The 57,522-nt window shown below is 44.0% G+C and carries 51 protein-coding genes and 2 pseudogenes (1 of these 53 only partly in view); 22 read left to right on the top strand and 31 right to left on the bottom strand.

Going from position 1 to position 57,522, the window contains the following annotated elements; genetic code table 11:
* Together ACOCD9_RS08695 and ACOCD9_RS08690 are read left to right on the top strand one after the other, a co-directional pair.
* Nucleotides 1-649, top strand: partial view of a HEAT repeat domain-containing protein gene (locus ACOCD9_RS08695; protein WP_419547105.1) — the 3' portion only. 20 nt of this gene lie to the left of the window's left edge; the window shows 649 of its 669 coding nt (coding positions 21-669); its start codon lies off the left edge, out of view; it ends in the stop codon at nt 647-649.
* Nucleotides 650-710: 61 nt separating this feature from the next.
* Nucleotides 711-1,223 (top strand): phycobiliprotein lyase, encoded by a 513-nt coding sequence (locus ACOCD9_RS08690; protein ID WP_287700839.1) that lies wholly within the window; start codon nt 711-713, stop codon nt 1,221-1,223.
* 70 nt (nt 1,224-1,293) lie between these two features.
* Here the strand turns inward: ACOCD9_RS08690 and ACOCD9_RS08685 are convergent, their stop codons facing one another.
* The gene (locus ACOCD9_RS08685) at nt 1,294-2,226 is read right to left on the bottom strand and encodes a hypothetical protein (protein ID WP_287700841.1); all 933 of its coding nucleotides are present in this window, start codon (nt 2,224-2,226) and stop codon (nt 1,294-1,296) included.
* Nucleotides 2,183-2,782, bottom strand: coding sequence for a DUF1517 domain-containing protein (locus ACOCD9_RS08680; RefSeq protein WP_419547104.1), 600 nt, complete (start codon nt 2,780-2,782; stop codon nt 2,183-2,185). The genes ACOCD9_RS08685 and ACOCD9_RS08680 overlap by 44 nt, the downstream gene beginning before the upstream one ends.
* A 202-nt stretch (nt 2,783-2,984) precedes the next feature.
* On the opposite strand from ACOCD9_RS08680, the gene hpnH reads away from it, so the two are divergent.
* On the top strand, nt 2,985-4,001 hold the full coding sequence (hpnH, locus tag ACOCD9_RS08675) for an adenosyl-hopene transferase HpnH (protein ID WP_419547103.1): 1,017 nt from the start codon (nt 2,985-2,987) through the stop codon (nt 3,999-4,001).
* Nucleotides 4,002-4,253: 252 nt separating this feature from the next.
* Here the strand turns inward: hpnH and ACOCD9_RS08670 are convergent, their stop codons facing one another.
* The 4 genes from ACOCD9_RS08670 to ACOCD9_RS08655 all read right to left on the bottom strand — a co-directional run bounded on the left by ACOCD9_RS08670 (nt 4,254) and on the right by ACOCD9_RS08655 (nt 8,372).
* Nucleotides 4,254-5,627 (bottom strand): DICT sensory domain-containing protein, encoded by a 1,374-nt coding sequence (locus tag ACOCD9_RS08670; RefSeq protein ID WP_002796380.1) that lies wholly within the window; start codon nt 5,625-5,627, stop codon nt 4,254-4,256.
* Nucleotides 5,628-5,859: 232 nt separating this feature from the next.
* On the bottom strand, nt 5,860-6,777 hold the full coding sequence (thrB, locus tag ACOCD9_RS08665) for a homoserine kinase (RefSeq protein ID WP_419547101.1): 918 nt from the start codon (nt 6,775-6,777) through the stop codon (nt 5,860-5,862).
* Nucleotides 6,778-6,779: 2 nt separating this feature from the next.
* Nucleotides 6,780-7,490, bottom strand: a complete 711-nt coding sequence (locus tag ACOCD9_RS08660; protein ID WP_419547099.1) for a superoxide dismutase — start codon at nt 7,488-7,490, stop codon at nt 6,780-6,782.
* 207 nt (nt 7,491-7,697) lie between these two features.
* The gene (locus ACOCD9_RS08655) at nt 7,698-8,372 is read right to left on the bottom strand and encodes a TIGR04283 family arsenosugar biosynthesis glycosyltransferase (protein ID WP_419547097.1); all 675 of its coding nucleotides are present in this window, start codon (nt 8,370-8,372) and stop codon (nt 7,698-7,700) included.
* A 476-nt stretch (nt 8,373-8,848) separates the two neighbouring features.
* On the opposite strand from ACOCD9_RS08655, the gene ACOCD9_RS08650 reads away from it, so the two are divergent.
* Both ACOCD9_RS08650 and nadA read left to right on the top strand, forming a co-directional pair.
* Complete coding sequence (locus ACOCD9_RS08650) at nt 8,849-9,274, top strand: CoA-binding protein (protein ID WP_287700854.1); 426 nt, start codon at nt 8,849-8,851, stop codon at nt 9,272-9,274.
* A 251-nt stretch (nt 9,275-9,525) separates the two neighbouring features.
* Nucleotides 9,526-10,485 carry a quinolinate synthase NadA gene (gene nadA / locus ACOCD9_RS08645; RefSeq protein ID WP_287700855.1) on the top strand — a complete coding sequence of 320 codons (960 nt, stop codon included), beginning with the start codon at nt 9,526-9,528 and terminating at the stop codon, nt 10,483-10,485.
* Between the two features lie 243 nt (nt 10,486-10,728).
* Here the strand turns inward: nadA and ACOCD9_RS08640 are convergent, their stop codons facing one another.
* Nucleotides 10,729-11,037 (bottom strand): tail fiber domain-containing protein, encoded by a 309-nt coding sequence (locus ACOCD9_RS08640; RefSeq protein ID WP_287700857.1) that lies wholly within the window; start codon nt 11,035-11,037, stop codon nt 10,729-10,731.
* 43 nt (nt 11,038-11,080) lie between these two features.
* On the opposite strand from ACOCD9_RS08640, the pseudogene ACOCD9_RS08635 reads away from it, so the two are divergent.
* From ACOCD9_RS08635 to ACOCD9_RS08625, 3 genes and pseudogenes are all read left to right on the top strand, one after another.
* A pseudogene (locus ACOCD9_RS08635) lies at nt 11,081-11,197 on the top strand (IS5/IS1182 family transposase); the annotation flags it as partial.
* A 126-nt stretch (nt 11,198-11,323) separates the two neighbouring features.
* On the top strand, nt 11,324-13,144 hold the full coding sequence (locus ACOCD9_RS08630) for a BRCT domain-containing protein (RefSeq protein WP_419547096.1): 1,821 nt from the start codon (nt 11,324-11,326) through the stop codon (nt 13,142-13,144).
* Between the two features lie 103 nt (nt 13,145-13,247).
* Nucleotides 13,248-14,126, top strand: a complete 879-nt coding sequence (locus tag ACOCD9_RS08625) for an NAD(P)-dependent oxidoreductase (RefSeq protein WP_287700861.1) — start codon at nt 13,248-13,250, stop codon at nt 14,124-14,126.
* Here ACOCD9_RS08625 and ACOCD9_RS08620 read toward each other — a convergent pair.
* The 4 genes from ACOCD9_RS08620 to ribD all read right to left on the bottom strand — a co-directional run bounded on the left by ACOCD9_RS08620 (nt 14,123) and on the right by ribD (nt 19,697).
* A complete protein-coding gene (locus tag ACOCD9_RS08620) occupies nt 14,123-14,473 on the bottom strand; it encodes a 4a-hydroxytetrahydrobiopterin dehydratase (RefSeq protein WP_002762185.1) in 351 nt (116 codons plus the stop codon). The genes ACOCD9_RS08625 and ACOCD9_RS08620 overlap by 4 nt on opposite strands.
* A gap of 60 nt (nt 14,474-14,533) precedes the next feature.
* The gene (locus ACOCD9_RS08615; RefSeq protein WP_419547094.1) at nt 14,534-16,036 is read right to left on the bottom strand and encodes a DEAD/DEAH box helicase; all 1,503 of its coding nucleotides are present in this window, start codon (nt 16,034-16,036) and stop codon (nt 14,534-14,536) included.
* Between the two features lie 330 nt (nt 16,037-16,366).
* Nucleotides 16,367-18,340: a molecular chaperone HtpG gene (htpG, locus tag ACOCD9_RS08610; protein ID WP_419547112.1), complete on the bottom strand. Its 1,974-nt coding sequence runs from the start codon at nt 18,338-18,340 to the stop codon at nt 16,367-16,369.
* 259 nt (nt 18,341-18,599) lie between these two features.
* On the bottom strand, nt 18,600-19,697 hold the full coding sequence (ribD, locus tag ACOCD9_RS08605; RefSeq protein WP_419547092.1) for a bifunctional diaminohydroxyphosphoribosylaminopyrimidine deaminase/5-amino-6-(5-phosphoribosylamino)uracil reductase RibD: 1,098 nt from the start codon (nt 19,695-19,697) through the stop codon (nt 18,600-18,602).
* A 424-nt stretch (nt 19,698-20,121) separates the two neighbouring features.
* On the opposite strand from ribD, the gene ACOCD9_RS08600 reads away from it, so the two are divergent.
* The 3 genes from ACOCD9_RS08600 (at nt 20,122) to ACOCD9_RS08590 (ending at nt 24,655) form a co-directional block, all read left to right on the top strand.
* Nucleotides 20,122-21,558, top strand: coding sequence for an ammonium transporter (locus tag ACOCD9_RS08600; protein ID WP_287700867.1), 1,437 nt, complete (start codon nt 20,122-20,124; stop codon nt 21,556-21,558).
* Nucleotides 21,559-21,739: 181 nt separating this feature from the next.
* On the top strand, nt 21,740-23,164 hold the full coding sequence (locus ACOCD9_RS08595) for an ammonium transporter (RefSeq protein ID WP_287700869.1): 1,425 nt from the start codon (nt 21,740-21,742) through the stop codon (nt 23,162-23,164).
* Nucleotides 23,165-23,788: 624 nt separating this feature from the next.
* Nucleotides 23,789-24,655 (top strand): 6-pyruvoyl trahydropterin synthase family protein, encoded by an 867-nt coding sequence (locus tag ACOCD9_RS08590; RefSeq protein WP_194016374.1) that lies wholly within the window; start codon nt 23,789-23,791, stop codon nt 24,653-24,655.
* A 61-nt stretch (nt 24,656-24,716) separates the two neighbouring features.
* Here the strand turns inward: ACOCD9_RS08590 and ACOCD9_RS08585 are convergent, their stop codons facing one another.
* From ACOCD9_RS08585 to cobW, 9 genes and pseudogenes are all read right to left on the bottom strand, one after another.
* Nucleotides 24,717-25,526, bottom strand: a complete 810-nt coding sequence (locus tag ACOCD9_RS08585; RefSeq protein WP_419547091.1) for an SDR family NAD(P)-dependent oxidoreductase — start codon at nt 25,524-25,526, stop codon at nt 24,717-24,719.
* A gap of 382 nt (nt 25,527-25,908) precedes the next feature.
* A complete protein-coding gene (locus ACOCD9_RS08580; RefSeq protein WP_287700873.1) occupies nt 25,909-27,084 on the bottom strand; it encodes a hybrid sensor histidine kinase/response regulator in 1,176 nt (391 codons plus the stop codon).
* Nucleotides 27,085-27,289: 205 nt separating this feature from the next.
* Nucleotides 27,290-27,736 carry a response regulator gene (locus ACOCD9_RS08575; RefSeq protein WP_002801723.1) on the bottom strand — a complete coding sequence of 149 codons (447 nt, stop codon included), beginning with the start codon at nt 27,734-27,736 and terminating at the stop codon, nt 27,290-27,292.
* Entirely contained in the window at nt 27,675-29,981 is a 2,307-nt protein-coding gene (locus ACOCD9_RS08570) for an ATP-binding protein (protein WP_419547089.1), read from the bottom strand. Before ACOCD9_RS08570 ends, ACOCD9_RS08575 begins: the two co-directional genes overlap by 62 nt.
* A 384-nt stretch (nt 29,982-30,365) precedes the next feature.
* A pseudogene (locus ACOCD9_RS08565) lies at nt 30,366-30,647 on the bottom strand (type II toxin-antitoxin system YafQ family toxin).
* Nucleotides 30,644-30,868: a hypothetical protein gene (locus tag ACOCD9_RS08560; RefSeq protein WP_002744271.1), complete on the bottom strand. Its 225-nt coding sequence runs from the start codon at nt 30,866-30,868 to the stop codon at nt 30,644-30,646. Before ACOCD9_RS08560 ends, ACOCD9_RS08565 begins: the two are co-directional and overlap by 4 nt.
* A gap of 303 nt (nt 30,869-31,171) precedes the next feature.
* The gene (locus tag ACOCD9_RS08555; RefSeq protein WP_419547088.1) at nt 31,172-33,223 is read right to left on the bottom strand and encodes a M3 family metallopeptidase; all 2,052 of its coding nucleotides are present in this window, start codon (nt 33,221-33,223) and stop codon (nt 31,172-31,174) included.
* A gap of 95 nt (nt 33,224-33,318) precedes the next feature.
* Entirely contained in the window at nt 33,319-33,516 is a 198-nt protein-coding gene (locus tag ACOCD9_RS08550; RefSeq protein WP_419547086.1) for a hypothetical protein, read from the bottom strand.
* A 368-nt stretch (nt 33,517-33,884) separates the two neighbouring features.
* Nucleotides 33,885-34,919: a cobalamin biosynthesis protein CobW gene (cobW, locus tag ACOCD9_RS08545; RefSeq protein WP_287700879.1), complete on the bottom strand. Its 1,035-nt coding sequence runs from the start codon at nt 34,917-34,919 to the stop codon at nt 33,885-33,887.
* A gap of 202 nt (nt 34,920-35,121) precedes the next feature.
* On the opposite strand from cobW, the gene ACOCD9_RS08540 reads away from it, so the two are divergent.
* On the top strand, nt 35,122-35,310 hold the full coding sequence (locus ACOCD9_RS08540) for a hypothetical protein (protein ID WP_002784873.1): 189 nt from the start codon (nt 35,122-35,124) through the stop codon (nt 35,308-35,310).
* A gap of 321 nt (nt 35,311-35,631) precedes the next feature.
* Here ACOCD9_RS08540 and ACOCD9_RS08535 read toward each other — a convergent pair whose 3' ends face one another.
* Complete coding sequence (locus ACOCD9_RS08535; protein ID WP_419547085.1) at nt 35,632-37,536, bottom strand: polysaccharide biosynthesis protein; 1,905 nt, start codon at nt 37,534-37,536, stop codon at nt 35,632-35,634.
* Nucleotides 37,537-37,918: 382 nt separating this feature from the next.
* Between ACOCD9_RS08535 and crtH the strand changes: the two genes are divergently transcribed.
* The 3 genes from crtH (at nt 37,919) to ACOCD9_RS08520 (ending at nt 42,018) form a co-directional block, all read left to right on the top strand.
* Nucleotides 37,919-39,430, top strand: a complete 1,512-nt coding sequence (gene crtH, locus ACOCD9_RS08530) for a carotenoid isomerase (RefSeq protein WP_419547083.1) — start codon at nt 37,919-37,921, stop codon at nt 39,428-39,430.
* A 280-nt stretch (nt 39,431-39,710) separates the two neighbouring features.
* Complete coding sequence (locus tag ACOCD9_RS08525; protein WP_419547082.1) at nt 39,711-41,390, top strand: ABC1 kinase family protein; 1,680 nt, start codon at nt 39,711-39,713, stop codon at nt 41,388-41,390.
* A 142-nt stretch (nt 41,391-41,532) separates the two neighbouring features.
* Nucleotides 41,533-42,018: a DsrE family protein gene (locus ACOCD9_RS08520; protein ID WP_002777498.1), complete on the top strand. Its 486-nt coding sequence runs from the start codon at nt 41,533-41,535 to the stop codon at nt 42,016-42,018.
* 96 nt (nt 42,019-42,114) lie between these two features.
* On the opposite strand, the gene ACOCD9_RS08515 is transcribed toward ACOCD9_RS08520, so the two are convergent.
* On the bottom strand, nt 42,115-43,173 hold the full coding sequence (locus tag ACOCD9_RS08515; protein ID WP_419547081.1) for a tocopherol cyclase family protein: 1,059 nt from the start codon (nt 43,171-43,173) through the stop codon (nt 42,115-42,117).
* A 2-nt stretch (nt 43,174-43,175) separates the two neighbouring features.
* Here ACOCD9_RS08515 and ACOCD9_RS08510 point away from each other — a divergent pair, with 2 nt between their 5' ends.
* Nucleotides 43,176-44,426, top strand: coding sequence for an FGGY-family carbohydrate kinase (locus ACOCD9_RS08510; RefSeq protein ID WP_419547110.1), 1,251 nt, complete (start codon nt 43,176-43,178; stop codon nt 44,424-44,426).
* A gap of 146 nt (nt 44,427-44,572) precedes the next feature.
* Here ACOCD9_RS08510 and ACOCD9_RS08505 read toward each other — a convergent pair whose 3' ends face one another.
* Together ACOCD9_RS08505 and glmU are read right to left on the bottom strand one after the other, a co-directional pair.
* Entirely contained in the window at nt 44,573-45,154 is a 582-nt protein-coding gene (locus ACOCD9_RS08505; RefSeq protein ID WP_287743659.1) for a thioredoxin family protein, read from the bottom strand.
* Between the two features lie 160 nt (nt 45,155-45,314).
* Nucleotides 45,315-46,667 (bottom strand): bifunctional UDP-N-acetylglucosamine diphosphorylase/glucosamine-1-phosphate N-acetyltransferase GlmU, encoded by a 1,353-nt coding sequence (glmU, locus tag ACOCD9_RS08500; protein WP_419547109.1) that lies wholly within the window; start codon nt 46,665-46,667, stop codon nt 45,315-45,317.
* Between the two features lie 191 nt (nt 46,668-46,858).
* Between glmU and ACOCD9_RS08495 the strand changes: the two genes are divergently transcribed.
* The 4 genes from ACOCD9_RS08495 to ACOCD9_RS08480 all read left to right on the top strand — a co-directional run bounded on the left by ACOCD9_RS08495 (nt 46,859) and on the right by ACOCD9_RS08480 (nt 50,614).
* Nucleotides 46,859-47,026: a hypothetical protein gene (locus ACOCD9_RS08495; RefSeq protein WP_002801704.1), complete on the top strand. Its 168-nt coding sequence runs from the start codon at nt 46,859-46,861 to the stop codon at nt 47,024-47,026.
* Nucleotides 47,027-47,118: 92 nt separating this feature from the next.
* Complete coding sequence (locus tag ACOCD9_RS08490; RefSeq protein ID WP_419547079.1) at nt 47,119-47,862, top strand: DUF561 domain-containing protein; 744 nt, start codon at nt 47,119-47,121, stop codon at nt 47,860-47,862.
* Between the two features lie 277 nt (nt 47,863-48,139).
* On the top strand, nt 48,140-49,402 hold the full coding sequence (locus ACOCD9_RS08485; RefSeq protein ID WP_419547077.1) for a dihydrolipoamide acetyltransferase family protein: 1,263 nt from the start codon (nt 48,140-48,142) through the stop codon (nt 49,400-49,402).
* Between the two features lie 264 nt (nt 49,403-49,666).
* Nucleotides 49,667-50,614 (top strand): PRC-barrel domain-containing protein, encoded by a 948-nt coding sequence (locus ACOCD9_RS08480; RefSeq protein WP_287700894.1) that lies wholly within the window; start codon nt 49,667-49,669, stop codon nt 50,612-50,614.
* Nucleotides 50,615-50,761: 147 nt separating this feature from the next.
* Here ACOCD9_RS08480 and ACOCD9_RS08475 read toward each other — a convergent pair whose 3' ends face one another.
* The 7 genes from ACOCD9_RS08475 to ACOCD9_RS08445 all read right to left on the bottom strand — a co-directional run bounded on the left by ACOCD9_RS08475 (nt 50,762) and on the right by ACOCD9_RS08445 (nt 54,275).
* A complete protein-coding gene (locus tag ACOCD9_RS08475; RefSeq protein WP_016514648.1) occupies nt 50,762-50,989 on the bottom strand; it encodes a type II toxin-antitoxin system HicA family toxin in 228 nt (75 codons plus the stop codon).
* The gene (locus ACOCD9_RS08470) at nt 50,982-51,191 is read right to left on the bottom strand and encodes a type II toxin-antitoxin system HicB family antitoxin (RefSeq protein ID WP_002734849.1); all 210 of its coding nucleotides are present in this window, start codon (nt 51,189-51,191) and stop codon (nt 50,982-50,984) included. The genes ACOCD9_RS08475 and ACOCD9_RS08470 overlap by 8 nt, the downstream gene beginning before the upstream one ends.
* A 118-nt stretch (nt 51,192-51,309) precedes the next feature.
* Nucleotides 51,310-51,522 carry a type II toxin-antitoxin system HicA family toxin gene (locus ACOCD9_RS08465; RefSeq protein WP_016515138.1) on the bottom strand — a complete coding sequence of 71 codons (213 nt, stop codon included), beginning with the start codon at nt 51,520-51,522 and terminating at the stop codon, nt 51,310-51,312.
* Complete coding sequence (locus ACOCD9_RS08460; protein WP_016515139.1) at nt 51,519-51,761, bottom strand: type II toxin-antitoxin system HicB family antitoxin; 243 nt, start codon at nt 51,759-51,761, stop codon at nt 51,519-51,521. The genes ACOCD9_RS08465 and ACOCD9_RS08460 overlap by 4 nt, the downstream gene beginning before the upstream one ends.
* Nucleotides 51,762-52,409: 648 nt before the next feature.
* Nucleotides 52,410-52,784, bottom strand: coding sequence for a type II toxin-antitoxin system PemK/MazF family toxin (locus ACOCD9_RS08455; RefSeq protein WP_016515140.1), 375 nt, complete (start codon nt 52,782-52,784; stop codon nt 52,410-52,412).
* Nucleotides 52,777-53,001, bottom strand: coding sequence for a hypothetical protein (locus ACOCD9_RS08450; protein ID WP_004158853.1), 225 nt, complete (start codon nt 52,999-53,001; stop codon nt 52,777-52,779). Before ACOCD9_RS08450 ends, ACOCD9_RS08455 begins: the two co-directional genes overlap by 8 nt.
* A gap of 428 nt (nt 53,002-53,429) precedes the next feature.
* Complete coding sequence (locus tag ACOCD9_RS08445; protein ID WP_123231138.1) at nt 53,430-54,275, bottom strand: competence protein CoiA; 846 nt, start codon at nt 54,273-54,275, stop codon at nt 53,430-53,432.
* 477 nt (nt 54,276-54,752) lie between these two features.
* Here ACOCD9_RS08445 and ACOCD9_RS08440 point away from each other — a divergent pair, with 477 nt between their 5' ends.
* Together ACOCD9_RS08440 and ACOCD9_RS08435 are read left to right on the top strand one after the other, a co-directional pair.
* Nucleotides 54,753-57,218: an ATP-dependent Clp protease ATP-binding subunit gene (locus ACOCD9_RS08440; RefSeq protein ID WP_002732350.1), complete on the top strand. Its 2,466-nt coding sequence runs from the start codon at nt 54,753-54,755 to the stop codon at nt 57,216-57,218.
* 75 nt (nt 57,219-57,293) lie between these two features.
* The coding region (locus ACOCD9_RS08435) for a hypothetical protein (protein WP_287700900.1) at nt 57,294-57,522 on the top strand (229 nt) is incomplete at its 3' end.

Raw genomic sequence — 57,522 nt, 5'->3', positions numbered from 1 at the left:
AAGCATTGCCCTCCAGTTAGAAAGCAGCAACTCTAAAGATCGTCTGCTGGCCTTGGCATCCCTGCGAGAAGTGGCCCCGGAGGAGGCTGTACCCTTGATCAAAAAAGTCCTTTATGATGAAATGCTGCCGGTGCGATCGATGGCTGTCTTTGCTTTGGGAGTCAAACAAACCGAGGAATGCTTTCCTATCCTAGTAGATTTGTTAGCCAATGATGCCGATTATGGCATTCGCGCCGATGCTGCGGGAGCTTTAGGTTATTTAGAAGATATTCGCGCTTTTGAACCCCTACAGAGGGCTTTTTACGAAGACACGCAATGGTTAGTCCGCTTTAGTGCCGCCGTCGCTTTGGGCAATTTGGGCGATATTCGGGCTAAACAGGTGTTATTATCGGCCCTCGATAGTAACGAAGCGGTTATTCAACAGGCCGCTATTGCTGCCCTTGGTGAAATCAAAGCAGTGGAAACCGTCGAGAAGCTTTTAACCTTTGTTAACTCCGATGACTGGTTAATCCGGCAGCGATTAGCGGAAGCTTTAGGCCATCTTCCGGCGGAAAAAACGATCGCAGCCTTAAAATTTTTGGTCAAGGACGAACATCCACAAGTGCGCGAAGCAGCTCGTTTATCCTTGCAAAAATTGGCCAAGGTCTAGGGATAGGATAGAATAAATAATCTATTCTTCCAGAGCGATCAATCTTTGCCTACAGCCATTCATGGACATTCAAGAATTTATTAATCTCTGTGCGGGTAAATGGTTTTCTCAGCGCACCAGTTATCAATTAGCTGCCCAAAAAGTTGCCAATAATAAAGCAGAAATCACCATCGATTTGCTGGCTGCCGATGCTGCCGATGTGGTGCAATTATGTTTAGGAAATAACTGTCAGTCCCAGACCAGTCTAGGGGGATGGAAAGCAACTTGGGATAATTCCGTGGACTATGGACAACCGAAAAAAATCGGTTCTAGCTATTTAGTTTGGCTACCCTCAGAAAATTCTTGGCAAGGAAAATTAATCACATCGGACGGTAAATCGGCAGCGCTGGGAGAATATCATCTCCGAAGCGATCAAGCTTTAACTTTAACCATCGAGGATAATCACCATCGTATCGAGGAAAGAATCTGGTTTGCTAGTCCTAATCTGAGATTGCGTACCAGTATTATCCAGTCGGCCAATGGCGATCGCCAGACGGTTTTCTACTCGGAAATTCGCAAAATGGTTGCTTCTTAAGTAGCTGCCATCCCCAATGTCTGAGGTGGGGAAGACAGGATTAATCTTCCACCACTCCAGTCAAATCCTCCTAACGTCGGCCGCGTCTGCTGCTGCCGAAACCACTGCGACTAGGGGTACGACGAGAACCGGAGGAACCGAAACTAGGAGAACGTTTGACATTATCAGATTTACCCGAATTCTTCAGGGTACTGGAACCATAACCGGAACCACTGGGTTTTGTGGTGGTGGTGGTGCTGCGATTGGGACTAGAGGAAGTATTACTGGGATAACGACGTAAATTGCCGGTAGAACGGAGAGTTTGCCGATTTTTGACCGCCGGAGGTGGACTATTATGTTTAGTCCGGTATTGATCTACTGCCTGATTATAGGTGGAACCGTAACCACCAAAACCGGTCATTACACCCCCCGGAGTATAGAGGGGAGGAACGTAGTATTGAGGACGAAAGAGCAAACTACCCAAAGCTTGACCAGCAACAGCACCGAAAAAAGGACTCCAAAAACTCGATTCTTGCCGAATCACCACGGTTTCTTGTTGTCCGGTCTGGGGATTGTTCCGCACTTCCGTGACATTATGGACATACTCAATTTTAAAATCTTCGGTCATGTACAGGGTAGCCTGATCACCGTTGATTTCTACTGCGGTTTTTTCCCCTTTAGCAATAGCTTCATCGCTTAATCTAGCCATTTGCAGGTTAGTGGTGCGGAAGAGGGGAGAAGTCCCCCCAGGGGTGTTTAACAGCATTAGGGTATAAGTGCCATCTCCGTCATCGTAGGTAGCTTGTTGCACCTCGTAGCGACCGCTACTAACCTGATTGGATTCTTGTCTTACACTACTGTTACTAGCTGACGGTGACTGAGTTTCATTTGACGAGGAACCACAGGCCACCGTTGTGCAACAAAGGGTAAGAATTAAAAGGATTGTCGTTACTTGGCGCAGCATAAGGGCAAAATTAAGACTATAAAGGCAGTAATTCGGGGAAATTGAGTAATAGTTGCTCATTAGTCAATTCATCTCCCAATTGAGCAGGAGAAAAATGTACCTGAATCGCACGCAGCCGACCTTGGTAGTGGAGGTTAATTATTGATTTTAAACCATCTTCCAGGGCCTCTCGATCGGCTAGGCTAGTTTCTAAACCAGCACTCTCACCCTCGAAGGCTATTGTGATCATAACAACTAAGTTATCGGTGACGGGTAAAGTTAAGGGTTCCTTTTCCCCCACTTCCCCAGACACCGATTCACTTAGGTATCTGGCCGCGGAATCGGTAAACAGTTCGTTAACGTAGTCTCCCGCTTCCCCCTCATGCCAAAAAACATCGCCCTCATTAGCTATAGAAAACCAATAGAGGTTCATCTGCAGCAGATTTTGACAAATTTCTACTAAACCCTCTCCCATGACCTCTAAATCGCCTTCGGAATCGATCGCCTCCCGGCCAGTACGATTAAGAATACCGATCAGGGGTGCGACTTCTTGTCCGTAGAGATGCAAAAATAAGCGACAGACCACATAGCGAGTTCTACCCGCAAATTTCTTGAAGCGATCGCCTAAAGAACTCATAATAGACCTCTGGTAAAAATCAAAAATTGTCGTTAAGGTTAGGAGTCATTAGTCTTGAAGCCATCAGCTAGATCAAGATGATAATCAAGTAAACAGCCAAAAAAGGCCTCAGCTTTTATTTATTTTGCCATTTTCTAGGGTTCTATGCCTTGATGTCCTGTTAACAGTCTATAATTACTTAGAATCCTTTTGGTGTGAGCAAATGGCTGTCCAACTGCAACAAGCTTTAGTGGTTGCTTCCTATATCTTGAAACAGCGTCTAGCAGGAAAAAAGCGTTTTCCCTTAGTTTTAATGCTAGAACCCCTATTTCGCTGTAATTTAGCCTGTACTGGCTGCGGTAAGATTCAACATCCCCCGGAAATCCTCCGCAATCATCTCACCCCGGCAGAATGTTTCGCAGCGGTGGAAGAATGCGGGGTTCCCGTGGTTTCCATCCCCGGGGGTGAGCCGCTTTTACATCCACAAATCGATGAAATTGTCAAGGGTTTAGTGGACAGAAAAAAATTCGTCTATCTGTGTACCAATGCCCTGTTATTGGAAAAAAGCCTAGATAAATTTACTCCTTCACCCTATCTTACCTTTAGTGTCCATCTGGATGGTCTCAAAGAACATCACGATCGCTGTGTGGATCGAGAGGGAGTATTCGATAAGGCAGTACAAGGGATTAAAGCAGCGAAAGCGAGAGGTTTTCGGGTTACTACTAATACCACGGTTTTTGAAGGCACAGATGCGCGAGAAATGCAGGAATTTTTCGATTTTCTCGCTACTTTGGGCATCGATGGCATGATGATTTCCCCGGGTTATAGTTATGAGTGGGCCCCGGATCAAGATAGTTTCTTGAAACGGGAGCAAACCAGAGCTTTATTCCGAGAAATTCTCTCACCCTGGAAATCACGCCAGAAAAAGTGGAATTTTAACCATAATCCTCTCTTTCTCGATTTTCTCATCGGTGAACAGGACTATGAATGCACCCCTTGGGGTAGTCCTAGCTATAGTCTTTTAGGATGGCAAAAACCCTGTTATCTGCTCAACGAAGGTCATTACAAAAGCTTTCGGGAACTTTTAGAAGAAACCAATTGGGACAACTACGGTCGGGCCAGTGGCAATCCTCAATGTGCCGATTGTATGGTACATTGCGGCTATGAACCGACCGCGGCCATGGCAGCTTTTAAACCGGCTAATATGGGACGTGCCATGCAGAGTTTAATCGGAGTCTAATCTAGGGTCTGCTGAATAAATCTAAAAACCTTGTTGGGTAAAAATTTTAGACTTTTTTCCCATCAAAAAGTGCCAGACCTTGGGGTGATCGGGGGGGAAATTTAGGCACTTTTTCCCTGAAAATTAATTAGGTAATTGACCCCCTGAAAATGGGTAAAACCCTACACCCGTTCGGCTGAGCTCACGGCCGAAGCCCACACCCCACACCCCACACCCTACCCCCACGAAAAACTTTTTGCCGCAGACCCTAATCTAAACTGATTCTAACCAGACGGCGGGGACTTGACTAGGGCGATCGGGTAATTGCATCCATCCCATTTCGCACAGACGAATTACCGAACTTAATTTTTCTACCAAAGCGGGATCGAAACGAATCCCGCTATAATTTTGACAGCGCTCTAGGGCCTCTCCTAAATCTAGAGCTAGTCGGTCGCCTCGCGGTTGAGTTAATTCCTGAAAATAGGCGGATAATCCTAAAATTCGCGACTCTAGGCTGATTTCTTCCCCTTTTAAGCCGTTGGGAACCCCGCTACCATCCCAGTATTCAAACTCATGGTAAATAATCTGTTGAATTGGGGCTAATTCGGGCATAGTGGCGAGTAATTGTGCGCCTAACACCGATCTATCCCGCCAAAATAACGCATTTGCTCCCTCTAACTGACTGGCACGCTGTCTAAAAACTTCGATCGGAGCTTCCGCTAGACCGATGCGGTATAATAAACCGGCTAATCGTAAGCGTCGTAATCTCAGGGTGGGTAAATCGAGCAATTGTCCCAACATTTCCGCTAAAGCGGCCACCTGTAGGGAAGCAAGGGGATTATCAATATCTCTTTCATCGACTTTTTGAGCCATTCTTAGAAAAGCTTGCAGTTTATTAGCGGCTAAATTTTTATTTAAACGGGATGCTTGTCCTTCTAAGTCGCTTAATTCTCGCGTTTGTCTGCTGACGGTGACTAACTGCTGTTGACTGGTTTGCAGATAGGTGACAATGCGAGAGACTACTCCGGTTAAATCCGTGGGAATGGGATTAATATTTTGACTAATTTCCTGCTGTTGTCTGCTTAAATCGGCCGCTAGACTGGGATTATAGGGATGCAGACGCTCAATTAAGATCCTAGCGGCTTTTTCGACTAAATCGCGATCGAATGTCCATAAACCGTAGAATTTTCGCTCCGTGTCTATTTGGGGTTGACTATCGGACCGGTATTCTTCCGGGGATAACTCATGACAGAGTACCATGGAGGCGTAATCGGGGGAAAGAATGATTAAATTCCACTCATTAACCAAACTATCGCTATTATCTAAGTTGACTAGGGAAACATTCTCTAAACTGCCGGTTTTATGCTCAGAAAAACCACTATCGGCCACGGCGGCGATCGCAATATGACGAGAAGAGCGAGCAATATCTAAATAGCGCTCAGCTTCCTGTAAATACCATTTACCCTGTTGAAAGGTGACTAAGACCAGTGGTTTATTTGTACTATCAGGGCTGCTAGTTTGCAAGATATGATCTTCAAGAGCATGACAGAGGGCCACAAGGGTATTCTTAAAATAGACCCCGTAACTGCTGGGTAATCGTCCCGATGAAGCTCTTTTTAACTGTTGTAAACTGGATTCTACGGTCATAGGTGGCAAGATTAGGGGAAGTGGGGTGTGGGCTTCGGCCGTGAGCTCAGCCGAACGGGTGTGGGGTGTGGGGTGTGGGGTGTGGGGTGTGGGGTGTGGGGAGACGGAGTAGGGGAGCACCGGAGCTGCGGAGCAGGGAGAAAAAAACTGATTACTGATTACTGATTACTGATTACTGATTACTGATAAAATCTCCCCGCTGCCAGGTACTCTTAACCAGTAAATTGGAGGCTTAACAGTTTACTTGGACCCCTAGGGTATCTAAAGCTAAAATTTTCACCTCAGAGTTAATCCCCACTTGCTGCCAAGCATTTGTCATCTCTGTGGCTGTTTTTTGGGCATTGTCGGGGTTCGTTAAAGCTAATAGGGTGGGACCTGCGCCACTAATTACCATCCCGTAAGCACCCGCGTTAATGGCGGCTTTTTTCACCTTTTCGTAACCCGGGATCAAAGATTGGCGATAGGGTTGATGCAGTTTATCCTCTAGGGCAATTCTCAGCCAATCGCCGTTACCCGTCTCTAATCCCCGCAATAATAAACCCAAGCGGGAAATATTGAAAATAGCCTCCTGACGGCTAATTTTTTCAGGTAAAACCGCCCTAGCTTTTTCCGTAGCCAGTTCAAAATCGGGAATCGCTAGGACGGGAATGAGATTTTTTTGCCAAAATACTTGACAAATAGCCCAATTTGTGCTATCTCCTGCCGATAGCTGACAGTTGCCCCGCAAAGCCGGCACCACATTATCCGGATGGCCCTCCAATGCGATCGCTAATGCTTCGATTTCCCCCATAGATAAAGGATTTCCCGCGCATTGATTGGCAGCCACTAACCCACCGATAATAGCAGTGGCAGAACTACCTAAACCTCTAGCCAGGGGAACCCCTAAACCGATCTCGATGGCGATAGGGGGCGGATTCTGTCCTATTTTTTGATAAACTTGCAAAAAAGAAGTATAGATTAAATTATCAGCACCTTGGCTAACTTTAGCTGATTCAGTTCCCTTGACACTAATGCTGACAGGGTTAGCTGTCGTTGCCGGCAGCAGGGTAAAAGTAAACTGATTATATAGGGTTAAGGCCGCTCCGAGACAATCGAAGCCGGGCCCAATATTAGCAGTGGTAGCGGGAACTGTTACCGTAAAAGTTGACATGGTTAAGCTTTTGCCTGAAGATAGCGGCGATTTACCTCCTCCCAGTTAACCACATTCCACCACTGTTTTAAATACTCAGCCCGTTGATTACGGTATTTTAAGTAATAGGCGTGTTCCCAGACATCATTGCCCATAATTGGCTGTAATCCCATCATTAGGGGGCTATCTTGGTTAGCAGTGCTGATAATTTCCAGTTCTCCTGACTTATTTAAAACCAACCATGTCCAACCACTACCAAAAAGTTTAGTACCTGCTTGGTTGAAAGCGTTTTTAAATGCCTCGAAACTGCCAAATTTAGCGATTATTGCCGCCCCTATTTCTCCTTTTGGTTCGCCACCGCCATCGGGAGACATAATCTGCCAAAACATCGTATGATTAAGATCGCCGCCGCCATTATTGCGGATAGTGGTGCGAATATCGGCGGGTAAAGAGTCAAGTTTTGTAATTAATTCTACTACTGTTTTTTTCTGCAATTCTGGATATTTTGCCACTGCCGCGTTGAGATTATTAACGTAGGCTGCATGGTGTTTATCGTGATGAAATTGCATCGTTTCCTTATCAATATAAGGTTCTAGGGCATCATAGCTATAGGGTAGGGCAATGAGACTATAGGGACCAGTAGCGGCAAAAGCGGCAGAGTTAAAACCGGCAAGAGTGGCTGTGCCAAGGGTAGCACCTAAAAGATAAAGAAATTGACGGCGATCAAGAGACATATTCTCAGAGCAGATGTTCCGATTATTAATTATCCTATTGATCGGTACTTCGGGAGACAAAAATTTTTATCGAGAGACTCCTAAAGGCAATCAGCTGCATCTCTATATTACATTTTGGGCGCAAGCAGTTCGATAAACTCACTGACCACGTTGCGCCCCCACATTACACAATGACCTAAAATACCTTTTAAGCAAGCCTTTATTTTATTACCATAAACGATAAAAATTTTTCAACAAGCGCGGCGGAATTTTTAGATAATAACCAATAATTATTAATTGATTAACTAAGGTAGTTTTGCCAACTCCTAATTTTTGCCAACGTCTTGCTGAGGTAATTACCGCAGCAGCAACTATGGCTATTTTACCCCTTTTTTTCAATCTTTGTATTAATTCAAAATCTTCCATAATTGGCAACTCAGGAAAACCACCCAAATCGGCAAAGATTGAGGCTTTTAAAAATATTCCTTGATCTCCATAGGGAAGGGAAAACCAGCGAGAACGCCAATTAACTAATTTTTCCACTAAACGCAGGATTTTTTCTTCTCCATCAATTTTTAATTCAAAGGCCCCCGCTACTATCCCAGATTGGGATAAAGTATCGATAATTTGTTCTTGAAATTTATGGGGAAGTAAAGTATCTCCATGCAGAAATAAAAAAATATCTTCTTTCGCTATTTTTGCTCCTAAATTCATCTGAAATGCACGACCTTTACTCGGTGAAATAATTACTTTTGCTCCCAATTTTTCAGCTATTTCTCTGGTTTTATCTGTACTTCCCCCATCGACAACAATAATTTCTACTCCCGCTCCTATCTGTTTTAATGTTGCGGCAATTCTTAACTCCTCATTAAGAGTCGGAATGATAATACTAAGATAATTCATGAGGTTTTGTACTAACTAAAGTCAAAGGATTTAGGGGCAACCATCGGGTAAATTTTCCTACAGATACCGAGGGATTGATTGGGATTTGTAATAAGTAAGTAGTTATATAGCGTTTCTGATTCACACGAGGTACATTACCGATTCTGAACAGCTTAATCAGCAAAGGTTTAAGTGTGCCGCACAGATGCGAGAACCGCTATAATTAAATAGAAGATAGATTTTGCCTCTGATCCCCCCTGCCCCCCTTAATAAGGGGGGTGCCGATAGGCGGGGGGATCCCCCCTTAATCCCCCCTTAATAAGGGGGGCATCTGACAACTTTTAACACCTACCTACTTAACTGTTTTTCCTGTAGAAAAGTTAAACATTGCTGCCAGTTCTCCAGAGTGGCCAAAGCTGCAGTCAAAAGTCGATACCAAATTAGGTTACACTTCATCTTTATGAGAAACGAAACTCCGTTCTAAGATAGGTGGGACAATGCCGAATATTAAAGGAGACGATGGTGCGCTCAAAACCATTTTCAGCAATAGTAAAATTATCGCAGTGGTCGGGCATTCTGAGAAATCGAGCCGCGCCAGCTATCAGGTGGCCAAATTCCTGCAAGCGGTGGGTTATCGAGTCTATCCGGTCAATCCGATGGTCAGGCAAATTGATGGTCAAAGGTGCTATCCTTCTCTAGAGGCTATCCCCGAACCTGTGGATATTGTTAACGTTTTTCGTCATCCTGATTATCTACCTGAAATTGTCGAGTCAGCTATTGCTATTCAGGCTGCTACCCTTTGGACGCAATTGAAAATTTATCACCCAGTTGCGGAAAAAAGGGCGATCGAGGCGGGTTTAAATGTGATTATGGATGCTTGTATCCAGATAGAATATCAGCGTTTAGGGATTTCCCAAAAATAAACTATAGTGGTTCTCGTACCTGTACGGCACATTTAAACCTTTGCTGATTAAGCTTTTAAACATCGATAATGTACCTCTTGCGAATAAAACACGCTATATACTTTTTGAAAAATGGTATTATCGGGGGTTGGTTGTCAGTCGTTTGATCGCTGTTGCATCAAGCTTTTTTTGTTTGTGGTCTCTCCTTAGAAAAATTTGCTATGATGTAGAGACTTGTTTAGTATTTGGTAAAAATAACCATAAATCCCACCGTGTTCACAACTGTTCAACCCGCAAATCGATCAAGCTTACCTGATGACCTATTTACGGCAATTAAAGAGCTTAAAAGGGAATTAAACGCCGTTATTCTGGCTCACTACTATCAAAATTCTGACATACAGGATATAGCTGATTATATTGGTGATTCTCTAGGTTTATCCCAGCAGGCTGCCCAAACGCCAGCAGATGTGATCGTATTTGCGGGGGTTCACTTCATGGGAGAGACAGCTAAAATCTTAAATCCGGATAAGTTGGTATTGCTGCCGGATTTAGATGCGGGATGTTCTTTAGCTGATAGTTGTCATCCTGAAGATTTTGCTCGTTTTAAAGCCCAATATCCCGATCATATCGTGATTTCCTATATCAATTGCAGTGCAGAAGTTAAGGCCATGAGTGATATTATCTGCACCAGTTCCAACGCAGTCAAAATAGTGAATCAAATCCCTGTCCATCAACCGATTATCTTCGCTCCTGATCGCAATTTAGGCCGTTATGTCAGTCAGCAAACTGGCAGAGATTTGGTTCTCTGGCAGGGTAGTTGTATTGTCCATGAAACTTTTTCCGAACGCAAGATAATAGAATTAAAAGTTGCCCATCCGGAAGCAAAAATTATCGCCCATCCTGAGTGTGAATCATCGGTTTTACGCCATGCCGATTATATTGGTTCCACGACGGCACTATTAAATTATTCCCTGAAAAGTTCCGAAAAAACCTTTATTGTCGCCACAGAACCGGGGATTATTCACCAGATGCAAAAATCCGCACCAGAGAAAGTATTTATACCCGCACCAGCTTTAAATAACTGTGCTTGTAATGAGTGTCCCTACATGAGACTGAACACTCTCGAAAAATTGTATCTCTGTATGCGAGATAAAACTCCAGAAATTACTATTTCTGAAGATTTAAGAGTTAAGGCACTGTTGCCGATTCAAAGAATGTTAGAAATGTCTTAATCAGTTATCAGTTATCAGTGGGCCAATTCAAAGAGGACACGGAGTTTTTTTGTGGTCAATTATCCTGTACTAATTATCTCCTTTTTAAGATTTTTTTGTTCTTCGGTTTGTCTTATGCAATCAACGGGTTTATAAGGAATGAAACCCTTATAGAGATAGATATTGCCGCAATTTTTGTCAATTGTTTGCGATCTGGAGCGAACTAATCAATTAAATCTCTTACCAGATAAGTATTTAGTCGATTTATGCCCCCATATCGAACCATACCAAGTCCCGAAGAGCCGATTTTTTCTCTAGGATTTCAACTTTTTCTACCAATTCTAAGAGCCTCTTTTCTTGCTCATTGATGACTTTAGTTAGCAATGCGAGAATAGGATCATTACTGATAGTTTGTCTGTCAAGAGATGCTACTAAGTTTGGAACATCTTCTGCAATAAAGCCAAGATGTAAATTATTATCTTTATCCGCTTTTAGGTTGTATTTAACTGGGTTTAGTTTAGCTAAGAGGGTATTTATAAAGTAAATATAAAGATGAGCGGGGGGAGATTCCAAAATCGTTAACCTCAAAATAGAGAGTTGTTCTGAGGTCTAAATGATGAAAAAGAAGTCGTATCCGAGTGATTTAACCGATGCGGAGTGGGAATTACTCGCCCCACTAATCCCACCCGCCGAAAACTGGCTAACACCTTTTTACACCGGGATGAGAGAAGTGACTTTTTCCCCGCCCTTTCCCCGAATGTACCCCGTAACTGATATAAGTAGAGATGTAGGTCTATAACCAAAATTGCCGCATCAGTTCGGTTAGGTGACTGTTTTTCGCTTGTCTAGGAGGGTAGATATGCTCAACGAATTAATTTATGAAGGATTAGGTTTAAGTGCTGTTTTCGGAGGACTATTCCTCTGGTCGCGCTCTAGTCTCGTCAGCAAAAATACCGCCCTTTTAGCTGCACAAGCGCAATTACAGCAAAGTAACTCAGATTTGTTGGTTCAAGTCAAGGGTTTAGACGTGGCGCAATCAGACTTAAAAGATGAAAATCAGCAGCTGCACGCCAAAATCATTCACATAGAACAACATTCCGCCCAATTACAGCACAAAGCTACGGATTTAGAAAATTCTCTCCAGTCCCTCCAGCAAGCTGTCCAGATAGGTGAGGGTGAAATCGAACAACTGAAAACCACCGCTAAGGAAATAGAAGCGGAGAAAGCTGGTTTGATGGAGCAGTTAGAGGCAGAAAAAGCCCAAATTACTAGCCTAGAGGCACAGATTCAAACTTTAGAGCAGCAAAAAGGTGAAATTAACCGTCAATTTGATTTGACCAAAAAACAGACCACCTCTCTCTATAGTCAAATTCAGACCCTAGAACAGGATAAAACTCTCTTACAGCAAGAGCTAGAAAAAGCCGGGGAATTAAGGGCGAAAGTGGCCGATTTAGACCATAAAAACCAAGAATTAAGCGATTTAGCCGCTCAAATTCCCAGCTTGCAAGGTCAAATTCAAACCTTAGAACAGAATCTGGCTGACCAAACAGAACATTATGAGCGAGGACAGCAGGAAATAGACAGCTTACGGGGTCAAATTACTGGGTTAGAGCAGCAAAAAAAGTCTCTCAGCGAAGATTTAGCCGCAAGTCAAACTCGATCGCTCTCTTTGGGCCAAGAATGCGACAATTTAACTATAAAACTCCAAGAAACCGTCGCTCAAGTGACAGCCATAACCGCCGAAAAGGACAGTCTCGGCGCTCGTCTCGAAGCGGCTAAACTGGAGTTACAAGCTTTAGATGTCCAGAAAGGGGAATTATCGGCAGAATTAACCACTGCTGCCGAAAAAATTGCTAATTTAGAAGGGCAATTACAGGAATTAACCCAGTTACCGCCACAATTGGCTGATTCTCAGGCAAAAATTGCTAATTTAGAAGGGCAATTACAGGAATTAACCCAGTTACCCCAACAGTTAGAAACCTATCGGGAAAACATTTCTAATTTAGAGATTCAACTACACCAGTTAAGTGCCGAAAAAGACCAATTAGAAAGCACAACTTCCCGTCATATCGAGGAATTAAGCCAACAAAATCGCCAACTAACTCAAGATTTAGAAGCCCAAAAAACGGCAGCTAAAGCTTTAGAAAAGGAAAAAATTAAGTTTGAGGGTGAGTTAGCAACTAAGCAAGCAGAAATCGCCGCTTTAGAGGTTAAAATTCAAAACCTACAGCAAGAAAGAGAGGATTTCTCTAAACAAACTGCCCCTATTACCACTAATGAACCAGAAGCAATTATTAGTGAAACTCCGGTAGTAGCAGAACCAGAACCCCCCCCGGTGATTGCCAAGGAAACCCCTGTAGTAGCAGCAGAAAAAATCACGGTTGCCGATACAAGTTTAGAAGTGCAACCCGCAGCAAAGATAGTCCAAACGAGTCAAGAATCCGCAGAAAATCCCCTAAGGGGAAAAAGCGTAGTTATACTAGGAACCTTCAGCAAAATCAGTCGCGAGAAAGCGAAATCATTGATTATTAATGTCGGTGGTACTGTTACCGGTTCCCCCAGTGCGAACACTGATTATATTCTCCTCGGTAAAGCCCCCGGTGAGAAACTCAAAAAGGCTCAAAAATTAGGCATTAAAACCCTTTCAGAAGCCCAATTTCTGCAAATGGTAGAATCCTAAATCAGTTATCAGTTATCAGTAATCAGTTATCAGTTCACTGTTTACTGATTACTGAAAATACACCCCACACCCCACACCTCCCTTTCCCTTGATTACCAAAATTATGAGTCAAAAAATTGCCTTTTTAGGATTAGGAGTAATGGGAGCGCCGATGACAGCTAATCTTGTTCGTCAGGGTTTTGCTGTCAATGCTTGGAATCGTACCCCAGAGGCGCCGGGGATAACCATTGCTGGGGCATCGGGTGCGAACATTTGTGCTAGTATTGCCGCCGCCGTCAGGGATGCCGAGATTGTCTTTACCTGCGTCGGGGATGTGCCTGACGTGGAAGCGGTAATTTTAGGACCGGGGGGTGTCATGGAATCGGCAGCGGTGGGAACTCTGGTGGTGGATATGAGTACCATTGGCTCTCAAGCCGCTAGGATGATTGGTAAAAAGCTAGAGGAAAATAATCTCCGTTTTCTCGATGCTCCCGTCTCTGGGGGCGATATTGGCGCGAAAAACGGCAGTTTAACTATTATGGTGGGGGGGAAAGAAGCGGATTTTCAGACTTGTTTGCCCTGTTTTCAAGCCATGGGTAAAACTATTCGCTGGTGTGGCGAAATCGGCAACGGACAAGCGGTAAAACTCTGTAATCAAGTCTTGGGGGCGGTTCACATGGTGGCGCTGTGTGAGGCTCTAAAAATGGCAAAAATTCAAGGATTAGACCCCAATTTAGTCATAGAAGTCTGTAAAACGGGGGCGGCAGGTTCTTGGGCGTTGGAAAATTTGGGACCAAAAATCCTCGCCCAAGATTTACAGCCGGCTTTTATGATTGAACATATTTTAAAAGATTTGCGATTAGTCAAAGAAACTGCCCAGACAGCCGGGGAAATTCTGCCCGGGACAGATTTAGCGGAAACTCTATTTAAAGTAGTAGCGGAATTGGACGAAGGTAAGGGAATTAAACAGGGAACCCAAGCGATGATTCGCGCCTACGATTAGGCCTTTTGTTGGCGATAAATATCATCGGTACGGGCAGCCATGATGAAATCATTTTGATGTAATCCGCCCACGTCATGGGTCCACCAAGAAACGGTAACTTTACCCCATTCTGTCAATAAAGCGGGGTGATGGCCTTCTTTTTCCGCCGCTTCTCCCACGGCATTAGTAAAGGCGATTGCCCCTTGAAAATTGGCAAATTTATAGAGTTTTTGCAGACGGGGAATACCCTCGTATTCTAAGAGATTCCAATCGGGAATTTTAGCCTGTAAAGCGGTAATTTCCTCGGCAGTGATAGGAGAAGAACCCGATTGATAAGGTTGACATTTTTGTTGAGCAAGTTCGGTCATAGGGGTATCAATCTAGATTTTTTACCTTTATTATAGAGGAAAATCCCCCAGAGAAATTTTTTATTCTTCCTCTGACTCTGGAGAACTCACCCAAGGGGTAGAAGATTCGGCAGCTTTCGGGAAAGAAAAAGATTTTTTCGGAGGAGAAGGCAATAATTCCAATTGTCGATTACCGGTTTTATAGCTAGTTTTATTTTTCTGCTCTCCCCGTCGTCGTTGGGAGGTTTTTTCCTCCGTGGTATTTTCGGCTATCACTTCATACAAAATCGCCCGTTTATCCTCTTGTTGACCTTTTCTTAAAACCCGTCCTAAACGCTGAATATATTCCCTAGTGGAACCGGTTCCCGATAAAATAATCGCGATGCGTGCTTCCGGCACATCAACCCCTTCATTAAGAACATGGGAAGTCACCAGAATTTTGTATTCTCCCCGACGAAAACGGGTCAGAATTTCATGGCGTTCTTTCACGGGAGTTTGATGGGTTATGGCAGGTATTAAAAAGCTCTCGGAAATGCGGTAAACTGTGGCATTATCGTTGGTAAAAATTAAAATTCGTTCCGGATGGTGTTCACAGATTAACTCGGCTAAAACCCGCAATTTTCCCTGGGTTCCAGAGGATATTTCCTTCGACTCCCGGTGCGCTAACATGGCCCGGCGCCCTTCGCTACTTCTGGCACTAATCATGACAAAATTTTGCCAACCATCTAAACCAGACAAACTGAGATTATTTTTTCTTAAAAAATCATTGCGAATTTTAATTGCTTCTTGATATTTTTCCTGTTCTTTGGCGGATAGTTTCACTTTGATTTGAATTATTTCATGATCCGCTAGGGCTTTTCCTGACAAGTCTTGGGGACTTTTTTGATAAACAATTGTACCGATAAGATAATCTAAATCTTGATGACTACCATCACCGCGATCCGGTGTTGCTGTTAAGCCTAAACGATAGGGTGCGATCGAATCTTCCGCTATTTTCCGAAAGAAATCCGATGGTAAATGATGACATTCATCAAAAATCAAAAAAGCGTAACGATTGCCAAGAGTTTCCGAATAAATTGCCGCACTTTGATAGGTGGCGATTAAAATAGCACTATTATCCTTAGAACCTCCCCCTAATAATCCCACCTCGGCATCGGGAAAAGCCGCCAACATCTGGGCATACCACTGGTGCATTAAATCAATAGTCGGCACGATAATTAAGGTACTGCGGGGAGTCGATTGTAGAGCTAATTGGGCAAGATAGGTTTTACCGGCAGCGGTGGGAAGGACAATGACACCCCTTCTCTGGGATTTTTTCCAAGCGATTAACGCTTCCGTTTGGTGGGGGTAGGGTTCCCGTTCAAAACTGGCAATTAATTCTAAATTGTTAAAAGCTTTTGCTTCATCTTGGAAGTTAATGCCCTCCTCCTGTAGAGTTTCCACGAGAGGACGATAATGAATGGCCAAAATGCGAAATCTTTCGATACGATCATCCCAAGTGGCAAAATCTAGCCATTTTTTTCCTTTTGGTGGTGGATGGAGAATTAAGGTTCCTCGCTCATATTTGAGGGTGGGTAAGCGCATTTTTCAGTTATCAGTTATCAGTTATCAGTAAACAGTTATCAGTAAACAGTTATCAGTAAACAGTTATCAGTATAAGTGAACTGAAAACTTACATCTGATAACTGATAAGTACCTAAGCAAAATTAATTACACATATCTAACCACCTCTTGCCTCTTGCCTCTTGCCTCTTGCCTATCTTCACTAGGAAATTAATTTTGCACGACTACTTAACTGATTCAAGGCTGACGGCGGCAAGATAGCTTATCGCTAGATCATATTGATCAGGTTAAAAAAAGAGTGTGAACTAACACACTCTCAGCATATCGAAACAGCCAAAGTTTTGCAATAGATTAAATCTTTTCGGTTAGCTTAGTCAGAACGCGATTGGAACGTTCCACAAAAGCTTGCATTCCCTCGGCATCAAATCCTTTTTGAGCGATTAAAGCTAAATCATAAACGTGCTGACAGAGCATTTTCGCTAATTGCGCCGATGGAGATTCGCCGCTACCGGTAACAATACTTCCCTGACTAATCTGGATAATCTGTTGAATTAGGGGATGATTAGTATTAATCATCAGAATATGTTCTTCGGGGAAAGCCATGGCTTTTTGTTGCATCATTGCCGTCATTTCCTGTAAGCGTCGCATCGCTTCTGGAAGTAAGACAATTGCTGGGGGAGTACCTTGGGGATCATCGGATTTCAAGGCTTCAGTTTTGATATTGATGCGGGAATTATCGAGGGCTTTGGCGAAGATTTCTTTGATCAATTCAGCCCGGGTTTTATTACTACCGGGATCGATAATTTCACTAGCTTGATCCTGTTCGAGCAGCGTCGAGTCTAATTCAGAATCAACCCGGGTGAATTTCACATCGGAGTATTCTCTTTCTAGGAAAGGAATAAAATAATTAGTATCGATGAAAGAATCAAAGAAAAGGATTTCTAAACCTTGATTTTTGTAGAGTTCAACGTAGGTGGATTGACTACGAGGATCGGTACAGTAAAAAACTCGATTTTCGTGGCGTTCTTTATGGCGTTCTAGGTAGGCTTTGAGAGTAGTATAACCTTCCTGTTCGATCGCTTCTAGGGGAGTTTTCGCCGTTGCTTCTTGCCATGCGTCACCTTCGGCGGTTTGCACTGCCACTTGTACTGGGGTTTCTGGGGGTTTGTAGGTAGTCCGATAGATTAAAATATCTTCTACCTGCTGTTTAAATTTATCCTCTTTCAAGGAACCAAATTTAATAAAGGTTCCCACATCTACCCAACAACGAATATATTCTTTTGCGTCTTCGTTGTATAGAGATTTGAGGCGATCAGCAATTTTTTTGGCAATAAAATCGGCAATACGGCGAACGGTGCGATCTTTGGTTAAAGCACTTCGAGACACATTTAAAGGAATATCTGGACTATCGATAACTCCTCGCAAGGGTATCAGGAAATCGGGAATAATTTCTTCGCAATGATCGCTAACAAAAACCTGATTACAGAATAACTTTAATTGTCCTTTTGAGACATCCACATCCGGTCTGAGTTTTGGAAAATAAAGAATGCCATTGAGCAAGAAAGGATAATCGGTATTCAGATGTACCCAGAGTAAAGGTTCTTCTTGGAAAGGATAGAGATAACGATAGAATTCTAGGTAGTCTTCCTTGGTCAGATTTTGAGGAGATTCTTTCCATAAAGCCCGTTGTTGATTAATCACTTCCCCATCAATTTTAATGGGAACGGGCATAAAATCCGAGTAGGTTTTGACTAACTGGCGAATGCGGGCAGGTTCTAAATATTCCCCTTCCTCATCCATTAAAGTTAGGGTGATAGTGGTGCCGATTTGGCTGCGGGAAGAATCGGTTAGTTCAAACTCTGGAGAACCATCACAGCACCAATGGACAGGGGTAGCACCTTCCTGATAGGAAAGAGTATCAATTTCTACCTTTTTAGCCACCATAAAAGCCGAATAAAAACCTAGGCCAAAATGACCGATTAAATCGTTGGCTGATTTTTGGTATTTATTGATAAATTCTTCCGCACTGGAAAAGGCAACTTGGTTAATATATTTCTTGATTTCTTCCGCCGTCATCCCGATACCATTATCGGTAATTGATAGGGTACGATTTTCTTTATCGATGGCGAGATTAATTTCTGGTTCGGGGACTTCTCCTCTCGCTTCTCCTGCTAAAGAAGCCATTTTTAATTTCGAGATGGCATCAACACTATTGGATATCAATTCCCGCAGAAAAATTTCATGGTCAGTGTAGAGAGATTTTTTGATAATAGGGAAGATATTCTCGGTATGAATCGTGATATTACCTTTTTCGAGTACCGTCATACGTTCAATCACTAAGGGTTTGACTATTCTAACTTTTTTATTTTGCTCGATAATGGCACCATTGATCACAGAGCGATTGCCCAACTTCTTCTAGGGGGATAACCGTACCGATAAAGGCATTTAACGGCAGCGGGGCGATTTCTAGAACTCGCTCGCAAAAATCAGGGGTAAGTGCCAGATTATCGGGGTTATCGATGACTTTTTGACTTTTACAAGCGGTTGGTTGAGATTTGCCGATTGAGGGGGAATTGCAGTAGCTCTACTGTTTACTTTGCAGATATCCCTCAATCAAAATATCGGGATTGAGATAATTAACCGTGACATTTTCTAACTGTAAAGCTTGGCTCATTAACTGGAAACCTAAATCACCCACGGCAGTGGGTGCCTGGATTCCCCCGATGATTTTGGGCGCAATAAAAGCGATAATTTTTTGTACCATGCCCTCAGCGATCGCTGATGCACTTAAACCGCCGCCGCACTCCCACAAAACCTGACAAAATCCCCTCTGATAGAGATTTTCCATCACTAAAGTGGGTGTCACCTCGGTTAGTTCGATCACTTCCACGCCTTTTGTTAATAATTGTTGCTTAAGCTTGACATTAGCATCAATTTGTGTATAGACAAGGGTGGGAAATTGACTGGTATCCCAAAGATGGGCCGAGGGAGGTAAATCGAGCGATCGAGTCATGACCACGCGCAGGGGATTATGATCAGAGAGGCCGTGAGTGGTGAGGTGGGGATTATCTTGACGGACAGTGCTACCGCCGACGATAATCGCATCACAGGCCGATCGCAGTTGGTGGACTATTTGGCGAGAAGCGGGGCTAGTAATCCAAGTGCTATGACCGCTAGTGGCGGCAATTTTGCCATCGAGAGTCATGGCATATTTGAGAATACCGAAGGGTTTTTTAGCGGTGATGCGATGGATAAAACCCTGATTGAGTTGACGACATTCGGACTCCTCCACTCCCACCAGCGTCTCGATGCCTGCCGATTCTAATCTTTGAATACCTTTCCCCGCCACCAGGGGATTAGGATCGATCATCCCCACCACCACTTTTTTAATGCCTGCTTGCACAATTGCCTCGCTACAGGGTGGAGTCCGTCCATAGTGGTTACAGGGTTCGAGATTGACGTATAAAGTGGCACCACGTGCTTTTTCTGATGCCTGTCTCAGGGCGAAAACTTCTGCATGGGGTTGTCCGGCCCCTGGGTGAAAACCTTCGCCGATAATTGTACCCTCTTGAACGATCACAGAACCCACCAAAGGATTAGGAGAAGTCCGCCCCAAGGCTTGCCTAGCAAGGGTTAGACATCTTTGCATCATTGTGCGATCGAATTCCGTTGCTTGGGCCATGGTTTATTTCTCCAAAGGAGGGGAGAGTTTTCAGTGATCAGTAAACAGTAATCAGTGATCAGTGGGAATTATAGATTATGAATTATCAATTGGCAGATGGGCAGATGGCAGCGCCAGAGTTGGGAGAATAAATAAAAATAATCTCCTGACGACCGACGACCGATAGCTAAAAAGCTGATCACTTCTCTACTATTATTATTTTAAAGTGAAACGTATCAGAGGATACAGAAATCTCAAATCAAAAAAACAAAGATCGAAAAACATTGACTACTCACACATCAAGATAAATCCCTAGGCGTTTGGTCTTCTGAAATGATTGACCTCTGTTCCTAGGATTTAGCGGTTGAACGGACATAATTGCTCGGTAATTATTTTCAAAAGTAATGAATCGACCTACTAACTCAACAAAGTAAACGAATTAACGATGAAACGAATTGCTCGAAAATCTGGGGAACTTGTCGGTTTATTACCGAAAATTAACCCTGTCTGGTTAGCCTGTGTTCCCTTGTCTGCGATTATTTTTGTGGTTTGGAACACGGCCGTACAGGCCCAAGATGCGAAACCCCTAACCCCCGAAGATGTCCAAAACGCCCTCAATACCATCTGGGTTTTAATTGCCGCCATCCTCGTGATCTTTATGAATGCGGGTTTTGCGATGCTAGAAACGGGATTCTGTCGCCAGAAAAACGCCGTTAACGTTCTAGCCAAAAACCTGATCGTTTTCGCCCTCTCCACCATGTCATTTTGGGCGATCGGCTTCTCCCTGATGTTCGGGTCTGTCAGTAACGAGTTTTTCGGTACGGGAGGTTGGTTTCTCAGCAGTAGCGATCCCGCCACCTACGTTATGCCTGCCTCCTTGCCCACCTCAGTATTCTTCCTGTTCCAAGTCGCTTTCGCGGGAACGGCGGCAACCATTGTATCTGGGGCGGTGGCAGAACGGATTAAATTCACCGATTTCCTCGTTTTTAGCTTAATTATCGTTGGTATCATGTACCCGATCACTGGTCACTGGGTTTGGGGTGGCGGTTGGTTAGCTGACCTTGGTTTTAAAGACTTCGCCGGTTCGACGGTGGTTCACTCGGTGGGTGGTTGGTCTGCCTTAACCGGGGCGGCAATTCTCGGCCCAAGAATGGGTAAATATATCAACGGTCGCACCAATGCCTTACCCGGTCATAACATGAGTATTGCGACCTTGGGTTGTTTAATTCTCTGGATTGGCTGGTTCGGTTTTAACCCCGGTTCTACTTTAGCAGTTAATGAAACTGTACCCTATATCGCTGTCACCACTAACCTCGCCGGGGCCGCCGGTGGCATTGCCGCTACCTTTACCGCTTGGGCGAAAGATGGTAAACCCGACCTTTCGATGATTATTAACGGTATTCTGGCCGGTTTAGTAGCCGTTACTGCCGGTTGTGATGGTGTATCCTATTGGTCGGCGGCAATCATCGGTTTAATTGCCGGTGTGGTCGTGGTTTACTCGGTGGCTTTCTTCGATAACCTGAAAATTGATGACCCGGTGGGTGCGACTTCCGTTCACCTCGTCTGTGGTGTGTTTGGAACTTTAGCCGTCGGTATCTTCAACAAAGATGCCGGTTTAATCACCGGTCAATTCCAACTGTTTATTAACCAAATTATCGGGATTGTGGCAGTAGGGGCATTTACCCTGATTGTCAGCGGTATTGTTTGGACAATCCTCAAGGCTACCCTCGGTATTCGTGTTACTCCCGAAGAAGAAATGGAAGGTTTGGATGTGGGTGAACACGGAATGGAAGCCTATAGCGGTTTCGTCAAGGAGTCCGATATCGTTACCGGTGGCCATTATGCTTCCAGTGTTGACATGGAAACGCCTAGCAGTCGTTAGGGTTAGGGTAAACCTTGTAAAGATAGATTAATTTACCCCCGACAAAGTTAAAGAGAAAAGGAAGAAGGCCTCGCCCCGATGCGATCGGTGGCTACAATTACCTTCTAAACCTTTTCTCTTTCGGTTTTTTGTCTCTTTCCGGACAGAAAAAATTAATCTTGCTACTAGGCACCAACCGTCAATGAAAAAGATCGTAGGAATAACCATACTTTTGCTGGGACTGGGATTCAATTTCGGAGTTGCCCCGGTTTTTGCGGAAACCATCGCCGCCGCTCCCCCCAATCCGATTAGTGCTGGAGATACCGCTTGGATGCTGATCTCGTCGGCCTTAGTTTTATTAATGACCCCCGGACTGGCTTTTTTTTATGGGGGTTTAGTACGTTCGCGTAACGTCCTCAACACCATGATGATGAGTTTGGTGGCCATGGGCGTAATTGGTGTAACTTGGGTGCTTTGGGGTTATAGTCTTGCTTTTGATGTCACCCCGGGTAAAAGTGGTTTTGGCGAGGGAATTGAAGCTTTTATCGGGGGACTGGATTGGATTTTTCTCAACGGTGTCACCGCCGCCGCACCTGACAATATCGGTTATGCACCCACCGTTCCCCATCAAGTGTTTATGGTCTATCAGATGATGTTCGCCATCATCACCCCGGCTTTAATTTCGGGGGCGATCGTGGAACGGGTCAACTTTAAGGCCTATTTTTGGTTTTTACTGCTTTGGTCCACCTTTATCTATTCTCCCCTAGCTCACTGGGTTTGGGGTAAGGGTTGGTTGGCTGCCACCGGGGCGCTGGATTTCGCCGGTGGAACCGTTGTTCACATTAGTTCCGGGATTTCCGCACTGGTGGCCGCCTGGATGATCGGTCCGCGGCGTAGTTTTGGTACCCAAACCTATGCACCCCATAATGTGCCGTTTGTTCTCCTAGGTATCGGTTTACTCTGGTTCGGTTGGTTTGGTTTTAATGGGGGTAGCGCGCTTTCCTCTAGTTCCCTAGCCACGACAGCTTTTGTTAATACCAGTATCGCAGCTTCGGCTGGTGGTTTGACATGGATGCTTATAGAATGGATTTTACGCGGTAAACCGACGGCGATCGGCATTGCTAGTGGATTTTTAGGGGGATTAGTCGGTATTACTCCAGCTGCCGGCTATGTACTGCCGATTGGGGCGATTCTCATCGGTTCGATTACTGCCCTTAGTTGTTTTTTTGCGGTTAGTCTGCGGGCAAAATTGCGCTTTGATGATTCTTTGGATACCTATCCCGTCCATGGTGTGGGTGGGACAATAGGGGCGCTGCTTACGGGGCTTTTTGCCACAAAATCGGTTAATTCAGCCGGAAATGATGGTTTATTTTTTGGGAATCCGGGGTTACTGTGGACGCAATTTGTTGGCGTTGCCGCTACTTATATCTTTGCTGCCGTCGGCACTTTTGTCATCCTGAAAGTTCTCGGTTTATTTATGGAGCTGCGGGTTAAACCGAATACGGAAGCAGAAGGGTTAGATGTTCCTCAACACGGAGAGGAAGCCTACGGACAGGAATTCGAGTTTGGTAACAGCTTTTCCTACCAAGAAAATCCTCCCACCACAAATCCGCAAGAAAATTATTAGGGATTCAATCGGCTATTGGTGCGGCTAACAGAGGCGAAATTTCGTCTCTGTGAAACTGGCTTTAACAATTCCGTTTTTGGTCGTCTTGTCTCTGTCACCTGGGGTTGTGGTGGTTGCTGAATCAAGGTATGAATGCCAACTGTGCATCGTGTCCAAAAGTTAGTTTGGGTCCAGGTTTTAAAAATCCCGCAAGAGAAGATTCATACTAAATCAAGTTATTAAAAACTGATTATTTATTCCCCCTCTTGCCTCTTGCCTTTTGCCTATCCTAATATGTTACCTATACTCAACGGATTTAGTATGATATCTCAAATCAGCAACGCCTTGGCTCTCATAGTAGGTTGATTCATGCAACCTACAAAGCACGACGTTTGGACAAATTTTCAGCTATGTATTTCCGAGAAATCGACTAAAAACGTTGCCAGATCAGGATTTGAGAGAATGAAACGACTCTAGGGAGCAGGGAGAAGCAGTTCGAGCATTTGTACTAAAATTTTCCATAGGCAGTTTAAATTCAGTACAGCTTAACTTTCCCCGATCTGCAAGCAGGAGGAGACAAAACTGGTTTATGCTAGAAAGAGTTACCTTAACGTAACTTTACAAAGTCATCGATCGCCCACATTTATGGATTGCATCATCAATCGTCGAGCGCGGTTTTCAGCCAGCCATCGCTATTATCTGCCAGAATGGGACGAAGCCGAAAATCAAAGACTTTTTGGTCTTGGTAGCCGTTTTCCCGGTCATGGTCACAATTACGAATTATACGTCTCCCTATACAAAGAACTCAATCTTTATGGCATGGTGGAAAATCTCTCCACCGTGAAACAGGTAATTAAACGAGAGATAACCAGTCAACTAGACTACTCCTATCTCAATCAAGTCTGGCCAGAATTTCAGCAAACCCTACCCACCACAGAAAATATCGCCAGAGTTATCTGGCAAAGATTAGCACCCTATTTACCATTAGTCAAAATTCAACTATTTGAACACCCCGAATTGTGGGCAGAATATCAAGGAAAAGATATGGAAGCAACTTTAACCGTCAAAACCCATTTTAGTGCCGCTCATCGTTTGGCTTTACCGCAATTAACCCTCGAACAAAACTCGGAAATCTACGGCAAATGCGCCAGGGTAAACGGTCATGGTCATAATTATCACCTAGAAGTATCCGTGGCGGGAGAAATTGATCCCCGCACTGGTATGATTGTGGATCTAGGGGATTTACAAAAAGCGATCGATGAATTGGTAGTAGAACCCTTCGATCATACTTTTTTAAATAAGGATATTCCCTACTTTGCCGAAGTGGTTCCCACCGCGGAAAATATTGCCTTACACATCGCTCAACTATTAGAGGAACCGATCCGCCAATTAGGGGCCCAATTAGATAAAGTTAAACTGATTGAAAGTCCCAATAATTCTGCCGAAATCCACTGTCGTGGTTCGGTTCAAGCTCCCCGACAACTTCTAGAAAAAACCCTGACAGCCGTTTAATTGTCTGTTGGTTAAGGTGATTAGGGTGAGCTACGCTCACCCTGATGGATTTAATTAAACCCTAGTTAAACACTTCTCGCCATCCTCGCTTTCCTTTGCCTTGGCGCAAGGGAGAGGCTAAATCGACAATTTTCTCGAGCAGTTTCGGGGCAAATTTTTGGCACCAAAGAGCTAGATGACTTTGCCAACCGACGACAATTTCTGTTTTTTGCCTATTTAACCCGGTAATTAGGGTTTGGGCGACTTCTTCGGCGCTCATCGGCTTTAACCATCGAAATAACTGCAATTCTCGCACCATATCCGTATCGGTTAAAGAGGGTAAGAGGGTGACAACTTTGATGTTGTGTTCCCGTAATTCCGACCTGAGAGCTTGACTAAAACCCAAAATGGCAAATTTGGTGGCCGAGTAGGTAGAGAAGCTAGGAGCGGCAATTTTACCCATCATGCTGGAAACATTGACGATGGTTCCCTGTCCCCTAATTGCCATCCGGCGGGCAATTAAGCGAGTAACTGTGTACATGGCCATCAGATTTAAAGATATTTCTGCTTGCACTTGCGAAAATTGTGAGCGTAGAAAGGGGGTTTGATGGGCAATACCGGCACAGTTAACGAGGATATCAATGCCACGGCATTCTTGCCAAACGCGGATAATTGAAGGACTAACAAGGTCATTTTCGGTTAAATCTAGGGCTAAAGGTGTGGCAATGACCCCTAGGGACTCAATTTCTTTGGCTAGTTTGTCTAATCGCTCTTGATCTCTGGCAACAATCACAATTCTGCTTAAACCTTGTCGGGCCAATTCTAAGGCGATCGCACGTCCGATACCCCGGGATGCCCCCGTGACTAGGGCTGTTTTTCCCTGTAATTTCATGATCAAACTCCTGTTTTAAGCAACAGTACAGAAATTTATTGGTTTTGCTTCTGAAATCTTTGATTTGTGCATCTATGCCCTACATAAGTAGCGAAGCAATCGGGGGATAGATGGATAGGTTAGGGTGCATGGGATTTTTCCTCCTTCAAAGCGCACTCTTGAACCCACGGTAACAGTTGTCTTTACAAACAGCAATCTTTTTTAACACTTTTCCCGAAAATCACTCGATCGGATGAACGCTCAGGGTGATCCTCAATCCTATGGAAGGGGAGCAGGGAGAGGGGAGAGGTAGGGTTGATTCATGAATCAACCCTACTATGAATCAACCCTAGGGCAGAGGGGCAGCAGAAAAAAAAATTGTGGTGCCACCCTATCGTTCATCTCAATTTAGGTGTTCAATGTCGGTAATAATCGGTAAAATTACCGTGATCTTTGTGCCTTTTCCTTCCTCACTTTCTAGGTGAATTTGTCCTTTGTGCGCTTCCACACAGCGTCCGACAATGGCTAATCCTAATCCCGTTCCTTGAATATTATCGACATTGCTACCGCGATAAAAAGGTTTAAATAAATGTTCTTGATCTTTGCTGGGAATACCAATGCCTCGATCGATAATTTTAAAGACTACCTGCTCGGATTCGACAATAATCTTAAATTCTACGGGGTTGCCTTGGGGTGAATATTTGAGAGCATTTCCCAGTAAATTTGTCAAGATATGTTTAATTAAATTTATATCCCAAAGTCCTCTTTCTAAGCTGCCCTCAACTTGGAAAATAATTGCTAATTGCGGCTCCGGCTTAACAATAAAAGATTCTACTAATTTTTGACAATAATCAAGCAAATCAACTGGATCAAATTGACAGTATAATCTCCCGGAATCAGCCCTACCAATTAATAACACTTCTGTGAGCAATTGATCCATGTCTTTAATGGCCGATCGAATCATGCGAAAATAGCTAACTTGCTGATCTTTTGTCAATCGATCGCGACTTTCTTCTAATAATCCAGCCGAGAGTAAAATTTTATTTAAAGGATTGCGAAAATCGTGGGATAACATGGAAACAAATTCAGTTTTTAACTGATTTAATTCCTGCGCTTTTTCCAGTTGATTAGTGCGTTCAATCACGCTCATTTTTAAAGCTTCGTTCGATTCTCGTAAAGCTTCCTCCATCTGTTTTCGCTCGATCGCATAACATAGCGATCGAGTTAAAATTTCTAAACTTACTTCTCTTTTAATTAAATAATCCTGCGCTCCCTGACGTAGTGCTGCCAAAGCTAAATTATCATCATTAGTATTAGTTAAAACCACGATTGGTAATTTCGGAGCAGTAATCAAAAGGGGAGCTAAGGATTCCAAACCCTGACTATCTGGTAAAGTTAGATCTAATAAAATTACATCAAAATTTGTTTGTTGCAACAGAGAAATTGCCTCGGACAGTCTTGATACATTAACCAGATGAAATTCTTTTTTTTCATTACCCTTAAGAATTTCCTTTAATAATCGAGCTTCGGCTAAATTATCCTCGATTAAAAGAACTTTTATATCCTGCGAGAGTCCCATTTTTTAATCAAGAGTTAAAGAGATTTGGGAAGTTAGGAAGTGGGGTGTGGGGTGTGGGGTGTAGGGCGTGGGGTGTAGGGTGTAGGGCGTGGGGTGTAGGGTGTAGGGTGTAGGGTGTAGGGTGTGGGGAGAATAAAGCTGCCTCCTGCCTCCTGCCTCCTGCCTCCTGATAACTGATAACTGATAACTGATAACTGATCATGATTCACTCACTGGGTAAAGTAGCGGTTTCTAACCAAAAAGCCTCGATATTTTTGACAATTTTGAACAAATCGTTGAGATTGCGTGACTTGGTTATATAACAATTAACGTGCAGTTCATAGCTATAAAAAATATCCTCCTCGTTGCGAGAAGTGGTTAAAACCACCACAGGAATTCTTTTTAAACTGGGATCGTTTTTGATTTCCGCTAATACCTCCCGTCCGTCTTTTCTTGGTAAATTCAGATCGAGAAGAATCAGATTAGGACGGGGAGAATCGAGATACTCCCCTTCTCGACGCAGATAATCCATAGCGTTGACACCATCCCTAACGATAACTAATTCGTGCGGGACGGTGCTAGTTTTTAATGCCTCTTGGATGAGGCGAATATCAGCTTTGCTGTCCTCCACTAATAAGATAATTTTGTGTGGCACGTCCTCGCCAGCGCTCACGCTCGTCACCTCCTAGGGGAATTGTAAAATAGAAAACCGCTCCTTTACCTAATTGGGATTCTACCCAAATTCGTCCGCGATGACACTCGATAATTTTCTTACAAATCGCCAAACCCATACCTGTGCCGGGGTACTCGTCGCGGGTGTGCAGTCGTTGGAAAATCACGAAAATGCGTTCGGAAAATCGGGGATCGATACCAATTCCATTATCGGTGACAGAGAACAGCCATTCCTCCTCTTGACGTTGCGCGGAAATATGAATAGTGGGAGTCGCTTTTCCTCGGAATTTAATGGCATTACCGATGAGATTTTGGAACAATTGCATTAACTGGGTTTTATCTGCCATGACAATTGGCAAAGGATCGACGGTGATTATAGCTTGACTTTCCTGAATTCTCCCTTTCAGGTTAGCGAGAGCTTTTTCCAGTGCCAGATTAGCATCGATGGTATTAAACTCTACCGCCTGCATATCCACTTTCGAGTAAGCCAGCACATCATCTATTAATGTTTGCATCAAGCTCACACCTTCGACGGCAAAAGTAATAAATTCTTTAGCATCTTCGTCCAGTTCTTCGGTGTAGCGCATTTCTAGCAACTGCACATAGTTGGCGACTTGATTGAGGGGTTCCTGTAAATCGTGGGAAGCGACGTAGGCGAATTTTTTTAATTCGGCGTTCGATAGTTCCAAATCCCGCGCTAAACGTGCCAATTCATCGGCTTGTTTTAAGATGATATTGACGATCGCTTTTCGTAATTCTAGTGCGGCGTTGATTTCTACTGCTTTCCAGGGTAAAGATTTGAGGCGAACGGTTTCTTTCCAGAGGGAGAAAGATTTACGCGGACAGAGACGAATATCACCATCTATGGCAGTCGTTTCGATCGCTTTACCCGGATCACCACCCCAGTTCACGGTTTGAATTACTTCCGGACGAAACCAGAGGAGATAATTACGTTTAGAAATGGGAATTGCTAGTAAACCACTGGCAATGTCTTTAAACTTACCTGCATCGGTATAAATTCGCGATAAGGAATTGGTATAGTAAACATCTTCATGGACGTTTTTTTCTAGCCAAGTAATCAGATAGTTTAGTTCTTCTTCGCTCGGTGTTACTCCAATTAAGGTATAATTGCCGCCTAAACAAATAGCGGCTCCCGTGGCTTTAGTTAGATCGAGCAGATTCGGTTTATGGGCAATTAATCCATCAATAAAGTTATTAGCTTCCGCCATATAATCGATTAATTGCGATTGCACAAAATTTAATTTCACTCGATAGTCATAATCCTCGGTTTCTTCCCGTGCCGATATTTCCGAAAAAATCACTCTTCCTAAGAACTCACAGGCTTTACGGAGTTCGTAGGGTACATATTTAGGGGTGCGGTGATGACAGGCAATAATACCCCAGAGACGTTTATTTTCAATCAGAGAAATCGTTAGAGATGCTCCCACTCCCATGTTATGCAGGTATTCTAAATGACAGGGAGAAGCACTTCTAAGACTGGACAGGGTTAAATTTAAGGGTTGTTGGGTTTCGGGATGAAGAATAGGCACTAGATCGACGGGTTCAGAGGTAGCATCGGGAATCTGTCGAATCCAATTAGCACTTAATAAATTTCGTGCCGGGAGAGGGATATCGGAAGCGGGATAACGTAAACCGAGATAGGGTTCTAGTTGCTCTATTTTGTCTTCTGCTATCACATCACCGTTATCTTCTTCGTCGAATTTGTATAACATAACTCGATCGAATCCTGTCATTTTTCTTACTTCTTTAACAATGATATTACAGAAATCTTTCAGGCTGCGGGTGGCTTCAAGTTTATCGATCGAAGTTTTGGCTAGGTGATAGAATCTCAGGAAAGGAATGTTTTCATAGGAAATAGCTGGTTCTAACTCTAAAATCAGCACTTGTTCGGCGTTGCGGTGAAAAATAGCATCAAAGACGGCAAAATCATCCCCTTTAACCCGCGCCCAAATTTTGGCAGGATTGAGAGCATCAAAATCGTTATTTTCTATGGCTGATTTGAGAGGATCGATCTGAAAGGGATCGAAGATTTCCTCTAGGGTTTTACCGATAATTTCCCCCGGAGAAATACCCAATAAACTGCCGCTATTACTGCTGGTTTGGCTGACTTTTAGCTCCGGTTCGCTGAGAACTAAAAGCACCCCGTGCGGTTGAATTCGGTTATAGAGATGGATCGGTTCCCGTTCGATCGAAGTTGGGTTAATTGTCTCGGTTATAACTTCCATGTGTATTGCCCCCAGAGGATTTTTGCCAAGTTGAAAACTCTTTGTTTATTAAAACTATTTCTTCTCACTTTCAGGGAGCGATCAAGAATAAATTTACTTCTCTTAATACTAGGCCATCAAAAGTAATAAAACTTTAATTAATCAGTTATCTATCGAGCAGTCCTGTTCATTTCCCTTTATTATAATCGGTTTTTCTCTGAGAATCTAGGGTAATTTGTTAAGAATTAAGAGTTAATGTTACAAGGGACAGATAATTCTTAATAAAAATATATGGTAGTTAAGGGGTTTCAGAACCAAAAATTTCCAGGAACGCACGCTAGAAAAGTAGGCGATATCCCACTGTGGTTGTACAATTGATAAGAAAGAAAAAATTAAAGAGATAAATTAGTAAACTTGATCGTGTTTGCCAATATCGACTATAACAATTAAAGTTTCTCCTGAATCAGTATCTTGACGAAAAGTAAAAATAATACGGCAATCATAACTAACAGAACATGACCAATAACATTCTAATCTACCTGTCAGCTTATGAGATTTTCAAGAAGGGGTGAAGGGATTATCTTCTAACAAATGTAGAACCTCTGATACCTTGCTTTGTAGTTGAGGATTTTTGCTGATTAAGCGTTGAAAAGCTCTTTTAAAGCTTTTGTCAGCAACTAATTTCATTCTTCTTCATCCTCTAACAAATAAGCCATTATCTCTTCAGCACTGCCTTTTTTTGCTGTTCCCATTGCTAAAGATTTTAAGGTTTCTTCGCCATTTTTAGCCATCTCCTCCCGGCGTTTCTCAATGCGTCTTTTACGAATTAGCTCAAACAAATAATCTTGGTCTTCAATGGATAGACTCTCTACCGATTCGATCAGATCTTGAAAAAATGCGATACTCATTACAGTTTCCTCCTGTTAGTTAACTTTTTTTTCCTGATATGCTAAGTAGCTGGTTATAATTAAATTAAAAATGGATTTTAGGTTCGATCCCCCCTGCCCCCCTTGATAAGGGGGGTGCCGATAGGCGGGGGGATCCCCCCTTAATCCCCCCTTAATAAGGGGGGGATCTGACAACTTTTAACGCCTACCTACTTATCACAATATATTCAAGTAGGGTGCGTTAGGCAATCCCTTGTTTTTAGGGAAAAAATCAAGAGCTAAATATTACCGTAACGCACCACAAAGAAAAGTGTTTGACTACTTTTATAAGCCGCTATGACGGAGGAGAGGTTCGGTACTGGGTTCGCGACCGCGGAAAGCTTTAAAAACATTCATAGGATGGGAACTTCCCCCCATAGCTAAAACAGTATCACGAAAACGACGACCGATCGCTTTCACTGCTTCTTCGTTATCTAATCCTACTTCCTCGAAAGCGGCAAAAGCATCGGCGCTGAGAACTTCTGCCCATTTATAACTATAGTAACCCGCCGCATAACCGCCGGCGAAAATATGCCCAAAAGAACACAAGAAAGCATCTTCCGGTAGGGGGGGAATTATCGTCGTCGTCGCCGCTAAACGCTGTCTGACTTGTTTAGGAGTTTCGCTGCCATTGGGTTGATAACGATGGTGTAATTCCAAATCTACTAAAGACAAATGTAGCTGACGCAGCATAGCCGAACCGCTCATATAATTCTTAGCTAGAAGCAGTTTTTGATAGTAATGTTCGGGGAGAGTTTCACCGGTTTCGTAGTGTTTGGCCATACTCATTAAAGTAGGGCGATCATAACACCAATTTTCCATAAATTGACTGGGCAATTCCACCGCATCCCACTCAACGTTATTAATACCCGCTGCGCCAGAATAATCCACAGTGGTTAACATATGCTGTAAACCGTGGCCAAATTCGTGAAATAGGGTAGTTACCTCCTCAAAGGTCATTAAACTGGGGTTTCCGTCCACTGGAGGCGTTTGATTGCAGATTAAATAAGCCACAGGTAAACGCACCTCGGTGCCGGTTTTGGCCCGACCGATACAGACATCCATCCAAGCGCCGCCGCGTTTTTCGGCGGGACGACTGTAGGCATCGAGGTAGAAATAGGCGATTTTTTCGCCGTTTTCGTCGTTAATCTGGAAATAACGCACATCGGGATGCCAGATAGGGGACTGACCGTCGGCAGCGATAATTTCTACCCCAAAAATCCGTTTAGCGAGGCTAAATATGCCTTCTAAAACCCGTGGTAGGGGGAAATAGGGGCGTAATTCCTCGGCACTAAAGTTAAACTTGGCCTGACGCTGTTTTTCTGACCAATAGGCTATATCCCAATGCTTGAGATCGTCGGTTCCCGCAAAAGTTTTTAAGGCCTCTAAATCCTGTTTTGCCGCTTCATAGCTGACTTGGCGCAAATTGTCAAGCAATTTCTCGATTTCATCCACAGAATTGGCCATTTTCCTGGCAAGACTGACCTCGGCGTAGGTACTATAACCTAAAAGATGGGCCTGTTCCTGACGAAGTTGCAAAATGCGATCAATTAAGGGATTATTATCCAATTCTCCCAGATCTGCCCGACTAACGTAGGCTTTATAGAGTTTTTCGCGCAATTCCCGATTATCGCTGTACTTCATAAAGGGGAAATAACTGGGAAAATCGAGGGTAATCACCCAGGGGCCAGTTTCGGTGCTGGCGTTAGTTTCCCCTTGGCCCCGGGCGGTTTGGGCGGCTAAACTGAGGAGACTAGGGGGCAAACCGGCGATATCTTCTGGGGTTGTTAGTTTCAGTTGAAAAGCTTTGGTGGCATCGAGGATGTTATTAGAAAATTTCGTGGTGATTTCGGCTAATTCCAGTTGAATCGCGTTAAATCTGTCTTTTTTCTCCCCTACCAATCCCACCCCAGCCAATTGAGCATCCCGCAGGGAAGCTTCGACAATGCGCTGTTGTGCCTCGTCTAATTGCCCCCAGCTTTCTCCTTGGCGCAGGGACAAAAATGCCTCATAAATGGGTTTACTTTGGCTTAAACGGCTAATAAACTCGACCACCTGCGGTTGTACGCTTTCGTAAGCTTGACGCAATTCTGGGCTATTTTTTACCCCCATCAGATGACCGATAATCCCCCAACTCCAGCTTAAACGTTCTTCGATCCGGGTGAGGGGTTCGACCAATTTTTCCCAGGTGGGGATAATCTGCGCTTCTAAATCGGTTAATTCTCTGGCCAGTTCCTGCAAAAGTTGCGTCATGCCAGGGACAATCAGGCCGGGTTGGATTTGGTCAAAAGCCGGTAATCCTTGACCGGCAAGCAGCGGGTTACTGGTGTTCGTCATAATTTTTGGTCTGGAAGGGTGGGTAATCTGTATCTTTTACCACCCTAACCTAAATCCCTGACCATCTATCTGGGCGATCGATTGCCGGAGCTTTTTCAGTGGGGTGTGGGGTGTGGGGTGTAGGGTGTAGGGTGTGGGGTGTGGGGTGTGGGGTGTGGGGTGTAGGGAAAGAAACCTCTTTCATCTGTGGGGGTGAAAATTTTTTCATTGGGACTGCCTCTGTTGATCAAAGATAAGCAAACATTATCTATTGACTGCAAAAACTTGAGAATATTTAAATTAACATTCCGCAATATTTACAAATTCTTAAGAATTAATTGAGAAAGATTTTTATTTAACAACGATGTTACAAGGGTTACAGCGATTTGATAGAATTTCATAGTCGGTTATTCTGTGCTTTTTTGGGCAGCAATAGTTGAAACCCTTGCCACACCTAGAAAGTGTTCCTAATTAAGACGGTCAAATCAGTCAATTTCACCCATAACGATGATCTTTTTTTTGTGTAGTTTTATTGCAAAAAAAAAGTTTTTTTGACAAAAAGCACAAAGTATGATAAAGCCCAACGTATTTCTGGCTGCGAGTAATTATTGTAGAAGGGGAGAAGGGAGAATAAATAAAAATAATCTCCCTACCCCACACCCTGTCCCTAGGAAAAACTTCTTCAGCAAACCCTAGTTAAGGCCTGCTCGATTCTCTGACTATCGAGGGAGCGGCCGATAAAGACCAAGCGAGTTTGCCGCATTTCCGTGGATTGCCAGGGTCGGTCGAAGAAAGAATCAAAACGATCGCCGACTCCCTGTAACACCATACGCATCGGTTTATTGGCCACGTTAACAAATCCCTTGACCCGATAGATTTCTTCTCGGGCCACCAATTCTTTGAGCCGTTGGGTCAAAATTCGGGCATCTACGGGAGAATCGAGGCAAAACTGCACAGAATTGATATCCTCATCGTGATCGTGTTCTTCCTCGTGATCATGATGACTAGGACGACTAGCTAAATCATCCTCGACGGCGGCATTAAATCCCAATAGCACATCGGGGCTAATTTGTCCATCAGCACAAGTAACTATTTTGACCGTCGATCGCAGTTGTGTTTTCAGCCAATTAATAATTTTTTCTAATTCAATTTCACTGATTAGATCGGTTTTAGTTAAGAGTACCAGGTCAGCGCAGGCTAACTGATCCTCAAATAACTCCTCAATGGGCGTTTCGTGTTCTAAATTGGGGTCTGCTTGCCTTTGTGCCGTTAAAGCGTCCAAATCCGCCACCAGACGACCCCTAGCGACAGCAAAACCATCCACCACGGTGATTACTCCGTCCACCGTCGCACCGTTGCGGATTTCTGGCCAGCGAAAAGCTTGAACCAGAGGTTTAGGTAAAGCTAATCCTGAAGTTTCGATCAGCATACAATCCAACTGTTGCCGTCGCTCCAGCAATTTCTGCATGGTGGGGAGAAATTCTTCCTGTACGGTGCAGCACAGACAACCGTTGGTCAGTTCCACAATATTATCGTTGGGGTTGTCATCGCAGGTCTGACAACTTTTCAATAAATCACCATCAATTCCCACTTCTCCGAATTCATTGACCATAACGGCCACCCGTCGGCCTTGATTATTTTGCAGTAGATGACGGATGAGGGTAGTTTTTCCCGCACCCAGAAAACCCGTGATCACAGTAACTGGAATTTTGTGCATAGATAGGGCGATCGATCATGTTTCTAGATCAATCTATCAGACTCTCGGTCTAGGGTTGAGGGTTTCAGCGCTAATTCTTTAGGATTGCCCCACCAATTGCCGGACTGTCACAAACTAGCTGAAATTTTCCTAGTTAGTCGTTATTCTGGTAAAAGTTTCAGCCGGCTAAATAATCGCTGAAAAACTTTTGTGGGAGTGGATTATGTTACAACGTCTTTTTTTAGCCTTTACCCTCGCTTTTCCTCTTTATTTAAGCATTGCTATTCAACAAACTTCTCCTCTAGCTGATAGAGTAAATCGCCCTTCTTCTCGCGGAATCAATAAAATCGAGCAGACGGTAAAAACTATCCAAAAGCAGTTAAAACAAGAGCATTCGGTTCAATTAGATTAATATACCTCTGGCAAAAATCAAAAATCTTCCGTTAGATTAAGGAGTCAGGAGCCAGTAGTATCGGAGTCAGGAGAATTAAGAATGAACAATAAGCAATTAAATGGGCTATTTGGGTATTTTATACTAAATCCGTTGAGTATAGGCTACTTATCAGGACAGGCAAAAGGCAATAGGGGCAATAGATAATCAGTCTTTAATAACCAGATTTAGTATTAGGCAATTTTGTGGCTATTTTTTCCCATTTTTGACCTCTCAAAAATTAATTAGGCAAGAACTCTCATAAATTTTGGCAATCAAGAGGAGAGCTAAAACTCCTCTTTTTCACTTTTTACTTGACAAACTACTGGCTATTTGCTGCGGGGGCCGGTATTCAGGAACTAAATCTTGTAGGGACTTAACTAAGCCCTGACGGTCATTAACTTGAATATAATGAAGCAGTTGCTCTAATTTGATTCGCAATTTGTCCCAAGCAAGAAAGTGTTCATGAGCGCAAAAAATCTTTGGGTGAGCGGTGGGACGAGCTTTATCGGTATCGATTAATAATTCTTCGTAGAGTTTTTCCCCTGGTCTTAATCCTGTGATTTCAATATCGATATCTTGCCCTAATTCCAAGCCACTTAAACGAATCATCTGTAGGGCCAAATCGTAAATTCTTACCGGTTCACCCATATCCAACAGGAATACCTCACCCCCTCGGGCCATGGCTCCTGCTTGCATAACCAAACGCACCGCCTCTGGAATAGACATAAAATAGCGAATAATATCGCGATGGGTGAGGGTAATATTCTTGCGTTGGGCGATTTGTTCCCGGAAACGCGGCACCACGGAACCGCTACTATCGAGAACATTGCCAAAGCGGACGATAGCGCAACGGGTGGAAGTGTCGGGTAAAGCGGCCAAAGCTTGTATAACTAACTCAGCACAGCGTTTACTGGCCCCCATAATGTTAGTCGGTCTGACAGCCTTATCGGTGGAAATGAGAACTAAATTACTAACCGAATTTTCGATCGCGGTCTGAGCGACATTTAAGGTCCCCCAAACATTAGTGTAAACCCCCTGACTAGCATTGGCTTCCACAAGGGGAACGTGCTTATAGGCGGCCGTGTGATAAATTGTCTGGATCTGGTGTTGTTGGATGACTCGGGCCAGATGATTACGGTCGAGAACATTGCCTAGATAGGCATACTTGCGTAAATCGGCATAATTTTCACTTAAATCGAGATCGATTTTGTAGAGGGAAAACTCGTTTAATTCGTAGATTACCAGGCATTTTGGCTTGAGGAAGGCGATTTGTCGGCATAATTCCGAACCGATGGAACCGCCACCCCCGGTGACTAACACCGCTTTACCCGTGACATTTTTTGCCAAAAGTTCGGCATGGGGTAGAATTTCTTCCCGTCCTAATAATTCCGAGACATCGACACTGCGAATCTGATTGATGGTCGCTTCTCCCGATAAAATTTTTGAGAGGGGAGGAATGGTTTTAATGTCGATGGGTAAAGTTTCTAGACTTTCGATGATTTGCCGCTTTCTGGCCTTGTCTAGGTTCGGAATAGCGAGAACAACCCAGTCAAAGGCCCGTTTTTGGTGCAGTAGTGTCAATTGAGAGGGGGAATAAACCCTGATGCCTTGGATAACTCGCTGCTGCAAATCGGGATTATCATCAACAAAGGCCAATAAACGATAGTGGGGATCATTTTGTAGGGAACGTGCTAATTGACAACCCACAACCCCCGCACCATAGATAACAATTGTCGGTTCTCTATCGACACTACTGACGTAAATATTAAGACGGTGAAAGACAGAACGAATCAACAATCTCACCCCGATAATCAATACTAGGGTTAACAAGGCGTCGATAATCAGGACTGAACGCGGCAAAAAGGCATCCCTTTGAAAGTAGGCAAGACTGATTAAAACCCCTGAACTATAGAGAACCGCTTGCAGTACGGAGGAAAGAAACTCTAATCCTGTATAACGTACTACGGGACTGTAAATACCTTTAAGATAGAAAACTAGAAGTTTAATCGCAATTAAGCTGAATATTTCCCTGAAAAAAGGTCTAATTTCCTGATATTCTAGGCTCAGATTCAACCTGAGAGAGAAGGCTAGATAGATGCTTAGACAAAAAACAAGGCAATCGGTGACAATTAAAAGAGATCGCTTCGATGACCTAGATAGGGAATTAGCTAATTTAAGGATTTTGTTGGCCAGTTTTCTATACATTATCTAATTGATTAATTAATCTTAAGGTAAATTTACTTAGCTCCTCTCGACTTTGTGCGATAATCAGTGCTTATTATTCGGACGAGTCTTGCTAGGCAAGGCTTTGAAGAATATATTTCTGGAAAATTACCCCTATTCTTCTCCCTTCCATACAGAAACAAGAAGAGCCAATATTCTTTATAACAGTAGCGCTGCCTGTCTTTCCGGAGATGATATCACCCAAATCCAATTATGTCAAGTGGCGGGATTTGTCAAGACTTTTTTCCTTTTACCAACTTTTCATCTCTCCCCAAAAAATTTTTGCTCCCGCAAACTAGCCGATAAATCACCGCTAGTCAAGGTTACAATCAAGAATTGACACAAAAATTTATCAACTAAAGTTATGAGTAATCAGTACGATGCGATCGTGATTGGGTCGGGAATCGGGGGATTGGTGACAGCGACGCAATTAGCGGCAAAAGGAGCAAAAGTCTTAGTTCTAGAGAGTTATCTGATCCCGGGGGGCAGCGCGGGTTATTTTGAACGAGAGGGTTATCGTTTTGATGTGGGTGCTTCGATGATTTTTGGTTTTGGCAAAAAGGGGACGACTAACCTCCTAACCAAGGCTTTGGCAGCGGTGGATATGAGTATCGAAACCATTGCCGATCCCGTCCAGATCCATTATCATCTCCCGGACGGATTAGACCTAAAAGTTCATCGCGACTACGAACAATTTTTACAGGAATTAATTAGCCATTTTCCCGCAGAAAAAACCGGTATCCGGCGCTTTTACGATGAATGCTGGCAGGTTTTTAATTGTCTCAATAGTATGGATTTACTATCGCTGGAAGAACCCCGCTATCTGACTAGGGTTTTTTTCCAGCATCCCTTATCCTGTTTGGGATTGGTCAAGTATTTACCCCAAAATGCGGGAGATGTGGCCAGAAAATATATTAAAGACCCGAAATTATTGAAATTTATCGACATGGAATGTTATTGTTGGTCGGTAGTACCCGCCGATCGCACTCCGATGATTAACGCGGGAATGGTCTTTAGCGATCGCCATTACGGCGGAATTAACTATCCTCGGGGGGGAGTGGGACAGATTGCTCTCAAGTTAGTCGAGGGATTGGAAAAAGCTGGTGGTGAAATCCAGTATCAAGCGAGAGTGAATAGGATTATTTTAGATGCAGGACGGGCGATCGGGGTAAAATTGACCAATGGTAAGGAATATTACGCGAAAAAGATTGTTTCTAATGCCACCCGTTGGGATACCTTCGAGAAACTACTCCCCCCGGAATCTCTCCCAGGTAGCGAAAAAAAATGGCAAAAACGCTATCAAAAATCCCCCAGTTTCCTGAGTTTGCATCTGGGAGTTAAGGCCGATGTATTACCATCAGGAAGCGAATGTCACCATATTTTACTAGAAGATTGGGAAAATATGGAAGCAGAACAGGGGACTATCTTTGTTTCTATTCCTACCTTACTCGATCCCTCCCTAGCACCCCCGGACCATCATATCATTCATACTTTCACCCCTAGCTGGATCGATCAATGGCAAAAACTGCCCCCCCAAGAATATCAACAGAAAAAAGAGGCCGCTGCTAATCGTCTCATCGAGCGCCTGAAAAAACTCTTTCCCAAACTAGATACAGGATTAGATTATATCGAAATTGGCACGGCCCGCACCCATCGCCGCTTTTTGAATAGAATCGATGGCAGTTACGGCCCAATACCGCGAAGAAAACTGTTAGGCTTGTTAGGAATGCCCTTTAATCGCACAGCTATTCCTAATCTTTATTGTGTGGGAGATAGTACCTTCCCCGGTCAAGGATTAAACGCGGTGGCTTTTTCTGGTTTTGCTTGCAGTCATCGTCTAGCGGTAGATCTGGGTTTACCCCGTCCCAGAGATTAAAAGCTGAAAATCCGGATTTTTACCGGCGAATTCTTAAACAGGAATGGAGTACTTGACAGCGTTTCTCAGATAGATGAAGCGCGTTTTTGCAACTGGAATTTTTACTGGGGTTAGGAGTCAGGAGTCTCCGAGTCGGTCGTCGATACCAAATTAGGTTACACTTCATCTTTAGGAGAAACCCTGTGGATATTAATAATCATTTAGCTGAAAAAACAGCCCACATCTCCTGGTCATTTTAGAGGAATTACTCACCAATGCGGCCAATAAAAACTGATAACTGATGCTTACTCCCTTTGATTCCCCCAAATCTTTACATTGGCAGCAAAGCTTGCGAGCGCCGATTGTTCGTCAATTGGAGATATTTAGCTTTACAATGCAGTTTTTGACTTTTTTGATCTGGGATCGTTTAACGGGGGCTAATAGGGGCAAAAAACGGCAAAGGAGAGCGAAATGGTTAGTTGATCGCCTCATGAATTTGGGACCAACTTTTATTAAAATTGGGCAATCTTTATCGACGCGAGCAGATTTAATTCCGCTCGAATATATCGAACAATTAACCCAATTACAGGATCGGGTTCCCGAATTTAATAGTCAAGAAGCGATCCGAGTTATTGAAACAGAATTAGGACAACCCCTAGATAATTTATTTGCAAGTTTTAGCGTTTCTCCCCTCGCTTGTGCCAGTTTAGGACAAGTTCATCGAGCGCAGTTATTAAGTGGAGAAGAAGTCGTTATTAAGGTACAAAGACCGAATCTAGAAAGACTATTTAATCTCGATTTTGAATTGTTACATCGTCTCACCCGTTGGTTAAATATTTTCCCCGTGGTGAAAAAATATAATTTAGAAGCTATATATCAAGAATTCTTTGAGCTACTCTTTCAAGAAATTGATTATATCCATGAGGGCAAAAATGCCGATCGCTTTCGGGAAAATTTTAAGAATTATCCTCAAGTAAAAGTCCCTTTAGTTTACTGGCAATATACCACCCGCAAGGTATTAACTTTGGAGTATGTGCCGGGGATTAAAGTCGATGATCGAGAGACTTTACTAGCTAACGGTATTAATGTAGATGGGATTATTCAACTGGGGATCTGTTCCTATCTCAAACAACTATTACAGGATGGTTTTTTCCAATCGGACCCCCATCCGGGTAATATGGCAGTTAGTCAGGAAGGGGAGTTAATTTTCTACGATTTCGGCACGATGTTCGAGTTAAAATCCGTCGCTAAAGATCAAATGATCGAAACCTTTTTCGCTGTCTTGAGAAAGGATACGGAAACAGTCTTAAAAACTCTGGTGTATATGGGTTTAATTGAACCCGTTAGAGATCTGCAACCCGTGCGAAATATCGTGCAGTTTCTTTTAGATGAATTTCGCGATAAACCAGTAGATGTGAGGGCCTTTGAACAAATTAGCGATCAAGTGTATTTAATGTTTAAACAGCAACCTTTTCGCTTACCTCCCCAAATGACTTTTATTATTAAATCTGTCACCACTTTGGATGGGATTGCCCGCTCTTTAGATCCCCAGTATAATTTATTAGCAGCTAGTCAACCTTTTGTGAAAAGTCTAGCGGTATCAGGAGGAACTACCAAGACAATGCTGACCCTAGCTAATCAAGCTCGCACTTTTCTTAAACAACAATGGCAAAAAGGTAATAAAAACGAAAGAATGATCCGTCAATTAGAGGAAAAAATCGAGCGAGGAAATTTAGTTTTTCAAGTTAAGTCACGCGAAAATGAACGACTTCTGAAAAAAATTTATCTGGGAATTAAAGTATTAATTAATGTCTGTCTATTGGGATTTAGCATTATCTCAGCCATATTTTTATTAGACACCAACTATAGCAAACTAGCTATTATTCCCTTCAGTTTAGCGGGGTTATTTGGTTTATTTTTTTTGCGTTCTTCCCTAGCTTTATTGATTCAGGAAAGATTAGATAAAATGTTAGATAAGTAAATAATTATCATTTTTATTAGTAGATGGTTTTTGTTATCCGCAACAAAAATTAAAGTTTGACAGGCTGTCTGTTGACAAGATTTTCCAGAAGTTATCATAATGAAAATGTTTTCATTGCACCCAGCAGCAAGAGGACAAGAAAATGTTATTAAAATCTTTAGCCCTTGGTTCCCTTGTCGGATTATCCTTAGTTACATCTATCCCAGTCTTGGCTAATCCTTCCCTTTCTCCAGTACAAACTAACGAAGCAATAATCGCTGTCGGTCAACAAAAATCCGATTTATTTGTTAATTTAACCACCGATGATCCTTGGCGAGCTGCAATGGCCATTGGTGTCGCCACCAATATGCTGAAAAAAGGTCACTCAACCACCATTTTTTTGAATATTACAGGGGTACACCTGGCAGCGACGACCATTCCTCAACACACTAACGGTATCACCGGTAAAACCCTGCAAGCAATGTTAGTAGATTTCATCAGTCAAGGGGGAAAAGTCTTAATTTGTCCCTCCTGTATGAAACAAGCAGCCATAAAACCCGAAGATCTAATTGCCGGTGTGGTGACAAGTTCCCCCGATTCCCTAGAAGCAAATTTATTTAAGGAAACGGTTAAAGTAATTAGCTGGTAATCGAGCATTTTCTAGAGAATATCGAGGCTGCCTCTCAATGTTGTCTGAGATGCAGCCAGATAACTGGATATTCTCCCCTCGTAATGGTGATTTAAATCACTGTTTAATCCAAGCTGATGGCCAAATACCGCCAATTTCGAGACCAGCTAGACGACTAGAGGCATTTATAAGGGTTTTACCACGACTATCAGCCAATTTTATCGATAATTTACCTTTGAGTGTATCTTGACAAGCAAAACAGAGACCTTTTTCCGTGGGTACACGCACGCGATCGGGAGGATGGTCACTGATCCCGATTAAGACAATGGTATAATTCTCGTTGGTTGCCCTCATTTCCCAGTATCCCCAGGGTTGCACTGTCCAAGTTAGTTGAGAATTCCAGATATCAAACTTATAAAAGCGATTTTGCCAGTGAATACCGATAATTCCCACCGATTCCGTCCAGTTAAGAACTTTCCGGGTAGCACCCACTGCGGTTAAGGTTAAATCGGGATTTTCAGGGAAAGCATTACAATTAATCCAAAACCACTTTTCGGGGAAAGAATAACCCCAATTTTTCTCGCTATAAAAAGGTACATTCTCAAATTGATAATTTTTTCCCCGATGGGTAATCATTCCCGTTGCTAAACCATGAGCAGTTAAAATCTGCCAACCCGGGTCAAAAATCGGTAAATAAGATAATATTCCTGCTGTTGCTTGGGGTGGACGCTTTTTATCTCCCCAACTGTACCTAGTTTCAACGCGATAATCCCATTGACAGATTTCTCCAGTGACAGGATCATAAATTCGTCCTTGCTGCTGGTGTGCCGTTGCTTGATAACCTTCTCGAACAGACTCAAAAAAAGCCGACGGGGAAAGCAGACGGGGACGGATTTTTAAGTTAGTTTTTCCCCAATGGATAATGGCTAATTCCTGACGACTTGCCCAAAATTTATCCGTATCGGGAAAAGTGCGACAAAGATAATTAGATTCTATGGCTAAAATTTGCACTGATCCGCCGCTATTGACTTGACCGCCGCTTGGGTCTTGAATAGAATACATAAAGGCGAATCCGTCGGCTAATTGCGGAATCATGACTCGGAAGTACCAACCTTCAAAGAATCGGGGAGTGATACCATCCCAATGGTAGCCAGAATGAGGGGGTTGTGAAGACATCAATGGGTTTATCTTTAGGTATTGATTTTGGCACATCGGGAGCGCGAGCGATTGCTATTGATTCTAGCAAAAATATCGTCGCTGAGGTTCATTATCCTTTCACTAATGCCAATTTTCAGGATTGGCAAAAGGCCCTATTTTATTTATTGGATAATCTAGGGGATTCGGTGCGTTCAGAACTTAAATCGATCGCGATTAACGGTACTTCCTCGACGGTGTTATTATGTGATAATTGGGGTAATCCTCTTTCTGAGGCAATATTATACAATGACGGGCGAGGAATTGCCTTTTTAGAAGCAATTAAAGCTATAGCACCCCCTCACCATCCCGTGATTAGTGCTACCTCCAGTTTAGCTAAATTACTTTGGTGGAGTCAGCAAGAAATTTTTTCGCAAGCGCGTTATTTTCTCTCGCAAGCGGATTGGTTAGCATTTCTCCTGCACGGTAAACTGGGAATTAGTGATTATCACAATGCCTTAAAGTTAGGTTATGATCTTGAAAATCTCTGTTATCCCGATTGGTTAGAGAATTTACCGATGTTTAATTTATTACCGCAAATTTTTGCCCCGGGTACAGCGATCGATACTATTAAACCGGATTTAGTGACGCGTTTTGCTATCCCGAAAGATTGTTTAATTTATACGGGAACCACCGACAGTATAGCGGCATTTTTAGCCAGTGGTGCTAATTCTTTAGGGGCTGCAGTGACATCTTTAGGTTCAACTTTAGTCTTAAAATTATTAAGTAGCCAGAAAGTTGATGATAGTAACTATGGCATCTATAGTCATCGTTTAGGAAATTTGTGGTTAACTGGTGGGGCATCCAATACGGGAGGAGCAGTGTTAAAGAAGTTTTTTTCTGATCAAGAATTGAGAAATTATAGTTTAGCAATAGATGGACAAAAAGAAAGTAATTTAGATTATTATCCTCTACTAAAAGCGGGCGAGCGCTTTCCCATTAATGATCCTTTTTTACCCGCAAAACTGACTCCTCGCCCCGATAATCCTCGAGAATTTTTGCATGGTTTACTAGAAAGTATTGCCCGCATTGAAGCTTTAGGTTATCAGCGTTTACAGGAATTGGGAGCCAATAAATTAGAGCGAGTTGATAGTGCCGGTGGTGGGGCAAAAAATTCGACTTGGAGAATAATTCGTCAGCGTCATTTAGGAGTTCCTGTGCTTTTATCTAAACAGGAGCAAGCGGCCTATGGTACTGCCCTATTAGCACAGCAATCGGTTACGCTATTGAAATAGTCTCATAAGTAGGATTTGCGGCAAAAAGCTTGTTGGTGGGGTTAGGAGTTAGGAGTCGGTCGTCAGGAGTCAGGAGATAGGAGTCAGGAGATTATTTTATTTATTCTCCCCACACCCCACACCCTACACCCTACACCCTTCGTTAATTAACCATAATAGGGTGGCTCATTACCCAGTTTCCATTTGATATTACAGCCTAAACTGGGTTTTTGGTCTGTCGGCACCGGTTGACCGGTTAAAACCTTGTCAATAGCGGCCCGGAGATCTTTGCCTGTCACCGGTACACCATTACTAGGACGACTATCATCCAATTGACCGCGATAGACTAGAATCCGCTGACTATCAAAGAGGAAAAAATCCGGAGTACAGGCTGCCGTGTAAGCTTTCGCCACTTCTTGGCTTTCGTCATAGCATAAATTGAATTTAAAGTCAAGAGTTATCGCCATTTTTTTCAAATTTTCGGGCGAATCATCGGGATATTTCTCCACGTCATTAGAACTAATTGCGAGGATGCCCAGATTGGTATTAGCATAATCGCGACCTAGACGGGTAAGTTCTTCTTGAATGTGTTTAACAAAGGGACAATGTTCACAGAGGAAGATGACTAACAGAGCGGTTTTAGCCGCAAAGCTGTCCAGAGAGATAGTTTCACCCGAAACCACATCGGGTAAGGCAAAACTGGGAGCTTTTGTCCCCAGATCTAACATTGTGGACTCGGTGCGTGCCATAAGGTTTCTACTCTTTTCTATAGGGAGGACTGAGATTTTTATAGCATTTCATGCTTCATCGCGCAAATTTAACGCCTTAATCAGCATCAGTGAACAGTAAACAGTAAACTGAAAACTCACGTCTGATAACTGATAACTGATAACTGATAACTGCTATAACCTACTGAAACTGATCTGCCCAATTTTCGATCACACGCTGACTTTGGCGAGCAATAACTAAAGCATTATCGGGGACATTTTTAGTGATAGTTGAACCGGCAGCCACGGTGACATTTTTTCCTAATTCTAGAGGAGCTACTAGAACACTATTTGCCCCAGTTTTTGTGCCACTGCCGATCATAGTTTGGTGTTTTTTCACCCCATCGTAATTAGCAGTAATTGTTCCCGCACCAACGTTCACTTTTTCCCCTAAAGTGGCATCTCCCAAATAGGATAAATGGGCAATATTGGTTTTATTGCCGATGTCACTTTTTTTAATTTCAACAAAATTACCGACTCGACAATTAGCACCAATTTTCGCTTCTCCGCGCAAATGAGCATAGGGACCGATGCGACAACCAGAATCCACCTGACTATCAGAAATAACCGAAAATAAGACCGTCACATCGCTGCCTATGCGACTATTTTCGATTAAACTCCCCGGACCGATACGACAACCAGAAGCGATTATCGTCTCACCGCGCAGATGGGTTTGGGGTTCAATAATCACATCGGCACTGAGAGTGACAGTATCCTCAATGGTGACACTATCGGGGTCAATAATGGTGACTCCGGCGGCCATCCAATCATCTTTGACTCTAGTTTGCAGGATATCATAGGCGGCGGCCAATTGTTTGCGATCGTTAATGCCGCTAATTTCTAAACAGTCCTCCACATCCACAGCCATGACGGGATCGAGAAAATTGACCACATCCGTGAGATAATACTCACCCTGATCGTTATTGGGCGTTAAATTAGGCAGTATCGCCGCTAATTTTGACCAATTAAAGCAGTATATACCTCCATTAATCCGGTGGTTTTGTCGTTGGGCATCGGTACAGTCTCTTTCTTCGACAATCTGCTTAACGAGATTATTGCCATCACAAAAAACTCGACCGTAACCTTTCGGGTTTGGGAGATTAGCAGTTAGGAGGGTGGCAGCGTTACCATGGTTTTTATGAATCTGGAGAAGATTTTGCAAGGTTTCGGGACGCAACAGGGGAACATCGCCATTTAAGACCAACAAATCCCCCTGAAAGTCCTCTAAATGGGGGATTAACTGCTGAATAGCATGGCCAGTGCCTAACTGTTCCTTTTGTTCGACAAATTCGATATCCTCAAGATGCTGTAGAGTATTTCGCACCTGTTCTCCCTGATAACCGATAATCACCAGTTTTCGCCGCGGATGTAAGGATTCGCTGACATTAAGGACCCGTTCCACTAGCGATCGACTGCCGAGGGGATGTAAAACTTTCGGAAGGCTGGACTTCATTCGGGTTCCCTTACCCGCTGCTAAAATTGCTACCGCTACCATGGTCATGCTTGCCAATATCGTTCGCGACTGAGTATATCGCACTCCGATCCCTTTGGTTGCAAGAATTTTTCCCCTCTTTCATCCTGTGCCAGTTGAGAAACTACCATAAAAAGGTTTTCTTTAAGACATTGTTAAGGTACTATATACAAATTGAAACAATTGAACATAATTAGCACTCTATAGATACCGCTATGACAACTGTACTAACTAAGGAATCCTCCGCCATGAAACAGATTCGCACCACCTACCAAGCTGACCAACAGGTGAAATACCTGCATCTGGAAGCGGAAATCGAGGTACTGCTGCAACAACTGCAAAACCTCAAGCGCAAAAACCAAGAGAATCAAAACCTAAATTAAAGAAAATTTCCCTAAGAATTCTCAAATCCCACCCTCTTACTAGCGAGAAGGTGGGAAAATGTTTTTTGAGAATTCCAGATAGGTGTAGATTAATGATCAATTTTGCCTTACAGCAAGCCTTCGCCCGTCGTCATGCCCTGAAAGTGATTAGTGGGTTAAATAATTTCGATCGCTCGCAGGTTCTCTCAGTAGTTAAAGCTGCTACAGCCGGAGGAGCAACTTTCGTCGATATTGCCGCTAATGCTGACCTAATTCGGGCAGTAAAAGCCTTGACAAATTTACCCGTGTGTGTATCGGCCGTCGAGCCAGAATTGTTGGTGATGGCAGTGGACGCGGGAGCCGATTTAATTGAGATTGGTAATTTCGATAGTTTTTATGCCCAAGGACGCATTTTTGAAGCGGCGGAAGTTTTAGCCCTAACCCGTCAAACTCGCGACTTACTGCCCGAAATTACCCTGTCTGTGACAGTTCCCCATCTCCTACCCCTCGATGAACAGGTGAGACTAGCAGAAGCTTTAGTTAGTCAGGGTGCCGATATCATTCAAACCGAAGGCGGCACTAGCAGTCAACCCCGTCACGCCGGTATTTTGGGACTGATTGAAAAAGCCGCCCCGACTTTAGCGGCAGCCCACGCTATTTCCCATGCGGTTAAGGTTCCCGTCCTCTGCGCTTCCGGTTTATCCAGCGTTACCGCACCTATGGCGATCGCTGCTGGAGCGGCCGGTATCGGTGTTGGTTCGGCGATCAATCAATTGGATAATGAAGTGGCTATGGTGGCAGCCGTGCGCGGTTTAGTCGAATCTCTGCAAGCACAACCGGTCCATATTGGCAACTAGAACAATTTTTGTCTAGATACGACGGAGAAGGGGCCGTTTTCCCTTCTCTTTTTCCCTTTGTCACCAGTTATTTTAGCTGTCAGGAGGCGGTCGTCAGGAGTCAGAAGTCAGGAGATAGGAGATTATTTTATTTATTCTCCCCACACCCCACACCCCAATTCATAATTCATAATTCATAATTTATAATTCCCACACCCCACTTCCCCACACCCCCAACCCCATCAACTGTGGTAAAATGCGCTATGGCTCAAAACATTAGAGATAGAAGCACTCCACCATGATTCGAGATATCTTCATGCCCGCGCTCAGTTCCACCATGACCGAAGGAAAAATAGTTTCTTGGGTGAAGTCCCCCGGGGAAAAAGTCAGCAAAGGGGAAACGGTGTTAGTGGTCGAATCCGACAAAGCCGACATGGACGTGGAATCGTTTTATGATGGCTATCTCGCTGTAATTTTAGTCGAAGCCGGCCAAGAAGCGCCCGTGGGGGAAGCGATCGCCTATATTGCTGAAACTGAAGAGGAAATTGAACTGGCCAAAGCTCAGGGAAAAACCGCCGCAGTCGCCCCTAGCAAGCCCCTAGAGACCCCAGAAATCGCTCCGCCTCCCGTTTCGATCCCCGTCGCCGCCGTTAAAGATAATGGCCGTTTAGTCGCCTCTCCCAGAGCCAAAAAACTGGCTAAAGAATTAAAGGTAGATCTGAAAACCCTAGTGGGTAGCGGCCCCCACGGACGAATTACCGCCGAAGACGTAGAAAAAGCGACAGGAAAAGTCAGCACCGCCCCCGCTCCCGTCATTACTCCCCCGCAACCCGTCAGTGTGCCTGTAGCGGCTCCTAAAGCCCCGATTCCAGCCAGCGCCCCAGTCGTCGGTCGGACTGTTCCCCTCACCACTCTGCAAAAAGCCGTCGCTCAGAATATGTCGGTTAGCCTACAGGTTCCCACCTTCCAAGTGGGCTACACTATCACCACTGACCCACTGGATCAACTCTATCAACAGCTAAAATCCAAGGGTGTCACCATGACGGCCCTGTTAGCAAAAGCAGTAGCCAACACCCTCGCTAAACATCCTATAGTTAATGCCAGCTATAGCGACGCAGGAATTCAATACCACGGGGCGATTAACGTGGCCGTAGCCGTAGCTATGCCCGATGGTGGCTTAATTACGCCGGTTTTGCGCTCTGCTAACCAGATGGATATCTATTCCCTCTCCCGCAGTTGGAAAGATTTAGTTGATCGCGCCCGCAGTAAACAACTGCAACCGGAAGAATATAATAGCGGTACTTTTACCATTTCTAATCTGGGAATGTTCGGAGTCGATCGCTTTACCGCTATCTTACCCCCCAACCAAGGCGCAATCCTGGCCGTGGGTGCTTCCCGTCCCCAAATCGTCGTCAATAAAGATGGTTTATTCGGAGTGCAAAAACAGATGACGGTTAATCTCACCAGTGACCACCGAGTCATCTACGGGGCCGATGCTGCCTCCTTCCTGCAAGACTTGGCTAAACTGATCGAAACTGAGGTGCAGTCTTTAACTATGTAATCAAAATCTAGACAGCAGGAGCCAAGGGAGTTTCTCTCTAGCTCCTGTTTTGTTGTTACTAAAAAAATGTAAAGAATTAGCTAAAATAGGTTTAACCTTATCTATCACCCGAAACTATCGCCCAAACAAGGCCAAAAAAAGTGTTAATCTCAGGGAACTTTAAGATCTAAGCTAATATCGGTAAATTAACACTCGATTTCGCCCTATATATTAAGCCTACACTAATTCGTATTCCCACGACCTAACGCCTACCCATAGGAAAAAATGATCACAGAGAATAGTCGCTTACGTTCAGAATTTTTAAATACACAGGTTATCACTCGCAATACAGGCAAAAAACTCGGCGTTGTTAAAGATATCCTAGTAGATATCGATCAACGAGAAGTGGTTGCCCTGGGACTCCGCGATAATATCCTCTCCTTGTCGGGAATGCCTCAATATATGTATTTATCGAGCATCAGTCAGACGGGAGATGTGGTTCTCGTTGAAGATGATAACGTCTTGGAATCCGTCGATATCGATGCTTATACTCCCTTAATCGGTAGTGACGTGATCACGGAAACCGGCGAACCTTTAGGCAAAGTCCGCGATTATCAATTTGATCCCCTTAGTGGTCAATTACATTCCATTATCATCGCTTCCCTGGGATTGCCTCTGATCCCCGAACAATTGATCAGCACCTACGAAATTGCCATTGAAGAAGTGGTTAGCAGCGGTCCCAATCGCTTAATCGTCTTTGAAGGGGCCGAGGAACGTCTCACGCAGGTTAGTGTGGGAGTTTTGGAACGTTTGGGTATTGGTCGTCCCCCCTGGGAAAGAGAAGAGGAAGAAGCTTATTATACTCCCGCTGCTCGTCCGGAAAATCAGTTAGGTACGGGTATTCCCCTCCGCACTCCCGTGGAGGCCGCTAAACCCGTTGAAGAACGCTGGAGTGAGGACGAATGGGAAAAAGAACCCCTGCGCGCCACTCCCCCACCGCAAAAACGGGCCGAAGCTCGTTATTATGAGGAAGAATACGAGGAAGAAGAAGATAATTGGGGAGAAGCGCGGTTAGAACGCACAGAAAGCTTTTCTCGTCCTCAGTACGACGATTACGAAGATAAGGCCGAGGATGATATGTGGGATGATGACGTGGAACCGGATTACAATCCCCCCCGCATCAATATCACCGAGAAGAAAAAAGAGAGAATCCCCGAATACGAAGACGGTTAATCTTTGACAGTCCCCCTATCCATTAGTTACATATTTCTTAACATAAAATTTGACAAAAAAAGAAAAGTGTGCTATGTGGACTAAGGGGGTTCTCTGGGGGGACTAAATATTTTTGGTATCACTTCGAGTGCAGTGATTTGTCAGACTCTACAGATTTTCAATGAACTCTTCAACTGTGACTTGGGCTTGTTTCAGAATTCCACTTAATGTACCAACCTTCAATTCCCGATGTAAAGGGACAACACAACCAATTTTGCCCTCTTCGGTTTCTTTCTTCATCACAACATGGCTACCTGTTTGACGAACTTGCTCGAAGCCTAAGCGTTCAAGAGATCTAATTGCCTCCCCACTAGAGATTCGTGGCAGCTTAGGCATAACTAACCTCAATACTGGTCACAAATCTAGGGGATGTTTCTGGTAAGGTAAATTCCTCTAGGTAAAGCCGTGTGGCTTCTTTCAATCCAGCAATCGCCTGCTCAATTGTTTCTCCTTGATCTACTGTGCCAACTTCTGGACATTCAGCAATGTACATATTATCTTCTTTGTACAAAATAACAGTAAAGATGCGATTTTTCATGGTGTTTTATCATCTCAGGCTTACTCTGAAAATCATAACATATAGCACTTTTCACCTTACTGAGGTATCGACAAGTTTTGCCAACACAGGGTTTAAGCCCCTTGTATGTAGTGACTTGTTATGCCTCTTCAAAGGCACTCCACTCTATGCCTAGCTGTTTTATGGTTGCCTTAATTGTTCCGAACTTTAAGTCTTTACTACCCCAATCAGGAATTACTGCTACATTTTGATTAGAGAGATTCAGCCATTTTCTATGTGATCCTTTTGACTTTCTCTCTATTTCTTCACAGCCAAGCCTCCTCAGTTTTTGAGCTAGTTCTTTGTATCTCATGCAGAAATAATTGCCTCTACTAGGGCAGGTGACTCCTGATTAAAGGCTTGCAAGTTGACTGGAAGTTTTTTGCCTAAATCTTGATAAGTTTCCAAAACTGCCTCAAAGGCATCCTTTGCATTTTCCAGAACCTCTTCCAAAGAATCCGCCTCTGTGATTAGTTCAGGTAGAAGAGGGCAAGTTACTGTAAATCCTCCTTCTGGTTGAGGAGTAAGCAAAAGTGGAAGTTTGTAGAACATAGGAGTAGATCTTGCATTTCCGTGTATGTCCCAATCTTATCATTAACTTTGGATGAGTCTAGCTATGTAACTCTGACTCTTTGCCTAAATACATATTATAGGTCAACTTTCTGCACAACACTCTTCAGAGTAACGATATAGGTCAACTTTCTGCATATCAACCCGTTTCATAACATAAAATACTAATTTGTCAATAGTTAGCAATATTTAGGGTTTGCTGAATAAATCTAAAAACCTTGTTGTATAAGACTTTTAGACTTTTTGGTTTCCAAAAAGTACCAGATATGGGAGTGATCGGGGGGAAAATTCAGGTACTTTTTCCCTGAAAATTGGGTAATTGACCCCCTCAAAATCAGTAAAACCCTACACCCTACACCCTACACCCTACACCCTGCCCCCAGGAAAAACTTTTTCAGCAAACCCTATTTAATCTGCTTATACTTCGAGTTTTGACCTGAAAATGGGCGATCAATAGAGCAGCAATTATTTTAGGTTGGGTTGACCCAAGGAAACCCAACAAAGAGTAACCTTTGGGGTGGTTGGGTTGCGCTTTTTCAAGCGAATTGAGCTATTTTCGCCCCAGTATTGTTTCGCTCAACCCAACCCACGAGGCGATGCGCTCTGCTACGCAGTGCCTTTGGCATCGCACTATGAAGGCTTAAAAGCTAAACTGAAACCGAGTTGAATACAGACTGCTTTCTCTATTTCTTGCCAATAAACGTCTTCTAAAACACCCTGTTTATTCTTAATTCTTTGAGAATCTACAGCCCTCATTTGACTTAAGTTGATGTGTCGATCTCCGTCTAGTCCATTCTGCACTGTCGGGGTAATATTGACAACAAAAGGATAAGTCCTTTTCCCCGGCAACAATGGAGCAACTATTGTCGTTGTTCCATTTTGATTGCCAATATCGTTTTGTAAAATCAGGCAAGGGCGTTCTTTATCGGTTTCATAACCAACAACCGGTTTCAGATCGACCCACCATATCTCTCCTCGCTTATAGGTTAGTCTTCCATTAGGCATTTAGACCATCGCCCACTGCAATATCCCAGACAGAAATTTCTGCTTGCATCTCTGGATCATTGGCCTGATCTTTATAAGCATCTTCTAGCTCTTTCATAAAAACCCTTTTCTTCTCTTGCCAGAGAACATCATTGATAAAGCGGCTACGATTGCTTGCTAGTCGATCTACAAAGTCCAAAACTTCGTCGTCTAAGGTTATGCTAACTTTCTTACTCATTGCCCTAAACTGCCCACGACAGCCCAGTAGGATTAGAGCATCATACTAACTAATCCTACATTAATTGTCAATGCCTGCCTCTGATCTGTAAGTAGATTGAATGTCTAACGGTTGAACTCACCCGCCGTCACTAACTTTGGATGATAGCAGTAGTTTAGCAATTATTTTAGGTTGGGTTGACTCAAGGAAACCCAATAAAGAGTAACCTTTGGGGTGGTTGGGTTTCGCTTTTTCAAGCGAATTGAGCTATTTTCGCCCCAGTCTTGTTTCGCTCAACCCAACCCACGAAGCTTAGACTCACAGCTTCAATCAATGTGCATGGTGCGTTCCCCAAAATCGATCGCTGGATCGGTAGGACTTGCATTAGGGAACGCACCCTACAAGATTGCGATCACTGACGTTGCTGCCCGCTCGCGTGCAACGTTTTGTTAGGGCACGTTCTCTGGAAGCGGGTAGAAGCGAGTTGCGATGTCATGAGCTTGAGTTTCGACCATCGCGTCATGCACGAATTTGCGTTTTGACACATAGCGGATGCACTCCAATTCGGAGTCGTCGTATATCTCAAGCTTCACAAGGCGATCGTCACCAAAGTCAATGTACACCGGACACTTTGCATCCAACCAAGTCGTCCGAGGTCGCACCCAATAGTACTGATGGTATCCATTATACGATTTGTCAACCTCGTCTTGGATCTCATAGATGCTATGTATCCTACCGGAGCAAACTTCTGCCTTAGTAATATTAGGGTTTTCTTCACGGGCTTCTGATAGGCGAAAGAACAAACCCGCACCCGCGTTAGCCCCGATCATGTGCCGCTGTACTTTGCCCCACACTAAGTCGCGGGCTAGTTCCGATTTCGGATCGGGAAGGCCATGATATATGTCGAAGTTCTTGCGGAAGCCCGAACCGTCAATCACCCAGACGAGGTTTTCGTAGAATTCTTCGCGAGATTGGCGTTCGGCATCGGTCATGGACGAATGCTGTACCTCGATGACGATTCCAGTAACGGTTTTTATGTCCGCCCTGTGGATCTCCCCGTCATCGGCGGTATGCGATACTTCGCGACATTCAATAGGAAATAGGTTCTTCCATTCGCGGTGCCATGGCGTTTCATTCTCCCACCAAGGGTCGCAATCCTTCGGACGATGGTGCGCCCAATGGTGCATGACTCTCGGCCCGCACTTGGCGACCATTTCGGAACCGCAGATTGGACATGACCCGCGGCCACCGGGGAAAGCCTCGACGCGGTCATTGTTGACGAGAGCGAATTGCATTGAACGATTGCCTCCTTGCGTGCCCTAACTACACATTATACGAAAACTTTCTGCACAACACTGTCCAGAGCAAAGATATGGGTCAACTTTCTGTATATCACCCGTCCTCGTACAACATATATACTAATTTGTCAATAGGTAGTAATATTTAATCTGCTTATACTTCGAGTTTTGGTCTGAAAATGGGCGCTCAATAGTCGAGCGATCGAGGGATGGGAATGACCACGACTTTAGGAGATTATGCAACGGGGAACAACTTATCAGCAGGTTTCCGGTGGGCCAAAACCATAATCCGGGAGATTCCGGGCATCTCCGCAAGTGAGCTAAGACCGATTGACCCCAGAAAAAATCTTCAGAGCTACAACCACTATAACTAATAGCCGCTCCCCAATAACTGATCACTGAGAGACAGCTAAACTAAAAAGCCGTGCTAAAATCAGCATATCTAGGGTCGCTTGTGTAGGTGATGGATAGGCTATGTTTGAAAGATTTACGGAAAAAGCCATTAAAGTAATCATGCTCGCCCAAGAAGAAGCCCGCCGCCTTGGCCATAACTTCGTGGGAACAGAGCAGATTTTACTAGGACTAATTGGAGAGGGAACGGGAGTTGCCGCCAAAGTCCTCAAGTCCATGGGTGTCAATCTCAAAGATGCGCGCGTGGAGGTGGAGAAAATCATCGGTCGCGGTTCCGGATTCGTAGCCGTGGAAATTCCCTTCACCCCCAGAGCCAAACGAGTTTTAGAACTCTCCCTCGAAGAAGCCCGTCAACTGGGCCATAACTATATTGGCACAGAACATCTCCTTTTAGGACTAATTCGCGAAGGGGAAGGTGTGGCCGCTAGGGTTCTGGAAAATCTCGGCGTGGATCTCTCGAAAGTTCGCACCCAGGTGATCAGAATGTTAGGGGAAACCGCCGAAGTGGCCGCCGGTTCATCTTCCCAAGGTCGCACTAAAACCCCCACTCTTGATGAATTTGGTTCCAATCTCACCCAAATGGCCAGCGAGGGTAAACTCGATCCCGTGGTCGGCCGACAAAAGGAAATCGAGCGCGTTATCCAAATTCTCGGTCGTCGTACCAAAAATAACCCAGTCCTGATCGGGGAACCGGGGGTAGGTAAAACAGCGATCGCAGAAGGATTGGCCCAACGCATTGCTAACAAGGATATTCCCGACATTCTCGAAGAAAAACGGGTTGTCACCCTCGATATCGGCTTGTTAGTGGCGGGAACCAAGTATCGCGGCGAATTTGAGGAACGCCTCAAAAAAATCATGGACGAAATTCGCCAAGCGGGTAACGTCGTCCTTGTGATCGATGAAGTTCATACTCTCATCGGTGCCGGGGCAGCCGAAGGAGCGATCGATGCGGCCAATATTCTCAAACCAGCTTTGGCCCGGGGAGAACTGCAATGTATCGGGGCGACGACCTTGGATGAGTACCGCAAACATATCGAACGGGATGCGGCTCTAGAAAGACGTTTTCAACCGGTTATGGTCGGTGAACCCTCCGTAGAAGAAACGATCGAAATTCTCTACGGTCTCCGGGAACGCTACGAACAGCACCACAAACTAAAAATCTTAGACGAAGCGCTAGAAGCGGCGGCGAAATTGTCCGATCGCTACATTAGCGATCGCTTCTTACCGGACAAGGCGATCGATTTAATCGATGAGGCTGGTTCGAGAGTGCGCTTGATTAATTCCCAATTGCCCCCAGCAGCCAAGGAATTAGATAAAGAACTGCGGCAAATTCTCAAACAAAAAGATGACGCGGTGCGCGGTCAGGACTTCGAGAAAGCTGGGGAATTGCGCGATCGGGAAATGGAAATCAAAACCCAGATCCGGAATCTCGCTTCCACCAAAAAAGGCGAAGATGGCAACGATGAACCCTTTGTGGATGCCGAGGAAATCGCCCACATCGTCGCTTCTTGGACTGGGGTTCCCGTCAACAAACTGACCGAAACCGAATCCGAGAAACTGCTGCACATGGAAGATACCCTGCATCAGCGTCTCATCGGTCAAGAGGACGCGGTTAAAGCGGTGTCTCGTGCCATTCGTCGCGCTCGCGTCGGTCTGAAAAATCCTAACCGTCCCATTGCTTCCTTTATCTTCTCCGGTCCAACGGGGGTGGGTAAAACCGAGTTAACTAAAGCTCTGGCCGCTTATTTCTTCGGTTCTGAAGATGCGATGATCCGTCTCGATATGTCGGAATACATGGAACGGCACACGGTTTCTAAGTTAATCGGTTCGCCTCCGGGTTACGTTGGTTACAACGAAGGGGGACAATTAACGGAAGCGGTGCGTCGTCGTCCTTATACGGTGGTGCTATTCGACGAAATCGAAAAGGCTCACCCCGATGTCTTCAATATGCTTCTGCAAATCCTTGAAGATGGACGTTTGACCGATGCTAAAGGTCGCACGGTGGACTTTAAAAATACCCTGTTGATCATGACCTCGAACATCGGTTCTAAAGTCATCGAGAAGGGTGGCGGTGGTTTAGGTTTCGAGTTTGCCGATAATCAAGCCGAAGCCCAGTATAATCGCATTCGATCGCTGGTTAATGAGGAATTAAAACAATATTTCCGTCCGGAATTCCTCAACCGTCTCGATGAGATTATTGTCTTCCGTCAACTGAATAAGGAAGAGGTCAAGGAAATCGCCGAAATCCTGCTCAAGGATGTGTTTAAACGTCTGACAGAACAAAATATTACTTTGTCTGTTACTGATAAGTTTAAAGAACGCTTGATCGAGGAGGGTTATAATCCGGCCTACGGCGCTCGTCCCTTACGTCGTGCGATTATGCGTCTATTGGAAGATGTTCTGGCTGAGGAAATTCTCTCCGGACGGGTTTCTGATGGGGATACGGCCATGGTCGATATCGATGAGGAAGGTAAGGTGAAAGTAATTTCCGGTGAAAGACGTGAGTTAATCGCTCCCGTGATTGAATAAATTCTTACTGGAATTAGTTAAATAAAAGGTGGGCTTTTTGCTCACCTTTTCTCGTAAAAATAGGGAAAAAGTGCGATGAAAGTCTGGATTGTGGGTTGTGTTTTGTTATTTTTGTTGGTGGAATTTTATCAGTGGGCGAAGGGTTTTATTTTACCTTTACCTATCTATATTTTTGCCGGAGCTTTGCTATCGATCGCTTCTAATTATTCTCAAGATATGAGCAATTTATTTGCTAGAAATGAACAGGTTTATCAAACTGCTAGTTTAAGTGATGTTCCTCCTATTTTGACGGCAGAAACCGCAA

It is taken from the genome of Microcystis sp. (genome assembly GCF_048564745.1).
GTDB classification, from domain to species: Bacteria; Cyanobacteriota; Cyanobacteriia; order Cyanobacteriales; family Microcystaceae; genus Microcystis; species Microcystis ichthyoblabe_A.
This window is presented reverse-complemented; position numbering and strand designations above follow the sequence as displayed.

What these genes read in the sequence shown, in the direction of transcription:
- ACOCD9_RS08690 (WP_287700839.1), top strand. Translation starts at nt 711, where the DNA reads ATGGACATTCAAGAATTTATTAATCTCTGTGCGGGTAAATGGTTTTCT.
- ACOCD9_RS08685 (WP_287700841.1), bottom strand. Translation starts at nt 2,226, where the DNA reads ATGAGCAACTATTACTCAATTTCCCCGAATTACTGCCTTTATAGTCTT.
- ACOCD9_RS08680 (WP_419547104.1), bottom strand. Translation starts at nt 2,782, where the DNA reads ATGAGTTCTTTAGGCGATCGCTTCAAGAAATTTGCGGGTAGAACTCGC.
- hpnH (WP_419547103.1), top strand. Translation starts at nt 2,985, where the DNA reads ATGGCTGTCCAACTGCAACAAGCTTTAGTGGTTGCTTCCTATATCTTG.
- ACOCD9_RS08670 (WP_002796380.1), bottom strand. Translation starts at nt 5,627, where the DNA reads ATGACCGTAGAATCCAGTTTACAACAGTTAAAAAGAGCTTCATCGGGA.
- thrB (WP_419547101.1), bottom strand. Translation starts at nt 6,777, where the DNA reads ATGTCAACTTTTACGGTAACAGTTCCCGCTACCACTGCTAATATTGGG.
- ACOCD9_RS08660 (WP_419547099.1), bottom strand. Translation starts at nt 7,490, where the DNA reads ATGTCTCTTGATCGCCGTCAATTTCTTTATCTTTTAGGTGCTACCCTT.
- ACOCD9_RS08655 (WP_419547097.1), bottom strand. Translation starts at nt 8,372, where the DNA reads ATGAATTATCTTAGTATTATCATTCCGACTCTTAATGAGGAGTTAAGA.
- ACOCD9_RS08650 (WP_287700854.1), top strand. Translation starts at nt 8,849, where the DNA reads ATGCCGAATATTAAAGGAGACGATGGTGCGCTCAAAACCATTTTCAGC.
- ACOCD9_RS08630 (WP_419547096.1), top strand. Translation starts at nt 11,324, where the DNA reads ATGCTCAACGAATTAATTTATGAAGGATTAGGTTTAAGTGCTGTTTTC.
- ACOCD9_RS08625 (WP_287700861.1), top strand. Translation starts at nt 13,248, where the DNA reads ATGAGTCAAAAAATTGCCTTTTTAGGATTAGGAGTAATGGGAGCGCCG.
- ACOCD9_RS08620 (WP_002762185.1), bottom strand. Translation starts at nt 14,473, where the DNA reads ATGACCGAACTTGCTCAACAAAAATGTCAACCTTATCAATCGGGTTCT.
- ACOCD9_RS08615 (WP_419547094.1), bottom strand. Translation starts at nt 16,036, where the DNA reads ATGCGCTTACCCACCCTCAAATATGAGCGAGGAACCTTAATTCTCCAT.
- htpG (WP_419547112.1), bottom strand. Translation starts at nt 18,340, where the DNA reads ATGACGGTACTCGAAAAAGGTAATATCACGATTCATACCGAGAATATC.
- ribD (WP_419547092.1), bottom strand. Translation starts at nt 19,697, where the DNA reads ATGGCCCAAGCAACGGAATTCGATCGCACAATGATGCAAAGATGTCTA.
- ACOCD9_RS08600 (WP_287700867.1), top strand. Translation starts at nt 20,122, where the DNA reads ATGAAACGAATTGCTCGAAAATCTGGGGAACTTGTCGGTTTATTACCG.
- ACOCD9_RS08595 (WP_287700869.1), top strand. Translation starts at nt 21,740, where the DNA reads ATGAAAAAGATCGTAGGAATAACCATACTTTTGCTGGGACTGGGATTC.
- ACOCD9_RS08590 (WP_194016374.1), top strand. Translation starts at nt 23,789, where the DNA reads ATGGATTGCATCATCAATCGTCGAGCGCGGTTTTCAGCCAGCCATCGC.
- ACOCD9_RS08585 (WP_419547091.1), bottom strand. Translation starts at nt 25,526, where the DNA reads ATGAAATTACAGGGAAAAACAGCCCTAGTCACGGGGGCATCCCGGGGT.
- ACOCD9_RS08580 (WP_287700873.1), bottom strand. Translation starts at nt 27,084, where the DNA reads ATGGGACTCTCGCAGGATATAAAAGTTCTTTTAATCGAGGATAATTTA.
- ACOCD9_RS08570 (WP_419547089.1), bottom strand. Translation starts at nt 29,981, where the DNA reads ATGGAAGTTATAACCGAGACAATTAACCCAACTTCGATCGAACGGGAA.
- ACOCD9_RS08560 (WP_002744271.1), bottom strand. Translation starts at nt 30,868, where the DNA reads ATGAGTATCGCATTTTTTCAAGATCTGATCGAATCGGTAGAGAGTCTA.
- ACOCD9_RS08555 (WP_419547088.1), bottom strand. Translation starts at nt 33,223, where the DNA reads ATGACGAACACCAGTAACCCGCTGCTTGCCGGTCAAGGATTACCGGCT.
- cobW (WP_287700879.1), bottom strand. Translation starts at nt 34,919, where the DNA reads ATGCACAAAATTCCAGTTACTGTGATCACGGGTTTTCTGGGTGCGGGA.
- ACOCD9_RS08540 (WP_002784873.1), top strand. Translation starts at nt 35,122, where the DNA reads ATGTTACAACGTCTTTTTTTAGCCTTTACCCTCGCTTTTCCTCTTTAT.
- ACOCD9_RS08535 (WP_419547085.1), bottom strand. Translation starts at nt 37,536, where the DNA reads ATGTATAGAAAACTGGCCAACAAAATCCTTAAATTAGCTAATTCCCTA.
- crtH (WP_419547083.1), top strand. Translation starts at nt 37,919, where the DNA reads ATGAGTAATCAGTACGATGCGATCGTGATTGGGTCGGGAATCGGGGGA.
- ACOCD9_RS08525 (WP_419547082.1), top strand. Translation starts at nt 39,711, where the DNA reads ATGCTTACTCCCTTTGATTCCCCCAAATCTTTACATTGGCAGCAAAGC.
- ACOCD9_RS08520 (WP_002777498.1), top strand. Translation starts at nt 41,533, where the DNA reads ATGTTATTAAAATCTTTAGCCCTTGGTTCCCTTGTCGGATTATCCTTA.
- ACOCD9_RS08515 (WP_419547081.1), bottom strand. Translation starts at nt 43,173, where the DNA reads ATGTCTTCACAACCCCCTCATTCTGGCTACCATTGGGATGGTATCACT.
- ACOCD9_RS08510 (WP_419547110.1), top strand. Translation starts at nt 43,176, where the DNA reads ATGGGTTTATCTTTAGGTATTGATTTTGGCACATCGGGAGCGCGAGCG.
- ACOCD9_RS08505 (WP_287743659.1), bottom strand. Translation starts at nt 45,154, where the DNA reads ATGGCACGCACCGAGTCCACAATGTTAGATCTGGGGACAAAAGCTCCC.
- glmU (WP_419547109.1), bottom strand. Translation starts at nt 46,667, where the DNA reads ATGGTAGCGGTAGCAATTTTAGCAGCGGGTAAGGGAACCCGAATGAAG.
- ACOCD9_RS08495 (WP_002801704.1), top strand. Translation starts at nt 46,859, where the DNA reads ATGACAACTGTACTAACTAAGGAATCCTCCGCCATGAAACAGATTCGC.
- ACOCD9_RS08490 (WP_419547079.1), top strand. Translation starts at nt 47,119, where the DNA reads ATGATCAATTTTGCCTTACAGCAAGCCTTCGCCCGTCGTCATGCCCTG.
- ACOCD9_RS08485 (WP_419547077.1), top strand. Translation starts at nt 48,140, where the DNA reads ATGATTCGAGATATCTTCATGCCCGCGCTCAGTTCCACCATGACCGAA.
- ACOCD9_RS08480 (WP_287700894.1), top strand. Translation starts at nt 49,667, where the DNA reads ATGATCACAGAGAATAGTCGCTTACGTTCAGAATTTTTAAATACACAG.
- ACOCD9_RS08475 (WP_016514648.1), bottom strand. Translation starts at nt 50,989, where the DNA reads ATGCCTAAGCTGCCACGAATCTCTAGTGGGGAGGCAATTAGATCTCTT.
- ACOCD9_RS08470 (WP_002734849.1), bottom strand. Translation starts at nt 51,191, where the DNA reads ATGAAAAATCGCATCTTTACTGTTATTTTGTACAAAGAAGATAATATG.
- ACOCD9_RS08465 (WP_016515138.1), bottom strand. Translation starts at nt 51,522, where the DNA reads ATGAGATACAAAGAACTAGCTCAAAAACTGAGGAGGCTTGGCTGTGAA.
- ACOCD9_RS08460 (WP_016515139.1), bottom strand. Translation starts at nt 51,761, where the DNA reads ATGTTCTACAAACTTCCACTTTTGCTTACTCCTCAACCAGAAGGAGGA.
- ACOCD9_RS08455 (WP_016515140.1), bottom strand. Translation starts at nt 52,784, where the DNA reads ATGCCTAATGGAAGACTAACCTATAAGCGAGGAGAGATATGGTGGGTC.
- ACOCD9_RS08450 (WP_004158853.1), bottom strand. Translation starts at nt 53,001, where the DNA reads ATGAGTAAGAAAGTTAGCATAACCTTAGACGACGAAGTTTTGGACTTT.
- ACOCD9_RS08445 (WP_123231138.1), bottom strand. Translation starts at nt 54,275, where the DNA reads ATGCAATTCGCTCTCGTCAACAATGACCGCGTCGAGGCTTTCCCCGGT.
- ACOCD9_RS08440 (WP_002732350.1), top strand. Translation starts at nt 54,753, where the DNA reads ATGTTTGAAAGATTTACGGAAAAAGCCATTAAAGTAATCATGCTCGCC.